Below are 57,088 nucleotides of genomic sequence, written 5' to 3' on the forward strand. Positions count from 1 at the left end.
GCGCTGACGCGCCCGAAGACGCCGGAGACGTCGCATGTTGAAGGGCCTGGTCGCTTGGTGGGGACGCAATCCCGTCGCCGGCAATCTGCTGATGCTGTTCTGCGTAGTCGCGGGATACCTCTCCTTCCAGCAGATGGAGAAGGAGTTCTTCCCGGCCGGCCGCGGCGACGGCGTGTTCATCCAGGCCGTGTGGCCGGGCGCCAGCCCGGAAGACATGGAGCAACAGGTTGTCGTGCGCATCGAGGAGGCCACGGCCGATCTCGATAACGTCAACTGGGTGCGCTCGCGCGCCGGCGAAGGCTTCGGCTGGGTCCGGATCGCCATCGACAGCGGCACCGACGTCGACGCGATGACGGAAGAAGTGCGCGCGCGGGTGGAATCCATCTCCGGCCTGCCCGCAGGGATGGAGCCGATCTCGGTCGCGCGCGAAGTCGGCCGCAACTGGTCCATCATCATCGGCGTTCACGGCTCGATCAGCGAACGCGATCTGCGCGACACCGCTGAACGCTTGCGCGACCGGCTCTCACTTCAGCCGGGCGCCGCCAACACATTGGTCACTGGCGTGCGCACGCCCGAAGTTTCGATCGAAGTGTCGGAAGCTTCTCTGCAAGCTTGGGGCCTCACCTTCGACGAAGTGGCGCGCGCGGTGCGCGGCAACTCGCTCAACGCCGGCGCCGGCGCGGTGCGCACAGCCGACGGCAACTTCCAGCTCCAGGCGCGCAACCTCGCCGACACCGAGCTCGACTTCGAGAACATCATCATCCGCCAGACGCCGGACGGCGGCACGGTGCGCGTGGGCGATGTCGCCACCGTCAGCGACGGCTTTCAAGACGTGAACCTCTACTCGCGCATGAACGGCGAACCCGCCGCCATCATCGCGGTGCAGACCGCCGACCGCTTCAACATCTGGGAGACCGACAAAGCGGTCCAGGAAACGCTGGACGAGATTCGCGCCGAGCTGCCGCAAGGCGTGCAGATCACCACCATCTACAACGAAGTCGAAGACTACAACTCGCTGCTGGAGATCCTCTTCTCCAACGCCGCGCAAGGCTTCTTCCTGATCTTCGTGCTGCTGCTGCTGACGCTGCACCCGAAGGTGGCGTTCTGGGCGACCTTGGGCGTCATGACGGCCTTCGCCGGCTCGTTCTTCATCCTGCCGTACATGGATGTGTCGCTCAACTTCATGAGCGTGTTCGGCTTCCTCCTGGTGCTGGGCATCATGGTCGACGACGCGATCATCGTCGGCGAGGCGATCTACGAACGGGCCGAGCGCGGCCACACCGGCGCCGACGCTTCGATCTACGCGACGCAGATGGTGCTGAAGCCGCTGGTGGCTTCGGTGTTCGTGACCATGATCGCCTTCAGCCCGATGGCGCTCCTGGAAGGCGACGTGCGCCAATTCACGCGCGCGATCTCGATCGTCGTTATGTCGACCTTGGTGTTCTCGCTGATCGAGAGCCTCATCATCCTGCCGGCGCACTTGGCGCACGTGACGGTGCCCGATCCGAACAAGCCGGGCATGTTCAGCAAGCTGATGGCGCTGCAGCAGCGCTGCGCGCACTCGGTGATCTGGGTGGCCAAGAATCTGCACCAGCCGCTGGTGAAGAGCGCCGTGAAGATGCGCTACCTCACCTGGTCGGTCTTCCTCGGCATCACCATCCTGGCGATCGGCCTGATGATGACCGGGCGGGTGAAGCAGACCTTCATGCCTGAAGTCGAAGGCGACTTCATGCAGGTCTCGATCGAATTGCCGCAGACCACCCCCTTCTCGCGCATGGAGCAGGTCGCCGAACAGCTCGACGCCGCCCGCCTCGCGCTCGAACAGGAAACGACCCAGTACGCGCAGCCTGATCCGAACACGGGCGCACAGTCGCGCGGCGTGGTGCGCTCCTGGAGTCAGTCGATCGAAGAAAACTCGATCCGCGCCTATGTCGGGCTGACACCGCCGCAGACGCGGCCCGAGCTGCGCTCGCGGCAAGTGACCGAGCGGCTGGAAGAGCTGCTCGGCGAAGTGCCGGACGCAGATCAGATCAGCTTCTCGCTCTCGGGCGGCGGCTCGCCGGCCATCGACATGGCGCTGATGGGCGAGAACAAGGAAGACCTCGAAGCCGCTGTCGAAGAACTGAAAGCGCGCTTGCTGCAGTTCGAAGGCGTCTCGTCCGTGCGCGACAGCCAGGATGCAGCGATCGAAGAATTGCGCTTCACTTTGCTGCCGGGCGCCGAACAGCTCGGCGTCACGCTGAGCGACCTCACCCGCCAAGTGCGCCAAGCCTATTTCGGCGAAGAAGTGCAGCGGCTGCCGCGCGAGGGCGACGACGTGCGTGTTTACGTCCGTTATCCGCGCGATGACCGCCGCACGCTCGAAAGCCTGGGCGGCTTCCGCGTGCGCACGAATGACGGTCGCGAAGTGCCGCTCGCCTCGCTGGCGACCTGGGAGTTCGCGCCGGGCGTGACCGGTCTCGACCGCCGCCAGCGCATGAGTTCGATCCTGGTGACGGCCGATCTCGTCAACGCCGAAGCGCGCAACGACATCATGCGCACGCTCGACCGCGACTTCTGGCCCGAGTTCGAGGCGCGCTATTCGACGGTCTCGCGCCGCGCGATCGGCGAAGCCGAGGGCCAGGCCGAATTCTTCGCCCAGCTCGGCACGTTGATGGCGATGGCGTTCGCAGCGATCTACTTCCTGCTCGCGGTGACGTTCCGCTCCTACGCGCAGCCGATCATGATCCTCTCGGTGATCCCGTTCGCAATCGTCGGGGCCACGACCGGGCACTTGATCTTCAACACCAGCTTCGCCCTCTTCTCCTGGCTCGGCGTCATCGCCGCCATCGGCGTCGTCGTGAACGACAACGTCGTGCTGGTCGACCGCTGCAACCAAATCCGCGGCTACTTCGCGCTCAGGCTGAAGCGAGCCGGCGTCGCTGCGCCGGTGGACGAGGAAGGCGAGCCGATCGAGCTGCACGAAGTGCCCGGGCCGGACGGACAGATGTTCGAGTACATCGCCATCGCGCCCGATCTCGAAGTCCACGAAGAGCTGATCATGGAGTCGGCGCAGAAGGGCTTCCAAAAGGCCCCGATCGAGCTGCGCAGCTCGGCCAACATGAAGTGGGACGCCAGCGAATACCGCGAACGCGCTGAAATGCTGGAGCAGGCCGGCTTCCAAGTGATGCGCGTGCGGGCCGAGCGCGGCATCGTCGAGGCCTCGGTGTCCCGCTTCCGGCAGATCTTCCTGACTTCGGTCACGGAATTCGTCGGCATGGCTCCGATGCTGCTGGAGAACGCCGCCATCGTTCAGTTCCTGAAGCCGATGGCCCTCTCCCTGGCCTTCGGCGTGCTCTTCTGCATGCCGGCGACCTTGATCCTGACGCCCGCCTTCTACATGATCGGCGTCGACATCAAGCGCGTGTTCGGAGGCCTGTTCGGCTTCTACACACGGCTCTATGGGGGCCGCCGCAGACTGGCCGCGGCGGAGTAGAACTCGGGAGAAGACATCCATGATCGCTTTGACTCGCCGCGCCTGGGGCGTGTCGTCGCTGGCGTTGCTCGCCGGCTGCGCCACCGGCACGGCTTCGAATACGACGGCCACGGCGCGCGCGCCGGCCGCGATCGGCGCCTGGGGCGTCGACCTCGCCGCCCGCGACCTCAGCGTCGATCCCGGCAATGACTTTTTCCGCTACGCCAACGGCACGTGGATGGCCAACACCCAGATCCCGGCCGACCGCACGCGCTGGGGCACATTCGACATCCTGCGCGACAAGTCCGACCGCGATCAGCGCGTGATCATCGAGGAAGTCGCCCTCGCCGGCGGCGCGCCGGGCTCGGTGCAGCAGAAGATCGCCGACTATTACAACGCCTACCTGAACCAGGATGCGATTGACGCGCTGCGCCTCACGACCGTGCAGGCGGAGATCGACGAGATCAACGCCGCGCGCGACCACGAAGCGGCCGCGGTCATCGCCGCCCGCCCGGGCGTTGCGGTGAACTTCCCGATCGCAACCTACGTCTCGCTCGATCAGCGCAATCCGGACCGCTATTGCGTGGGCATGACTCATGCGGGCATCGGCCTGCCGGAGCGCGAATATTATCGCCGCACCGACGGCCAATTCCCGGCCATTCGCGAAGCGTACCAAGCGCACATCGAGCGCCTGCTGACGCTGGCCGGCCAAACCAACGCCAACCGCAAGGCGCGCGACATCGTCGCCTTCGAAACCCGTGTCGCCGAACGGCACTGGCCGATCGCCGAGCGCCGCGACCGCTCGCGCACCTACAATTTGCAGACCCGCCAGCAGATCGCTGCCCTCGCGCCGGACTTCCCGTGGGATGCGGCGTTCGAATCGCAAGGGCTCGGCCAAGTCAACGAAGTGGTGGTGCGCGAGCTTTCGGCCATCGGCCCGCTCGCCAACCTCTATACGCGCACGCCGATCGCCACGATCCGCGCCTATCTGGTCTATCACCTGGTCCGCAACAACGCCTCGGTGCTGCCGCGCGACATCGACAACGAAGTGTTCGATTTCTACGGCAAGACGCTGAACGGCCAGCCGCAGCAGCGCGAGCGCTGGAAGCGTTCGGTCGATGCGGTGAACGGCGCGCTCGGCGAAGCCGTCGGTCAGATCTACGTGCAGCGCCACTTCCCGCCGGAAGCCAAGGCGCAGATGACCGAACTGGTTGAAAACCTCCGCCGCGCCTACGGCGAGCGCATCGATCAGCTTTCGTGGATGTCGGCCGAGACCAAGGTGGCGGCGCGCGAAAAGCTCGCCACGTTCCGTCCGAAGATTGGCTATCCGGATCGCTGGAAGGATTATTCGGCGCTCGAAGTCCGCGCCGGCGACGCCTACGGCAATTCGAAGCGCTTCCAGCTGTGGGACTGGCAACAGGACCTCGATCGCCTCGGCCGGCAGACCGACCGCGACGAGTGGTTCATGACGCCGCAAACGGTGAACGCCTATTACAACTCGGTGTTCAACGAGATCGTCTTCCCGGCCGCGATCCTGCAGCCGCCCTTCTTCGATCCGAACGCCGATCCGGCCGTGAATTACGGCGCCATCGGCGGCGTCATCGGCCACGAAATGGGCCACGGCTTCGACGACCAAGGCGCCAAGTCCGATGCGCGCGGCGTGCTGCGCGATTGGTGGAACGCCGAAGACGTCGCGCGCTTCACGGCGGTGACCGATCGCCTGGTCGAGCAGTACAACGGCTTCTCGCCGCTCGAAGGCATCAACGTGAACGGGCGCCTGACGCTCGGAGAAAACATCGGCGACAATGGCGGCCTGCAGGTCGCCTACCACGCCTACACGCTCTCGCTCGGCGGCCGTCCGGCGGAGACGCTCGACGGCTACACCGGCGATCAGCGCTTCTTCCTCGGCTGGGCGCAAGCCTGGCGCGGCCTCATCCGCGACGAGGCGCTGCGCAACCAGGTGCTGACCGACCCGCACTCGCCGGCGATCTATCGCTGCAACGGCACGGTGCGGAACATGGACGCCTGGTACGCCGCGTTCAACGTGACCGAAGGCGACGCGCTCTATCTCGCGCCGGCAGATCGGGTGACGATCTGGTAAGCGCAGATAGCGTGAAACGATCGAGGGGAGCGGTGAGAACCGCTCCCCTTTTTCTTTGTGCGGGTTCAGCCTCCTGTTCGCTCGTCATCCCGGACGCGCGGAGCGCGATCCGGGACCCAGGGGCAAACGCACTGCAACTTGCCCCTGGGTTCCGGGTTCAATGCTTCGCATTGCCCCGGAATGACGAGCGGCGTAAGCGCGCTCAATCCGGATATTTCACCGCCATCCGCTTCCAGCTCTTCGCGATCAGCTGGCGCAGCACGTTTTCGTCTACGTCGGCGAGCTTGTTGATGTAGAGGCAGCTCCGTCCGGTCTTGTGCTTGCCGAGCTTCTTCATCAGCGGCTCGCCCTCGTAACCGTCCATAAGGTAGAGGACGAGATTGGCTTTGCGCGGACTGAAGCCTAGGCGCGGCCACTTGCCGGTGGCGCCGTCATACTCGCCGTAGCCGACGATCGTCGGCCCCCACATAGCCGGCTTCTCGCCAGTGATCTCGCGCATCATTTTGTCGACAGCGTTCGCGTCGTTGCGGCGCGTCTCGTCTTCGACGGCGGCGATGAAGCCGGCGGCGGACGCCTTGGTGCGCTGGGTTTTGGGCTCGGGCATGTCGCGGTACTCCGGTGCGTGAACGTCGCGGCTAAGCCTCCGACGGAAATGGCTCAGCTAAGAACAACCCGGGTCGCAGATTTCGCCACAGGGTGCGCAGGTCGTCGCCCATCAATGTCGGCGACTCCAAGCGGACGTAGATGGCGACGACCGAGTTGATCATTGCCACGACCAACATGCGCTGCTGAACACCCGGCGGTCCCGCAGCCTCTGCAATTACATCGACCTCGAAACCTGTCTCGGTGTCCCCAATCCACATGCGCTCATCGACAAGCAGCGAGCCTCCGAGCTCACCCACCGTCTTGCGGAGGCTGGATAGAACAGCTCCGTTCATGCCTGTGGCAAGCTCAAGAAGGTCACGCCCCGTCGCGTCGATTCGTGCTCCGTAGATGAAGAGCCTTACGTCGAGGTCCTGATTGTGGAATGCGAACGTGTCCGACGTTGCGTCGAACTCAGTCTCCTCCAGCAGAACCCAGGTGTCGTCGAGATCGAACTCGAAGCACTGAAGACCATAAGTTTCCTTCATGCGCGCTCCCCACAGCCCCTTCACGATCGCCCGTCACTTGGCCCCGCGCAGAAGATGCCGCCTCGGGTCCATGCGGCTGTGCAAGACAGCGACGACGATCAGGATATCGTCTTCCATGAAGCCATACACGACATGGGACTGCGCCCTCCGCGCTAACATGCCGGCGCCGAGTTCAGCACGCGGACGTAGCAGCGAGGGCGTCTTGATCGCAGAGTCGAGCGCCGCCTCGATGGCCGCGAGATAGTCGTTTGCTTGTTTGGCGTTCCATCTGTCACGCGTGAAGCGCCAGATTTCCTGCAAATGAGTGTCGGCTGCTGCGGTGAGCCGATAACCCTTCATTCAGCGGCGGCGCGGGCGGCGGCGTCCATCACCCCGCCCTCGGCGAACCGTCCCGCTGCCGCATCGGCGAGCCCAGGCGCCAGCGCAGCGCGCAGAGCGGCGAGTTTCGCGGCGTCCGCTGCTTCGCGCTTTTCGGCCAGCTGCCGCACTGCGTCACGGATCACGTCCGCCTCATCGGCGTAACGGCCGGCTTTCACCTCATCGCGGACAAACTCGTCCAGTTCGGGGGGCAAATTGGCAGACATGCCGCAAGTTTAGCACTAGGCCCGTCGCCTGGGTAGGCCTCACAGCCCCTTCACGATTGATCACTCCGACGGGTGTTCGGCAAGGAATGCGGCGATATGCGGATAAATGCCGTCGCGCACGAGCGTAGCGTGATCCGAGCCGCGCATTCGCACGAAACGCTTGGGCTCATTGGCCAGCGCAAACAGCGCCTGGCCTTGCGAGAACGGGATCAGCGTGTCGGCGTCGCCGTGGACGATCAGCACCGGCATTTGCACGCCGCCGATCCATTCGCGGGAGCGGAAGCTGTCGCGGATCAGCAATCGCGACAGCGGCGTGAAGTGCGCGGCGGCGACATCGTCAACGCCGGTGAACGGCGCTTCCAGAACCAGCGCGCGCGCGGCCCGCTCGGAAGCCAAGCGCACCGCGACTCCGGAGCCGAGTGAGAAGCCGTGAATGACGATGTCGCGCGGCTGATAGCCTTGCGCGCGCAGCCAATCGTATCCGGCGCGCGCATCGAGATGTAGGCCGCGTTCGCTTGGACGGCCGCTCGAGCCGGAATAGCCGCGATAATAGACCGCGAGAAAGCCCGCGCCGCTTTCCGAGATGCGCCGCCAGCGACCGCCCCAAATCTGCGGCCGTCCGCCATTGCCGTCGAAGAAGAGAAAGATGGGCTGGCCCGGCTGCGGGGCGCGATACCAGGCGACGAGCGATTCGCCGTCCTCGGTTGCGATACGCACCGCCTGCGTCTCGGCGAAGTTCGGCGCGACCTCTTCAGTGTGCGGGTGATAGATGAGCGAATTGGCGTAAGCAGCCAGCGCCACGAGCGGCAGAAGGACGATCGCGGCGATAGCCAGCAGGATCGGAACGAAGCGCCTCATGAGCACAGAGGATGCCACGTCAATCCCGCCGCTTGAAGGGCGCGTTTAATCACCGTCAGGCCGCCTGCGCGCCGCGGACCATGATCTCTCCAACCTCCGTTCGCGCTAGCGCGGGCCCCCAAGCGTGACGGAAACGAGGATAGAGGCCCACTCTATCCCCCATGTTTCCGAGCAAAATCCCAATGCGAACAACGCTTCGAACAAAATCAATCCGACCGCGCCCGAGCTGACGTATAATGGCTCCGCTCTGACACGGGAGGATTTCGAAGTCGACCGAACCTTTGGAAGGTCAGAGCAGCGGCCGGCGCGGCTGTCGTCGCTTCGATGATGTAGAGGAAACTCGCTAAGCGTCATCGTTGAGGAAGTTCGAGGGGTGGGATGCTCGGCAGAGGTCCCTTCACCGAAGAGCGAAGCGAACGGCGATGGCATTCTGCCTGCGGGGCATGAAACCGCAGGGTCCATGGGTCTTCGGCGACCCATGCGCGCTGAACCGGTGAAAACTGGTGAACTCGGACCTAAGGCCCCTCTGGTGGTTTCCATCGTGGTGAGCAGTGCAAGTCCTAATCCAGTCCGGGAATAACGGCCGAATACGGGGCGCGTTCGACGCGCAGCGTTGCGTAGCGATGCGCAACGCACACTAGGAACTACCCCAGCGCGTCCGACGCGCCCCGCCTCCCATCTCGGGACTCGGTTCTCGGGACTCGGGATTCGAGATTCGAAAACAGCGGCGTTGATCCAGCGCACGCTGCACGCACGCTCGTCCCGAGTCCCCAGTCCCGAGAACCGAGAACCGAAATGCTAAAGCCCCTTCACGATCTCGTCCGTCATCTTCTTCGCGTCGCCGAACAGCATCATGGTGTTGTCGCGGAAGAAGAGTTCGTTTTCGACGCCGGCATAGCCCGAGCCCATGCCGCGCTTCACGAAGAGGACGGTTTTCGCTTTCTCTACGTCGAGGATCGGCATGCCGAAGATCGGCGATTGCGGATCGGTCTTGGCGACGGGGTTGGTGACATCGTTGGCGCCAATGACGTAGGCGACGTCGGCCTGGCTGAACTCGTTGTTGATGTCTTCGAGTTCGAACACTTCATCGTACGGCACGTTGGCTTCGGCCAGGAGGACGTTCATGTGTCCCGGCATCCGGCCGGCGACGGGATGGATGGCGTACTTCACCTCCACGCCCTCTTTCTTCAGCAGATCGGCCATTTCGCGCACGCTGTGCTGAGCTTGCGCGACGGCCATGCCGTAGCCCGGCACGATGATCACTTTCGACGCGTTCTTCATGATGAAGGCCGCGTCGTCGGCGCTGCCCTGCTTCACCGGGCGCGTTTCGGTCTTGCCCGCGGCCGCTGCGCCGTCGCCGGTGCCGAAGCCGCCGAGGATGACGCTGATGAAGCTGCGGTTCATGCCCTTGCACATGATGTAGCTGAGGATCGCGCCCGAAGAGCCAACCAGCGCGCCGGTGATGATGAGCGCGACGTTCTCCAAAGTGAAGCCAAGCGCGGCGGCGGCCCATCCCGAATAGGAGTTCAGCATCGAGACGACGACCGGCATATCGGCGCCGCCGATCGGGATGATGAGCAGAACGCCGATCAGCAGCGAAAGCCCCGCGAGCGCCCAGAAGTGCCAGCCGATTGTGCCATGCGCCTGGATCATCATGACGATCAGCGCCACGATCGCGAGCGCGATGACGATGTTGATGAGATGGCGCGCCGGCAACATGATCGGCGCGCCGGACATGTTGCCGTTGAGCTTGGCGAACGCGATCACCGAACCAGTGAAGGTGATCGCGCCGATGGCGGTGCCGAGCGAAAGCTCGATCAGCGACTGCATATGCACGCCGCCGCCCGCTTCGGCGATGCCGAAGCTTTCCGGCGCATAAAACGCGGCGGCGGCGACAGCGACCGCGGCGAGACCAACGAGCGAGTGGAACGCCGCTACCAGCTGCGGCATCGCCGTCATCTTGATCGAGCGCGCGATCATCGCGCCGATGCCGCCGCCGATGACGATGGCGCCGGCGATGATCAGCCAAGTCGTCGTGTCGGGCGTCACCAGCCACAGCGTGGTGCCGATGGCGATGGCCATGCCGATCATGCCGAAATTGTTGCCTTGGCGGCTGGTCTCCGGACTGGAGAGCCCGCGCAGCGCCAAGATGAAGAGCACCCCGCTCACGAGGTACAAAAGCGCAGCGATATTGGCGTCCATGAAAGCCCCTCAAGCCCCGGAATTCAGAATGCGTTCGATCTCTGCGATCAGCGGCGGGAAGTCGTCGCGGATCGTCTGGTAAAGCGTGTTTGGTTGGAGCGAGCGATAGCCGTGTATGACCTTGTTGCGCATATCGATGGCCTGACGCCACGGAATCGTTGGCATCATCTGCCTGATATCAGCCGGAATCTGCGACGCCGCCTCGCCGACAACCTCCACCGCACGCGTGGCGGCGTGAATCATCACATAGGTTTGCGCAAATATTTCAGGTGTGAGCCCGGCTATGTAGTCCTCCGCATGCCTCGCATAAACGAGCATGTCCTCGAGCAGGAGCCTTGTGCGAGCGTCGATCACGCGACAACCAAATCGCGCTCGATGTACGCCCGCGCTGCCGGCCGCATGCCGTCCCGATCGACAAGGTCAACTTCCCGTCCGAATTCGGATGAGAGCTCAAACGCAGCGTCGGAGAGCTTGAACAGCGTCGTGCCCCGCGTAACTTGATACGTGATGTCCACATCGCTGTCCGGCCGCTCTTCACCGCGCGCGACCGAGCCGACCACACCGAGCAAGCGGATTCCGTACCGCGCTTCGATGTCGTCGCGGCGCGCGCGGATCGTTTCGAGGACGGTGTCGAGCAAAGCGGCCATACGCGGTAAGAATCTGCCCTTCCTATCCCCAGGTCAAGTTCAGCGCCGCCGCCAGCGCGACCAGCCGGAAAGCAGCGTCACCGCCGGCGCGGCGAAGAAGACGATGGCGGCCGCCCAAGTCGGCCAGCCCGCTTCCGTCGCGCCCAGGAACGCGAGCACATTGCCGACGATGGGCACGAAGGCGAGAAAGAAGCCGACGATGGCGGAGAGCCAGACGCCCAGGTTCAGCTCGGCGTGGATCCATTCGATCACGAAATTGATCTGCAGCACGCAAAGCGCGATCCAAGCCAGCGCGATCAAGCAGCCGACGCCGGCGAGGCGCGAGACGCGCACCTGGAAGCGGCGCATGTCCTCGCGGGCGCGGGTGCGATCGAACGTATGCGGCGAAACAGTCGGCTCTTCGCGCAGATTCGACAGCGCCCGCTGCGCCGCTTGGCGCAATTCATCGTCGCTGGCGGCGCCCTCTTCACGCGCTTCGGCGACCTCCGCCTCGAACGCTTCGACGTGCGGCTGCAGCGCGGTGATGGCGCGCGGCGCAACGCCGCCTGAAGCGCGCCAAGCATCGACGAAGCGGCGCATGAACGCCTCGGCGGAGAGACGACCGTCGAGAAAAGCTTCGATAAGGGCCCGCCACTCCGCAGACGTCACGTCACTTCTTCTCTTTCTTCTTGTACATCGCCAGCATGCGCTGGGTGACGAGGAAGCCGCCGAAGATGTTGACCGCGGCGAGACCCGCGGCCAGACCTCCCGCGCCCTTGGCGACCCAGCCGCTTTCAGCCCCGGCGTTCGCGGCGGCGGCGATCAAAGCGCCGACGATGATCACCGACGAGATCGCGTTGGTGACGGCCATCAGGGGCGTGTGGAGCGCCGGCGTCACCGACCAGACGACGTAATAGCCGACGAAGATCGCCAGTACGAAAATGGCCAGATAGAAAACGAACGGATCGACCATGCGTCAGCCCCCAAAACGTGTGCGGCATTGGTTGGCGGCGGCCTCGCGATCGGCGGCCGGCTGCTCGAGCCAATGCGTGCGCGCGGCGCTGGCGGCGTAGCGTCCGGTCATGCCTTCGACGCCTTCCATTGTGTTGAGCTGCGCCAGGATGCGGCCGAGGACGTTGGCCCATTGGCCGGACGCGCCGCGCGGATAGGTGACGATGTTGAGGTTCGCGTGCGCGGCGATGGCGCCCGCGCATGTCGTCAGTGCGCTGATCGAAGCCCCCTGCTGCGCCTGCGCCGGCGTCGACATGAGTGCGGCGGCGAGGAGCGCGGCTGCGCCTCCGATGCGTCCGATGCCGATCATGCGAGCCTCCTTTCAAGTTGTCTGGTAGGTTGCGTCAGCCCGCACGACGAGCCCAGCCCCGTCGATCTCATGAGTTTCCGCGGCCTGCTCGCCGCGATGATTGCGATAAATCAGCGTATGGCCGCGCGCGCCGACGAGCAGCGCTTCCGGCCTGAACACGAGCTGCGGCGCACGCTCGAGCGCCCGCTCGAAATAGGCCCGCAGCATGGTCTTGCCGTGGATCACGCCGTCATGCGCAAAGCCGAGCGCGGCGATATAGGGTGAGGAGAATTCGATGTCTTCGGCATAGAGTTCGAGGATGCCGTCGAGATCGCGGGCGTTCCACGCGGCGTAGTAGCGTTCGGCGAACTGGACATCATTCATGCGGCGCTCGCTGGGGCCAAGGATGGATGGACGATAGCCCCCGCCTTTGTCAGCATTGCGCCCTTGATGATCTCGTCGTCCCAGGCCGGCGCGAACGCTTTGCTGTCCTTGTCGGTCAGCAGCGGCAAGAGCGCGAGCAGGTTCTTCGCGTAGAGCGCCGAGGCGTCCGCCGGCAGGCGCGCCGGCAGATTGGTGAAGCCCATGATCTTCACGCCGCCGGCCTCGACCAACTCGTCCGGCTTCGAAAGCGGGCAATTGCCGCCCTGCGCGACGGCGAGATCGACGATGACCGAGCCCGGACGCATGGATTTCGCCTGCGCTTCGGTGACGAGCACCGGCGCGGCGCGGCCAGGAATGAGCGCGGTGGTGATCACCACATCCTGCTTGGCGATGTGCTCAGTGATCAGCGCCGCTTGCTTGGCCTGGTATTCCGCGCTCATCGGCTTGGCGTAGCCCGCGGCGGTCTCCGCCTGTTTGAATTCTTCGTCCTCGACCGCGACGAACTTGGCGCCGAGCGAAGCCACCTGTTCTTTCGTCGCTGGCCGCACGTCGGTGGCGCTGACGACGGCGCCAAGCCGGCGCGCGGTGGCGATCGCCTGCAAGCCGGCGACGCCGACGCCCATGACGAAGACCTTGGCGGCGGCGACCGTGCCGGCGGCCGTCATCATCATCGGAAAGGCGCGGCCGTAGAGCGCCGCGGCTTCGATCACGGCGCGATAGCCGGCGAGGTTGGCTTGGCTGGAGAGCGCGTCCATCGACTGCGCGCGGCTGATGCGTGGAATGAACTCCATCGCCAGCGCATCGATTTTGGCCTTGGCCAGCGCGTCGATGACGGCCTTATCGCCATACGGCTCGAGCAGCGATGCGAAGCCGGCGCCCGGCTTCATCGTGCCGATTTCGGCGTCCGTCGGACGGCGCACTTTGACGACGAGATCGGCGCCGCCGATTCCGCCATCGGCGCTGACTTCGGCGCCGGCGTCCTTGTAGTGCTGGTCCGGCACGCTGGCGTTCACGCCTGCGCCGGCGGCCACGGTTACGCTGTGCCCCAGGCTGACGAATTTCTTGACCGTGTCGGGCGTGGCCGCGACACGCGTCTCTCCGGGCGCGCTCTCCTTGAGAACCGCGATCCGCAACGGATCAGCCCATCATGCCGGACAGCGCCGGCACGATCAGGCCGCCGATCGCCAGCAGCACCCAGACGCCGACTTGAACGGCCCAATAGACGCTGGAAAGGCGGAAGAAGAAGCCGGCGGCCGCGCCGATGGCGACCAGAGCGATCCAACCCGCCCACCAGCCGGCTCCAATCGCGAACGCCAGCGTCAGCAGCGCGACGAATTGGATCACGAGCGCTCCACACCAGACCGACGCCATCAGGAAACCATGGAAGGTCTCCTTTTGGTCATGGATGTCCATATGTCCGCGTGCGCCGCCAGCCTGCGCCATTCCAGATCTCCTCGTTGTGGCCGGGGTGTAAACCGCGTTGCGCGGGCGAACAAGCGGCGGCGGCGTCGCGGGCGCGCTTACCGCCCGACGCGGCGGCTGACCGCGTGGAAGCTGACCTGATCGGCTTCGAAACGGGCGGCGGTCAGCGTCCCGGACGCATAAGCCCCGGTGTCGATGGCAATGCGGCGCTGGTCGGCATAGGGCTGATCGACCGGCGTGTGACCATGCACCACCCGATGGGAGAACGGGCGCTTCGAGGCGATGAACGGCGCGCGGATCCAGAACAGGTCCTCGTCGGTCTGTTCCTCAAGGCTGCGGCCGGCGTCGATGCCGGCGTGGACGAAGGCGTAGTCGCCCAGTTCGACATAGCGTTCGAGGCTTTGCAGGAAGTCGTAGTGGCCAGGCGGCAGCCGAGCCATCAAGAGCTGAGCGACGCCGATCCAGTCCTGCTCCTCGGCGCCGACTGGCGGGGGAGGCTGGACACCATAGGAAAGCAGCGTTTCGGCCCCGCCTTGCAGCAGCCAGGCTCGGTAGGACATCGGGTCATCGATGAAACCGAGCATGGATTGCTCGTGGTTGCCCTTGAGGCACCGCCGCTCGTAGCCGTGCGGGCGGCCGGTCAGCAGCAGGTCGATGACGCCCCTGCTGTCAGGGCCGCGGTCAACATAGTCACCCAGAAAAATCACCAGCGGCGGACCGCCGGCCCGGACGCCCTCGTCGGCGCGCGCCTCGAGCAGGTCGAGCATGTCGGCGAGCAGGTCCGAGCGGCCGTGTATGTCCCCGATGGCGAAACCTACCCTCTCCGCGGGAAATTTCGCAGCGGGCGGCGCAGGACGCTCGAACATCCGCAGCAATTGCATGGGGTCCTACTTATGCCCCGCTGCGGGGAGCGGCAATGAAGTTCCCTTACCGCCACCAATCAGCGGAGCAGAACTTGCAGCGCGCCGAGGAAAGGGGCACGGCCAGAGCATCATGAACGCGACCGCCGCGGGGCCGCGGGTCTCCGTTATCATGGCGAATTTCAACGGTGCGGCGCACATCGCCGCCGCCGTGCGCTCGGTGCTGCGCCAAACCGAGACGGCGCTGGAGCTGATCGTCAGCGACGACGGTTCGACCGACGACAGCCTGGCGATGGCGCGGAATGCGGCGGCCGGCGATCCGCGGCTCATCATCGTCACGACCCAGCTCAGCCGGACCGGCCCGGCGGCGGCGCGCAACCGTGCCCTGGCCCACGCCCAGGGCGACTGGATCGCGATCGTAGATAATGACGATTACATCCACCCAGAACGTTTGAAGCGGTTGATCGACGCGGCGGAAGCGGACGGCGCCGACATCGCCGCCGACGATCTCCTCACCTTCTATGACTCCGTCGAGAAGCCGCCGCACGCCCATCTCCGGGGCGCCCTCGCAGACCGGGACAATTGGATCAAGCCATGGTGCTACGAACGCACCAACCGCCTGCTTGGGCCTGGCCCGGCGCTTGGCTATCTCAAGCCCGTGTTCAGGCGCGCGCTTGGCGCGCGCTATGACGAAACACTGCGGATCGGCGAGGATTCCGAGCTGATCCTGCGGCTGATGATCGCCGGCGCGCGGCTGCGGCTCTATCCGGCGCTCGGCTATTTCTATCGCAAGCACGACGCCTCGATCTCGCACCGGCTGGACCTCGCTTCGATCGATGCGCTGGACGCGGCCTATTCGCGGCTCGATCCGGGCGAGGACTCCGCGCTGAAGCGCGAAATCGCGCGCGGCGCCGCCGCCCGCGCCGATGCGAAGGCGTTCACGAAACTGATCGACGGCTTGAAGGCGAAGAGCTGGGGGCGCGCGATGTCCGCAGCGCTCAATCGTCCTTCGGCGCTGCGGCTGCTGAAAGACCCGCTGCTGGCGCGGCTGAACCGGACAAAGCCGCGCACCTCTACCAAGCAAGCGCGTGTGACGCTGATCTCGCGCCAGCGGATCGTCGGCGCCACCAATGGCAGTTCGGCGTACGTGTTGGCGCTCGCGGGCGCCTTGAGCGACGCCGGCTACGCCGTCGACTATCTCGGCGCATCGCCCAAGCTGTTCGGACGCTGGGCGATGCTGAAGCTCCGGCCCGAGACGCGGGTGTTCGACCGCTATCTCGTGCGCGGCGGGTTTCGCGCCGGGAACATCGTACTAGCGCGCGACCCGCGCATCTGGCTTGCTTCCGCAATGGCCGTGGCGGACCGGGCGCTGAGCAAGGTGGGGATCAACGGCCTCAGCAAGCCGGCGGAGTATGCGCAAGGCGCCACAGCGACCCGCGCGGACCAGCTTTGGATTGCACGCAACGCTGCGCCGAACGCGGCGGCAGTCCTGTGCGACTATGCCTTCACCTCGGATCTTGCCCCCTACGCGCTTTCGCCGAACGCCCGTTCGGCCATCGTCATGCACGACCTCATGTCGGCGCGCGTCGCCGACGCGGCCGAGACCAACACAGTGAAGATCAGCGCCGAAGACGAGTTCAGGATGCTGTCGCTGACGGACGCGGTGATCGCGATCCAGCATGACGAAGCCGCGCGTGTTCGAATGAGCCTGCCGCATAGCGTTGTGATAACGGCGCCACACTCGACCCAACTCGCGCCCGCGCCTCAGCCGGGCGAAGACGACCTCCTCCTCTTCGTCGGCAGCAACACCGCACCCAACGTCGTCGGCCTCGAATGGTTCTTTCGAGAGATTTGGCCGCTGATCCGCGCCAAACGGGCCGCCGCCAGATTGAAGGTCGCCGGCTCCGTCGCCCGTGCGCTCGGCCCGCCGCCCGAAGGCGTGACCATGCTCGGCCTCGTCGGCGATCTTGAGCCGCTCTACGCCGAGGCCGGTGTAGTCATCTCGCCGCTCTACACCGGGTCGGGGCTGAAAATAAAACTGGTCGAAGCGCTGGCGGCCGGCAAAGCCGTTGTTGGCACTTCGGTGACAGCGCAGGGCATCGAGCCGCAAGTCGTGGGCGCGATGGCGCGCGAAGATGAACCGGCGCGGTTCGCGGACGCTTGCGTCGCGCTGCTCGGCGATCGTGACGCCCGCGCCACGCTTTCGGCCGCCGCTCTGGCGTGCGCGAACGAACACTTCTCCGCCGCGGCATGCTTCCGCGGCCTCACTGCTTTTGTCCGCGGCGACGAAGCCGCACCGGCCCGAATTTCCTTGCCGACATCGCTGTCACAGTCCCAATAGGGGCGAAATTCTCCCTAGCGCCGCAATGGCTTGGAGACGCGGTTCCGCTTGGTCAAAAGACCGCTGTTCCGCGGCTTTTGGTCGACGCGAGACGCGCGCCCGTTAAGCATAACGCGGCAGGGAAATTGCGACGTAGGGCGCGGTCTTCGCGCAAGGGTGCTGGGATGCCGATTTCGGACAATGTTCGCCTGGGTGAGGGTGTGATGATCCACCATCCCCAGCTCGTGAACCTGTACGGCTGCTCTGTCGGCGCCGGCTCCCGCGTGGGCGCGTTCGTGGAAATCCAGAAGAACGCCCATGTCGGCGAGCGCTGCAAGATAAGCTCGCACACCTTCATCTGCGAGGGCGTGACGGTGGAGGACGAGGTGTTCGTCGGGCATGGCGTCATGTTCATCAACGACATCTTCCCACAGGCGGCGAACGCGGACGGCTCGGCGCAATCGGAGTCGGATTGGGCGGTGGTGCCGACGCGGATCAAGACGCGCGCCTCAATCGGCTCCAACGCGACGATCATGGGCGGCGTCACGGTCGGCGAAGGCGCGCTGGTGGGCGCGGGCGCGGTGGTGACGAAAGACGTCCCGGATTACGCGATCGTGGCCGGGGTGCCGGCGAAGGTCGTCGGCGACGTGCGGGACAAACGAAAAAGCGCGGCCGAAGCGCTGAAGCAGGCTTGAGGGCGATCACGATGATCAGGATTGGCGTAATCGGCTACGGCTACTGGGGTCCCAACCTCGTCCGCAACTTCGCGGAGCTGAAAGGCGCTGAGCTCGCGGCTGTCGCGGACCTCGATCCGAAGAAGCTCGAACTCGTCAACAAGCGCTTCCCCGCCGTGAAGACGACGACCGACTTCCAGGAAATGCTGCGCGACCCGACGATCGACGCGATCGCCATTGCGACGCCGGTTTCGACGCACTTCGAACTCGGCATGGCGGCGCTGAAGAGCGGCAAGCACGTGTGGCTGGAAAAGCCCATGACGGAGACCTCGCTGCAGGCGCGCCAGTTGGTCGAGTGCGCCGAGAAGAAGAAGCTCGTCCTCCATGTCGATCACACCTTCATCTACACGGGCGCGGTGCAGAAGATGAAGGACCTCGTCGCGGCCGATGAGTTGGGCAAGGTTCTCTATTATGATTCAACCCGGGTAAATCTCGGCCTCTTCCAGCGCGACGTGAGCGTCATCAGCGACCTCGCCGTGCACGACTTCTCGATCCTGGATTATCTCCTGGAAGAGCAGCCGACCGCTGTTTCAGCCGGCGGCATCAACCACTTCCCGGGCACGCCGGAAAATCTCGCCTACATCACGATGTTCTACGACTCGGGCGCGATTGCCCACGTGAACTGCTCGTGGCTGGCGCCAGTCAAGGTGCGCACGGTGCTCGTCGGCGGTACGAAGAAGATGTTCGTCTATGACGACCTGCAGCCGTCGGAGAAGCTGAAGATCTACGACAAGGGCGTCTCGTTCACGGACGATCCGCAGAAGATTTACCAGATGCGCGTCGGCTATCGCACGGGCGACATGTGGGCGCCGAAACTCGACGAAAGCGAAGCATTGCGCGCCGGCGCGACCGACTTCGTCGAAGCAATCGAAAAGAAGAAGCAGACGCTGTGTGACGGCCGCCTCGGCGCGCGCGTCATCCAGATCATCGAAGCCGCGACCTCTTCCATGAAGGCGCGCGGCGAAACCATTCATCTTCCCCGTGCGGAGCGCGTACTGTGACCGTCCCTTTCGTCGACCTGAAAGCCCAATACCTCTCGATCAAGCCGGAGGTGGACGCGGCGATCCAGCACATCCTGGACAACACGCAGTTCATTCTGGGCGCCGAAGTGGCGGCGTTCGAGAAGGAATTCGCCGAGTATTGCGGCGCCAAGCACTGCATGGGCGTGAATAACGGCACGAGCGCGCTGCATCTTGCCATGCTCGCCGCCGATATCGGCGCGGGCGATGAAGTGATCACGACGCCGTTCACGTTTGTCGCGAGCGTTGCGGCGATCTGGTACACGGGCGCCAAGCCCGTGTTCGTCGACATCGATCCGAAAACCTACCTGATCGATCCGGCCAAGATCGAAGCTGCGATCACGCCGAAGACCAAGGCGATCCTGCCGGTGCATCTCTACGGCCAAGCCTGCGACATGGATGCGATCATGGCGATCGCGAAAAAGCACAACCTGATCGTCATCGAAGACGCCTGCCAGGCGCACGGATCGGAGTGGAACGGCAAACGCGTCGGCGGGATCGGCGACCTCGCGGCGTTCAGCTTCTATCCGGGCAAGAATTTGGGCGCTTATGGCGAGGGCGGCGCGACGACGACCAACAATGACGAGTATGCACGCAAGATCCGCATGCTGCGCGATTGGGGGGCCGAGAAGAAGTACCAGCACGTGCTCAAGGGCTACAATATGCGCCTCGAGGGCATGCAGGGCGCCATCTTGCGGGTGAAGCTGAAATATCTGGAGAAATGGACCGAAGCGCGCCGCGAAGCGGCGAAGCGTTACGACGCCTTGTTCGCCGGCTCGGGGGTGCCGACGCCATACGTCAGCGACAAGTCGCGCCACGTCTATCACATCTACTCGACGCGCACGACCAAGCGCCAAGAGTGGCAGGACGCATTGAACGCCAGGGGCATTCAATCAGGCATCCACTATCCGATCGCGATCCACAACCTGCCGGCCTACGCGGACCTCGGCTACAAGAACGGCGACTTCCCGCACGCTGAGAAGGCGGCGGCGGAGCAGCTCTCGTTGCCGATGTTTCCGGAACTGACGGCGGAGATGCAGGCGGAAGTGGCCGCGGCGGTGATCGAACTGCACAAGAAGGATGCGGGGCTCGCACGATGAACGTCGAAGGCGCAAAAATCCTCGTCACCGGCGGCTGCGGCCTGATCGGCTCGACGACGATCGACCAGCTGTTGCGCGAGGACGTCCAGAAGATCGTGATCTTCGACAATCTCGTGCGCGGCTCGATGCACAACGTCGCCGAAATCCTGAAGGACAAGCGCGTTGAGCTGGTCAAAGGCGACATCCGCGATGTCGAAGCGACGCGGCGCGTCACTGAAGGCATGGACGCGGTGATCCACATGGCGGCGATCCGCATCACCGCGTGCGCCGAGCATCCGCGCGAAGCGCTCGAAGTGATGTGCGACGGCACCTTCAACGTGGTCGAAGCCGCGCATTTGGCCGGCGTGAAACGCATCGTCGCGGCCTCGTCCGCCTCGGTGTACGGCCTCGCGGACAACTTCCCGACAACCGAAAAGGATCACCCGTACAACAACCGCACCTGGTACGGCGCGTCGAAGGTGATGCTCGAAGGCCTGCTGCGCTCTTTCAACGACATGTACGGCACTGAATACTGCGCGTTCCGGTATTTCAACGTGTACGGTCCGCGCATGGACATCCACGGCAAGTACACCGAAGTGCTGATCCGTTGGATGGAGCGCATCGAGGCCGGTGTGCCCCCGCTGATCTTGGGCGACGGCAAGACCTCGATGGACTTCATCTATATCGACGACATCGCCAGCGCCAATGTCGCAGGCCTTAAGGCGGACGTTTCGGACGAGGTGTTCAATGTCGCCTCCGGCGTCGAGACCAACCTCAACGAGCTGGCCGAAACGCTGATGCGCGTGATGGGCAAGAAACTGCAGCCGGAATATGGCCCGGAGCGTAAGGTGAACGCCGTGCCGCGCCGTCTGGCCTCGATCGAGAAGACCAAGCGCATGCTGGGCTGGGAGCCGAAGGTCGATCTCGAAGAAGGCCTGGAGCGCCTGGTTTCGTGGTGGCGCGTCAACAAAGAGCACGTCGCATGATCCCGTTGATGAAGCCGCTGATGGACGAGCGCGAGGCGCAAGCGGCTTCGCGCGTGATCCTGTCGGGCTGGGTGACGCAAGGCCCGGAAGTGGCGGCGTTCGAGCGCGAGTTCGCGGAATTCGTCGGCGCGCCGCACGCGACGGCGGTGTCGAACTGCACGACGGCGCTGCATCTGGCGCTGCTGGCGGTGGGGGTTGGCGCGGGCGATGAAGTCATCACCGTGTCGCATTCCTATGTGGCGACGGCGAATTCGGTGAAGTATTGCGGCGCCGAGCCGGTGTTCGTGGATGTCGAGCTCGAAACCTACAATATGGATCCGGCCAAGATCGAAGCCGCGATCACGCCCAAGACCAAAGCCATCCTTTGCGTCCACCAGATCGGCATGCCGTGCGACATCGATGCGATCGTCGCCATCGGCAAGAAGCATGGATTGCCGGTAATCGAAGACGCGGCCTGCGCCATCGGTTCGGAGATCCAGATCGACGGCCAGTGGGAGCGCATCGGCGCCCCGCGCGGCGATATCGCGGCCTTCAGCTTCCACCCGCGCAAGATCGTCTCGACCGGCGACGGCGGCATGCTGACGACGTGCAATCCAGCATACGACAAACAATTCAAGCTGCTGCGCCAGCACGCCATGAGCGTGCCGGATACCGTCCGCCACGGCTCGAACCAGGTGATCTTCGAAACTCACCCGGTTCTGGGCTACAATTACCGGATGACGGACATCCAAGCCGCCGTCGGCCGCGAGCAGCTGAAGCGCGTGCCGGAAATCCTGGCCACGCGCCGCCGCCTCGCCGCGCGCTACAATGAGTTGCTGCAAAACAATCTCGGCATCGAGACGCCGTTCGAACCGGCGAACAAGCGCTCGAACTGGCAGTCCTATTCGGTGACGCTGCCGGAGCGCTGCGATCAACGCGCGGTGATGCAATCCATGCTCGACGCCGGCGTCGCCTCGCGCCGCGGCATCATGTGCGCACATCGCGAAGACCTCTATAAGAACGGCTGGGATCTGCCGAATTCCGAGTTCGCGCAGGACCGCCGCCTCATTCTGCCACTCTATCACTCGATGACGGACGAAGAGCAGGTCACCGTCGTTGAAGCGCTGAAGAAAGCCTGCGCGTGAGCACGCACGTGCATCCCGCGCCGTCGCAAGTCATCACCGAGATCCGGCCGGATCGCGGCTGGCTCGACCTCGATCTGGGCGCCGTGTGGCGATACCGCGAGCTCCTCGGCGTGCTGGTGATGCGCGACCTGCAGGTGCTGTATAAGCAGGCCCTGCTGGGCGCCGGCTGGGCGATCCTGCAGCCCGTGTTCGCGGTGATCATTTTCTCGATCATTTTCGGCTACATCGTGAAGATGCCGTCCGAAGGCGTGCCTTACCCCCTCTTCGCCTTCGCCGGCGTGCTGCCATGGACGTATTTCGCCGAAGCGGTGCGCCGCTCCGGTACCGGCTTGGTCACCGACGCCGAATTGGTGCGGAAGGTTTACTTCCCGCGCTTGATCATGCCGCTGGCGAACGTGATTTCGCCGTTGGTGGACTTCTGCATCGCCTTCGTCGTGTTGCTGGTCCTAATGGCGTTCTACGGCATCGCACCGAGCTGGAAGATCCTGGTGATCCCGCCGCTGATGGTGGTGGCGGCGCTGCTGGCGCTCTCGATCGGGCTTTGGCTGGGGCCGATCAATGTGCGCTTCCGCGACATCAAGCACACGCTGCCGTTTCTGATCCAAATCTGGATGTATGCGAGCCCGATCGTCTATCCGCTCTCGATCGTGCCGCGGGAATGGCAAGCGATTTATGCGCTGAACCCGATGGTCGGCGTGATCGAAGGCTTCCGCTGGGCGGTGTTCGACCGCGGCGAGCCCAACTTCACCGCGCTTGCCATGAGCGGCGCCATTATCGTTCTACTGCTGGCGGGCGGCCTCGTCTTCTTCCGCCGCATGGAACGCACCTTTGCGGACGTGATCTGATGGAGAATTTCGCCATCTCCGTCCGCGGCCTCAGCAAGCGCTATCGCCGCTTGCTGCGCTCGCAACGCCACGACTCGCTGCGCGACGTGATCGCCGCGGGCATCGGCGACATGTTCGCCTCGAAGGCCGCCCGCGACGAGCGCACCAAACGCAACACTTTTTGGGCGCTGAAGGACGCCAGTTTCGAGATCGCGCCGGGCGAGAACGTCGGCATCATCGGCCTCAACGGCGCCGGCAAATCGACGCTGCTGAAGCTCCTCTCGCGCATCACGGTGCCGACCACTGGCAACATCCGCATCAAGGGCCGCCTCGGGGCCCTGCTCGAAGTCGGCACCGGGTTCCACGCCGAACTGACCGGCCGGGAGAACGTCTTTCTCTACGGCTCGATTCTCGGCATGACGCGCAAGGAAGTCGAGGCCAAGTTCGACGCGATCGTCGAGTTCTCGGAGATCCGCGAGTTCATCGACACCCCGGTGAAGCGCTATTCGAGCGGCATGTATGTGCGCCTCGCCTTCGCCGTGGCCGCGCACCTCGATCCGGACATCTTGCTGCTGGACGAAGTGCTGGCGGTGGGCGACTTCGCGTTCCAGCGCAAGTGCATGAACTTCGCCAAGCAGCTGCAGCGCAAAGGCGCAACGATCTTGTTCGTCTCGCACAACATGTTCTCGATCAAGACCATGTGCCAGCGCGTGATCTATCTGAAGAAGGGCCAAGTCGTGTTCGACGGGCCGACGGCTGAAGGCCTGAAGCTCTATGAAGCCGACAGCCGCCTCGCCGACGTGCCGTGGTTCGATGAACCCGAAGGCGGCCGGCGCATCAGCTTCGAGGACGTGCAATTCCTCGGCAAGGAGGGCAGCGAAGGCGCCGTGTTCGATTTCGGCGAGCGGATGACGATCCGGCTGCGCTACAAGACCAAAGGCCGCGTCGAGCGCCCGGACATCCGCATCGGCCTCGATCGCGACGACGACACCCACTGCATGACGTTCTCGACCATGACCGACGGCGTGCCGATGCCCTATCTCGAAGGCGAAGGCGCGATCGAGTTGACGACGCCGCCGATCAAGCTCGTCTCCGATCTCTACACCTGCAATGTCGTCGTTCGCGATGCCGACGGCCACATGCTGAGCGGCCAAATCGGCGGGCGCTTCCACGTGCGCCACCCGGATTTTTCGTCGACCACGTTCGGCGTCTTCCACGAAAGCGGCGAATGGCGCGTGACGGCGGATGCGCCGGCGCGCCTCAGCGAGGTGAAAGACCGTGTCGGTTGAGGCCTCGCCCGCCCCGGCCATGACCGACAAGGAACGCCGGCTCGCGCGCAATTTCGCCGAGTACGAAAGCTACGTCCTGAAGGCGCAGGATTTCCTGGCGCAGGGCGATTTGCAGACCGCGGCGGCCTATTGCGCCATCGCTTCGCACGTGGCGACGCAAAATCACGCCGGCATCTTCTGGAGCCCGCGCGCCGAGAAGGTGCTGAACGAGATCGGCCGCCGGCTCGAGCCCGACGCGCCGCCGCGGCCGCGGCCGAGCGAGATCAAGCGAATCCTGCAAGTGTGCACGCAGGTCTCGGCCGTCGGCGGGCACACCAAGATGCTGTGCCAATGGGTGCGCGCCGACAAGGATCGCGAACACACCTTGGTGCTGACCGAGCATCGCGGGCCGACGCCAGGATTCGTCCACGAGGTGTTCGAAGCCAGCGGCGGACGCAAGGTCGAGCAGCTCAACCATCGGCCCAGCAGCCAGATCGATTGGGCGCTCCGGCTGCGCGAGATCGCCAAGGATTTCGACCTCGTCATCCTGCATACGCATTGCGAGGACATCGTTCCGCTGATCGCCTTCGCGGATCCCAGCAAGCATCCGCCGGTGCTCGTGCTGAACCACGCCGACCATCTGTTCTGGTACGGACCGAGCGTCACGCACCTCAACATCAACCTCCGCGACGCGGCGCAGGACATCTCCATCGCCCGCCGCGGCATCGCGCCCGAACGCAATATCCTGATGCCGACGCTAGCCGAAGCGGTGGTGCGCACGCGCTCGCGCGAAGAGGCCAAGCGCGAGTTGGGCATCGATCCGGACACGATCCTGATGGTCTCCGCCGCGCGGCGGGCCAAGTACCGCACCATGGGCGGGCTCACCTACGCCGACATCCATGCCGAGGTGCTGAAGAAGCATCAAAACGTCACGCTGATCACCGTCGGCGCAGGCCAGCACGATGACTGGGCGCCGGTGCAGGCGGACGTGGGCGAGCGGCTGCGCTCGATCGCCGAAACGCCGAACCCGAAGGTCTATTTCGAAGCGGCGGACATTTACGTCGACTCGTTCCCGTTCGTGTCGTCGACGTCGCTGATGGAAGCGGCGGGCTACGGCACGCCTTTGGTGACGATCTTCACCTATCCGCAGGAGGCGCGAATCTTCGGCATCAATCACGTGGCCTTGGTCGGCAATGTGATGCAGGCGACCTCGTTCGAGGAATACCGAGGCATGCTCTCGGCCCTGATCGAGGACGCCGCCTTGCGCGAACGGCTCGGCGCCGAGGCGCGCGCAGCGGTGCGGAAGGAGCACAATCTGCCCGGCTGGCTGCGCTGGATGGAGGCCGTGTACGCGCGTGCGCTCGAGCTGCCGATCCTCGACAACGGGCCGATGCTGCAAGCCGTGGACGCGCCGCACTTCGGCGAGCCGGACATCCGCCATGAAGACATTTTCGGCGGCGCGTGGCCGACGATCCGCGTGGTCATGAGCTATATCGGCATGATGCCCGCGCGGCAGCACTGGGCCCATTGGAAACAAGTGCGCCGCGAGGGCGGCTTCAAGAGCAATGCCGAAGCGGCGAGCTATCTCTTCCCGGAATGGCTGAAGCGCTACGTCAAGGACGGCGTGCTAAAGCTGCCGGAAGAAATCACCTTCAGCGGCTGAGCCGATGAGCGCCGCCGACACCGCCGTCGCGCCGCCCCAAGAGCGCGCGATGCAGGAAGCGCGGATCGCCGCGAACTTCGCCGCGTTCGAGCGTTACCTGAAGCGCGCGCAGGACTATCTAGCGCAAGGCGAGCTCGATGCCGTCGCGGTGCACTGCGCGGTTGCTTCGCACATTCCGGTTCAGAACCATGCCGGCATCTTCTGGAGCCCACGGGCCGAGAAAGTGCTTTCGGAGATCGGCAAGCGCCTGCCGTTCGGGCCGGCGCCCGTGCGGGTGAAGGCGCCGCGCCGCATCCTGCAAGTCGGCACGCAGATGGCGGCGGTCGGCGGCCTCACGAAAATGCTGGGCCTCTGGGTGAAGGCGGACAGCGCGCGTGAGCACTCTCTTGTGCTGACGCAGCAGCATGGACCAGTGCCGGAGTCCGTGCAGGAGACGTTCGGCGGACGTATTACCTACTTGAACCGGCGCCCGGGCGGGTTCGTCGCCTGGGCGCAGCAGCTGCGCACACTGGCGCATGGGTATGATCTCGTCATTCTGCATACGCACTGCGAAGACGTGATCCCGCTGATTGCGTTCGCCGATCCGAGCAAGCACCCTCCGGTGCTGGTGCTGAACCATGCCGACCATCTCTTCTGGTACGGCCCGAGCATCTCGCACCTCACCATCAGCCTCCGCGACGCCGCGCTTGATCTCGGCGTCGCGCGCCGCGGCCTCTCGCCTGAGCGCAGCATCTTGATGCCTACGCTCTCGGAGGCCGTCACGCGCACGCGCTCGCGTGGTGACGCCAAGCGCGAACTGGGCATCGATCCGGCGGCGACCCTGATGGTCTCCGTCGCCCGCAAGCTCAAATACAAGACGATGCATGGCGTCACCTTCGCCGACATCCACGCGCCGCTGCTGGAGAAGAATCCGGAGGCAATGCTGCTCGTCGTCGGCGCCGACGATCCTGAGGACTGGGCGCCGGTGAAAGCGCGCTTCGGCGACCGCATCCGCTCCAAGCCAGAGCTGCCGAGCCCGAATATCTATTTCGAGGCGGCGGATATCTACGTCGATTCCTATCCGTTCGTTTCGTCCACCTCGCTGATGGAGGCCGCAGGCTACGGCCTTCCCTCGGTGACAATCTTCACCTACCCTCAGGAGACGCGCATTTTCGGCATCAATCACGTCGCGCTCGTCGGCAACACGCTGCAGGCGGCGTCGTTCGAGGAATATCGCGCGCTGCTCAGCGAGCTGATCGCCGACCCGACGAAGCGCGAGCGGCTTGGTGAACAAGCGCGCGCCGCGGTGGCGAAAGAGCACAACACGCCGGGCTGGTTGTGCTGGATGGAAGCGGTGTACGCGCGCGCCGGCGAACTCGCGCCGCTCGACAACCGCGCTATGCTTGAACGGACCGAAGCGCCGCAATTCGGCGAACCGGACTGGCGCCACGAGGACATTTTCGGCGGCAACTGGCCGATCGAGCAATTCCTGAAGAGCTACATGGGCGTTCTGCCGCTGCGCCAGCGGATCGCCCATTGGCGCGAACTCAGCGCCGTCGGCGCATTCAGCAGCGCCGGCAATGCGCTTAGCCACACGCTGCTTCCCGAATGGCTGAAGCGCGCTATGAAGGGCTAGAGCTGCAGCAGCGCGCGCGCCGCCGCTACCGGATAGCTCTTCGGCGGCGCCAAGGTCAGAGCCTCGGACAACATACCCTTGCGCATCAGGCGCGCCGCGGTGACGCTCACATACCAGGCCACTTCCTTCTGGTTCTTGCGTGACAGCTGCTTCGCGAGCGGCAGCGCGGCGCGGATGAACGCGCAATCGCCGGCGTCCAGCTCATAAGGGCGATAGCGGGCGAGCTCCATCAGCTTGGCCGCCGCGGCGATGCGCAGATGTTGCGCCTCCTCTGGCTCAATGTCGCGCGCGGCGGCGGCGCACATCTTCTCCATCGTCACCGCGGCGCGGAGCGAAGCGTGCAGCTCGCGCGGAAACGCTATGTCGGTCGCGCCGCGCCGGCGCCTGAGCGCGGAGATCGCGCCGAGCTGCGACCCGACAGCCATGATGCGCCCGTTGACGATCGAACTCGAAACGCTCGCCGTATGGACGCGATAGGCGCCGAACTTGACCGGCAGGTTCACCAGCGCTCCCCGCTCCTGCAGACGCCAGAAAAGGTCGCTGTCCTCCGAGTTCGGCACATGGCGATAGCCGCCCACCTCGACCACTGCCGCGCGCCGGGCCAGCATCGTCGAATGCACGATGTAGGGCTCGAGCGCCGGCGCCTTCGCCGGATCGGCGCGACCCGGATCGCCTTGCTGCACCAGCCCCTCAATCGGCGCGCCGCTCTCGTCGACATGATCGACTTCGCCGCCGAGCGCGACGCAGTCAGGGTGCTCGCCCAAGTAGGCGATCTGACGCTCAAGCCGATCCGGGAACGCAGTGTCGTCGGCGTCGAGGCAGGCGATGAACTCGGCGTCGCAGAGTCGCAAGGCGTGATTTCTCGCTTCGACGATGCCGTCATTCACCTTGCGCGTGACCAGGACACGTCCATCCGCAGCGCTCAGCGCGGCGAGAATGGCAGGGGTGTCGTCCGTCGAGCCGTCGTCGATGACGACCACGCGCAAGTCTCTCATCGTCTGCGCGAGCAAGCTCTGCACTGCTTCACGCACGGTCGCCGCCGCGTTGTAGGCCGGCATGATAACGTCGACACGGGACGGCATGGCTCAGTTCGCGCTGACAACGGGCGGCGGCGGATGATGCCGGCGCGGCGCGAGCGATGCGAGGAAAGCTTTGCGCAGCGGCTTCGGCGCGACGAGATGATAAGCGGCGCGGAACGGGAACGTGCGCATGGCGCCCCAAATCGCGCGCCATATCTCCTTGCGCGGGCGCCCTTCGGCGGCGCGTTCAGCGGCGGCCTCGACGAAGTACTCGTAGTACTGCCACATCACATTCTGATAGGCGCGCACCAGACCCTTCACCGAGCCGAACACACGCCACTCAGGCAAAGCGTGACGCAGGAATACGCGGCGGCCGAAGCCGAGCCGGCGCAGCCGTAAGGCGTCATACGAACCTGGCGGCCGCTGACGGAACAGGACGCACGGTCCGGGCGTGTAGAGCAGCCTGCGCCTGCGGGCGACGCGCAGCTGCCAATCCCAATCCTGGTCTCCGAGCAGGCGCTCGTCGAACAACCCGACCTCATCGCGCACGCGCGCACGCACGATCGTCGCGCCGATCTGCGGGTAGTAGCCGCTGAGCATGGACTGAACGAGCGTGTGGCCCTCGCGCGGCGCGCGAACAGGCCATGGCTCGTCGAGCGGGCGCATCTCGTCATCGACGGCGATCACTTGGGCCATGACACCATCGAGCTCGGGATTGGCGTCCAGCAGCGCGAGATGCGGACGGATGTGGCTGTCCATCCAGACGTCGTCGTCGTCGAGAAAGGCGATAAACTCGCCGCGCGCGGCGGATAGCCCGGCATTGCGCGCCGCGCCTGCGCCAGGGGTCGCGACCGCGATGTGGACGGCGCCGAACGCACGCGCGGCCTCGACGCTGCGCGGATCGGCGCCGTTGTCGCCGACCAGAATCTCGAACTCGAATTCCGGCCCCTCCAGCGCGCGGATGCTCGCCAGCGCCTGGCGCAAATAGTCCGGGCGGTCGCGCGTCGGCACGACCACCGAGATGAGCCGGCGGGACGTGGTGTTCATTGCGGACTTCCTTGCGCCGGCGAAAGGCGGCGCACAAGCCAGAACACCACCTAAGCGTGAACCAGCGCGACGGCGTTCATCAGCATCTGTATCGCGCCGCCTTCGCCGAGCTCCGCCGCCGGCGCGAGCAGCGTGCCGGCCACGCCAGCACAGCCGCGCGACCGCCGCGGCAAGACGGCGCCAAGAAAGGCGATGCGCAGGCGGCGCCACTTGAAAAGATGGTAAAGCGTCCGCAACGGAAACACCTGGAACGCGAACCAGATCGCCTTTAGCGCGCCCGCCCTTTCGCCGCGCGCCGCCCGCCGCGCCGCCGCGTCGACGAAATAGCGATAGAAGTGCTTCAGCGTTCCGTAGTGGGCGAGCCAGAGGTGCGCCGGAGACTCCCAGATGCGCCATTCCGGCAGCGCGTGACGGAGGAAAACCTTGCGATCGAAGCGGCTGCGCAGCAGCTGCAGATTGTCGTAAACACCGAGCGGACGGCCGCGGAACAGCACGCTCTCCACAGGAATGACGGCGAGCTGATGTTGGCGCGCCAGGCGCAACAGCCAGTCGAGATCTTCGCCGCCGATCAACTTCTCGTCGAAGCCGCCAATTTTCTCGCGCACGCCCCGCCGCGCAACCACCGCGCCAATCTGCGGAAAGTAGCCGCTCAGCATGCGCCGCAACAGTTCGTCGCCGTCGTCCGGCGGCTCCGCCGGCCAGGCCGCACCCACGCGCCGGAGCTGATGATCGGCGCTGATCACCTGGCCCATCACCGCTTCGAGATCGGGGCGGATATCCAGCAGATCGAGGTGCTCGCGCAAATGCGTCGCGACCCAGCAATCATCATCGTCCAGGAAGGCGATGTAGTCGCCTGTGGCCGCGCGCAACGCGGCGTTCCGCGCGACGCTCGCGCCTTCACCCTCGCGCGCTTCTACGCGGCGCGCGCCGAACTCCTCGGCGATGAGCTGGGTCTGCGGACAGGCGCCGTTGTCGCCGATCAGAATCTCGATCTCGAGATCGGGCCCTTCAAGCGCCCGAATGCTCGCCAGCGCCTGGCGCAGATAGTTCGGCCGGTCGCGCGTCGGCACGATCACCGAGACAGTGCGGACCAGTGCGCCGTGCGGCTCTTGCGCGTGGGCCGCGCTCAATAGGTCCACGTCCACTCCTCCCAGCGATCATAGGCGCCGCGCAGGACCGCTTTGAATAGCCGGTCGTCGTCGAAGTGGGTGACGAACGTGCGCGGGATGGTGCCGGGGGGGCGGGTTTCCTCTGCTTGCGCGTAGATCGTGCTGTAGCCGATCTCGCGAGCGGCCTTGTCGGCCTCTTCGTTCCAGTTGCGGGACTGGCCGAACGGGATGGCGAAGCTGTCCGGGGCGAAGCCGAGGCGCGTCTCGATCGTCCTGCGAGACAGTTCGAACTCATCCTTGGCGCGTTCGATGTCGATCTCGCCGAAGTCGCGGTGCGTCGCGGAATGGCTGCCGAGTTCGACGCCGTCCGCCGCCATTTTCGCCAACTCGTCCCAGCCGAGCACGCCGCTCTTTTGCCAATCGAGCTTCTGCTCCGACCATTCCGAGACGATGAAGATGCTATAGGGAATCCCGAGATCGCGGAGAATGGGATCGGCCTTCGTGAGCACGCTCTTCAGCGCGTCGTCGAAGCTGACGGCGAGGTCCTTCTCCCGCCCGCCCGTGCGCGCAATCTCCGCCGGCGCGACGAAACGATAGCCGAGCTCGAGCGCCAATTCGAGCTGACGGCGGAAACGCGCGGGGCTCACGTCGTTGACACCGAATTCCGGCTGTCCGACCGAGTGATAGCAAAGGATGCGGCCCTGCCGCCGCGGGCGCCGGAACGGCGCGACGGTCGCCAAAGCGTGGCGCTCGCCGTACATGCGGGCGGCCTCGATGTGCTGGCGGCGCAGCCCGGTCTTCTGCACCAGCTTTTTGACCGCCTGCTTCACGACCTGCCCTGCCCCTCGACGAGACGATTTGCTGCAAAGCGCGAACTGCCGCCAGCGTTTTCGCTTTCCGAGCCTATTTTGACCCGCCCTGAAATCAATCCCTTGCGGGGACGGCAGCGGGCAGCCGCTTGCGAGAAAGGCGCCGCCGGAGAGGGCGATCGTAGAACGCGTCCAGAAACGCGGCCGCCGACAGGGCCACGATCGCCGCGAGAGCGACATCGGCCGCGCCGGGCAGTTCGATGTGGAAGCGCCCCAATACGAGCTCGGTCCAGCCCCAAAGCGGCACGTGGAGAATATAAACGCCGTACGAAAGCACGCCGATGATGGTGCTGACGTGCAGCAGCGTGCGCCCGGCCGGCGCGTTGGCGCTGGTCGCGACCAGCAACGGAAAGACGATCAGCACGGCGAACAGATCGATCAGCGCGCGCGCCGCGCCCTCGCCCGGGATCATAAACACCAGGGCGAGCAGCGCATACGCCGCCCAGGCCGGCAGGGCCGGCAGACGGTCGTGCGCGCGCACTTGGTAAAGCCACACGCCCGCGAAAAAGCTGAACGTCACCCGCGGAAAGCCGGCGATGAAGTTCGACCAGGCAAAGCCCCCGTCGAGTTGGCCGAACCCGAACGCGGTCGGGACCAGCAGCACCCCGCCGAGCGCCACGAAGACGAGCGACGCCGCCGGCGTCAGCCACCGCGCCGCAAGCGCGAAGATAGTGTTGACGAACAACTCGAAGAATAGCGACCAGGCCGGGCCGTTCAGCGGATAAGGCGCATTCGGCCAGATCGAAAGCGGCGGCGGACACGGCAGCAGGAACAAGGCGAATAGGAGCGATCCCGCAAGCTGCGGCAGCGCCGCGTCGTTCCAGCCCTGCATGATCGAGATCAGCATCAGCACAGCGCCCAGGGCCGTGCCGGCGAGATAAAGCGGATAGAGCCGGATCACCCGCACACGCAGGAATTGGCCGACCGTCATGCCGCCGCGCAACCGATCGAGATAAACATGCGCGAGCACGAAACCGCTCAGCACGAAGAAGAAGTCGACGGCGAGATAGCGACCCGGCAGCAAGCCGGTCAGCGCCTCGGAAGGCACGTGATCTGTGATAACAGCTAGCGCCGCCAGTCCGCGCATGCCGTCAAGAATCGCGAAGCGCTCCCTAGCCGCGAGGTCAGTGCTAACCATATTGCTCCTTTGCGTGCGGAGCGGCCGCTAAAACTCCGCGCGTTCGGCGCATGACGGAAACCGTTTCCCCCCGGCGCCGAGAAGCTCGTCTATGCCCTACCTTCGCAGCCGCCGCCACGCCGCGGCAGAGGCATTGCATAAAACTTGAACATGCGTCCCTCGCTCCAATCCGACGTCGAACCCGCTCGCCAGCCGTCAGCTGGCCTACAGTCGGCGACACGGCTGGGTTTTGGCACCGCGCTGGTGTCCGGGGCCTACACCGGACGCGAGACGCTCGCGCTGCTCGAAACCGCCTACGAAAGCGGCATTCGCCATTTTGATACAGCGCCGCTCTATGGGTGGGGCCGCGGTGAGGAGGCGCTGGGCGAATTCGCAGCCGGCAAAGGCGACGGTCTGACGATCTTCACCAAAGCGGGCCTCGTGCCGCCAAGCTGTCTGCAGCGCGCGGCCGGCAGGCTGTCGGGCATGGCGGCGCCGACGCATAGAGCGCACTTTGCGCCTCGCCAGATCCGGCGAAGCGTCGAAACCAGCCTCCGCAAGCTCAAGCGCGAGCGGCTCGACGGATTGCTGCTGCACGAGCCTACGCCGGAAGATGTGCGCGAGGAATTGGTGCGATTGCTGGAGGACATGAAACGCAGCGGCAAGATCGCAGCGGTGGGCTTGGCCGCGGCGCCGAAGAGCACGATGGCGCTGCTGACGCGCTATCCCGGCGCATTCCAGATCGTTCAGACGCCGGTGGCGAGCGCGGGAAAACTCGGCGCGTTGCCGCCCGGGATCACGACCATCGTTCATTCAGTCCTAGGCAGTCGACTCGAACACGGCGTGACCCGGGCGCAGACGAACCCAGATGGCATCCGCCAGTTCGAGGCGGACACCGGCGTTTCGCCCGCCGATCGCCCTGGCATGGCCAGGCTGCTCCTGCGCGCCGCTTTGGCCCGCAACCCGGATGGCGTCACCCTGTTCTCATCGTCGCGGGTGGAGAACGTGCGCCGCAATGCCTTTTTGACGCCGTTGGACGCCGAGACCGCTGCTCACGTCGCGACCCTGCTCGGAGAATAGTCGCGGTTCAGCGCTCGCGCGCCGGTCCGTTCTGAGGCAGATTGAGAAGGTCATGCGCACAGCCGCCGTTCTCCTATCGATGTGCCTGGCGATTGGCCTCGCCGGCCAAGCTTTCGCCCAGGAGCGCCGGCCGGCGTTCACCGATCCGCTCACGACCATCGACGAGAGCCGCTGGCGCGTCGCCGACGGCTGGAGCAACGGCGAGTGGACCGCGAATGATTGGCGCCGTTCGCAGATCAGGGCCGTTCCGGGAGGAACTGAAATTGTGCTCGCCCGCTCGCGCGACGGCGAGAAGCGTTATTCCTCCGGCGAACTGCAGTCGGAAGAGGTTTATCGCTACGGCTATTTCGAAACGCGGATGCGCGTGCCGCGCGGCTCGGGGCTCGTCACCGGTTTCTTCACCTACACGCGGCCCGCCGCCGAGAACACCTGGGACGAGATCGACATCGAAATCCTCGGCCGCGACACCCGATCGATTCAATTCACCTATTTCCGGCGCGGCGAGCGCAACATCACCACGCTGCCGCTCCCGTTCGACGCCGCCGAAGCGCAACACACCTATGGCTTCGAATGGACCCCGCGCGCCATTCGCTGGTACGTCGACGGGCGGCTCATGCACGAAGAAAACGGCGCGAACGGAGCGCTGCCGCAGGCGCCGCAGCGGCTCTATCTGCACCTTTGGAACACGGAGACCCTGACCGACTGGCTCGGACCGATCCTGCCTTGGCAGGGGCCATGGCGGCTCACCGTGTCCTGCATCGCCTATGCGCCGAGCTATGCCGGCCGGCAACTTTGCTCTGAATGAGCACGGGCTGAGAGGCGCGCGAAACGCGTCCGCGCATGACGCAGCGCAGCATTTGCATTAGCCTCGCGCCGAATATGTCCGCCGACACCCGCACCGCCGTGCTAATCGCCGCGTACAATGCCGAGCCGACGCTCGAGCGTGCGGTGGCCTCCGCGCTCGCCGAGCCGGAGGCCGCGGAAATCTGCATTGTCGACGACGGCTCGACGGACGCCACCTTCAGCTTGGCTCAATCGCTCGCCGCGCGTGACACGCGCGTTCTCGTCAGGCGCCTCGACGCGAACGCCGGCCCGTCTACCGCGCGAAACTTCGCCATCGAGGCGAGCGCCTCCCCATGGCTCACGATCCTCGATGCGGACGATTACGTCGTTCCAGGCCGCCTTGCGCTGTTGCACACGCTTGCCCATGAGGCGGACTTCGTCGGCGACGCGCTGATCCGCATGCCGTCTAGCGCCGAGCCGGCTTGGGCCGTTGCGCCGCTGTCCGCGCGGGCGCTCGATCTGACGACGTTCCTGCTTGGAAACTTGGGCGGCGCGGCTGGGCCGCTCGATCTCGGCTATCTGAAACCGCTGATGCGCCGCAGCTTTCTCGACGCCCATGGGCTCCGCTACCGAACTGATATGCGTCTCGGAGAGGATTACGAACTCTACGCGCGCGCACTTGCGCTGGACGCCCGTTTCCTCGTCTGCGGCGAGGCCGGCTACATTTCGGTCGAGCGGACGGGCTCGTTGAGCAAAGCGCACAGCGAGGCTGACCTTCTGCGCTTGCGCGATTGCGACGAGGCGGTCGCCGCGCTTCGGCCATTGACGCCGCCCGAGCAAAACGCGCTTCGCCGGCACTGGAACAGTGTCGACCGGCGCCTGCAGTGGCGGCGTCTGATCAGCGCCGTGAAGGCGCGCGATGCGGCGATGGCGGTCTCAGCGTTCCGCTCTGTCGATGCGGCTTTCTACCTGTGTGGAAAGCTTGCCGAACAGGCGTGGCTGCGGAGCACCGGGCGCGGCCCGCGCCGGCCGCTCTCCACAGGCGCGTGAGACGAAGGTTCGCCCCGTCGATGTACGGCGCGGAAATTTGTCGCGCGCGTCGCTAGTTTGTATGGCTGGTCCAGCCTTTGCGCGAGACGATCCATCGCGTAAGACCGCCGGGAGGTTTCTCGCTCATGCCCAAGCCAATTTGGCACACTCGCCGCACGCTCCTGCTCGGTGTCTCGCTCAGTGCTGGCGCCGGCCTGTTGGGCGGTTGCGCGACAATGCCGAGCACGCCGGCCGACGTGTCCCAGCCGACCGAGTATCGCCTCGGCCCCGGCGACCAGCTCCGCATCACCGTGTTCAACGAGGCGGAACTCACGGGCCAGTTCGTGGTCGGCTCTCAAGGCACGATCTCTTATCCGCTGGTCGGCACAGTCGAAGCCGCTGGACTTACGGTCAGCGAATTCTCGGAGCAGCTGCAACAGGCGCTCAGCGAATATATCCGCCAACCGAACGTGAGTGTGGAGGTGGCGAATTACCGGCCCTTCTTCATTCTCGGCGAAGTGCAGCGGCCCGGCACGTATCCCTACTCAGCCAATCTCACGGTTCTCAACGCCGTGGCGACTGCGGGCGGATTCACCTATCGGGCGAATCGCAACCGGGTCTTCATCCGCCACGCCAACGAGCCGGACGAGCGCGCGTACCCGCTGACGATCGCAACGCCGGTGATGCCCGGCGACACCATCCGCATCGGCGAGCGGCTGTTCTAAGACGCGTCGACGCGCGTTGCGCGAATGTGCGTCGCTTTCGACACAATAAAGCGGCGCAGAGCATGCATAGCCGCGTCGAGGGAGACGACATCAACCACGCCGCTGTGCTAGGTTGACGACGTTTCCGGCCGGCGTATTTCGCGCTGGAGACGGGGCTTTGCGCACCAATGAATAAGATGAACCAGGAGCCGCTGTCCGGCTCTCCCGGCTACCCGAATGGATCCGCGCCGCAGGGGCTTGCGGAACTGTTTGGCGTCACCGCAGCGATGCAGATGCTGCGTCGCCGGTTTCTGATCATGGCGCTCGTCGGCGCCACCGTGGCCGCGACCGCGTTCACCTTCCTGATGCTGCAGACGCCGAGCTACAGCGCCACCTCCCTCCTCATCATCAATCCGCGCCAGGAAACAGTGCTGAACAGCCAGGCGGTTGTCGGCTCGCTGCCGCTACAGTCTTCTGCGATCGATTCCGAGATCGAACTGCTGCGTTCGCCGGCGCTGATGAGCGACCTGGCCGCGGCGCTCGGCCTGCAAGCCCAGCGCGCCGGCGGCGAAGTCCTGTCGACGGAGGACATCGCCGGCAGTCTCTCGGGCGCTATCGATGTCAACCGCCGCGGCATGACCTATGTGATCGAGATCACAGCGAACTCGACTGATCCCCAGCGTGCCCAGCTGATCGCCAACACCTACGCCGACGTCTACATCGCCAGCCAAGTGAACCAGCGGGTCGATACGGCCCAGCGCGCGAATTCGTGGCTGGCTCGCCGCCTCGCGGAACTGCGCGACGACGTGCAGGCGAAGGAGAGCGCGGCGGAAACGTTCCGCGTGCAGTCCGGCCTGGTCTCGGCGCAGGGCTCGACGCTGCAGGAACAGCAGACCATCAACGTGCAAAGCCAGGTGCTGCAGGCGCAGGCCGACTTGGCCGAGCGTGAAGCGCGGTTCCGTCAGCTGCAGGAGTTGCGCGACTCCGGCGCGCCGCTCGAGAGCATCGGCAACGCGCTGAACTCAGAAACCGTCCGCGGCCTGCGTGAACGCGAAGCCGACATCGCCCGCCGCCAATCGGACCTGGAGAACCGCTATCTGCCAACCCACCCCGCGGTGCAGGCCATTCGCGCCGAGCGGCAGGACATCGAGAGCCAGATCCAGCGCGAAATCCAGCGCATCACCGTGAACCTCGGCAACGAGGTGTCGGTCGCGCGCGCGCGGCTCGCCACGCTGCAGAACTCCATGCGCGAAGCGGCTGGCGATCTGTCGGATAATTCCGGCGCCAGCGTGCGGCTGCGCGAACTCGAGCGCGAAGCGGCCGCGAGCCGCGAAGTGTATGAGAGCTATCTCCAGCGCTATCAGGAAATCGCCGACCAGGACCAGCTCAACATCTCGGACGCGCGGCTGCTCGCTTACGCCTCGACCCCCACTTCGCCGTCGTCGCCGAAGCTGCGCATCTCGCTCGCGCTCGCCATCGCCATTGGGCTCCTGCTCGGCATCGGCGCCGGGGTCGTCGCCGAGATTCTCGATCAGTCGGTGAAAAACGCCGACGATCTGGAGTCGAAGGTCGGCTATCCGGCCATTGCGTCGATCCCGACCATTTCCAAGCGCATGATGCGGCAGATGCCGCCGGCGGAGCGCCACCCTTCGGGCTATCTCGTCGGCCGGCCGATGTCTGCCTTCACCGAGGCGCTGCGCGTACTGCGCACAGTGATCGTCTATTCCAAGCTCGACTTCAGCGTGAAGGTCGTCGCCGTCACCTCGGCGCTGCCGGATGAAGGCAAGACCACCATCTCCATGTGCCTCGCGCGCGTCGCCGCCATGTCCGGCCAGCGCGTCTGCGTCGTCGACTGCGACCTGCGCAAGCAATCGATCAACGACGTGATCGACATCGAAACCGACGTCGGCATCCTGCAGGTGCTGGCCGGCGAAGCGCCGTGGCGCTCGGCCATCGTCCGCGATCCGAACTCGGACGCGCACGTGCTGCCCGTGGCCACTTCGGGCTTCACTCCGCGCGACGTGTTCGGCTCCGAAGCGATGGAGCGCCTGATAGGGGAACTGCGCGCCCACTACGATCTCGTCATTCTCGATTGCGCGCCGATCCTGGCTGTCGCCGAGACACGGATCCTGGTGAAGCACGCCGACACCACCGTTCTGGTCGCGCGCGCCGGGCGTTCGGCCATCGGCGCGGTGCGTTCGGCGGTGGCGCAGACGGAAGCGGCCGGCGGCAAGGTGCTCGGCATTGCGCTCAATTGCGTGCTGCCGCATTGGCAGTCGTACGCCGACAGCCTCTACTTCTATCAGTCGAAGTCCTACTACAGCGTCTCCTGACGCCGCTCAGCAGCGCGCGCCGTCGCCGCCAGCATGGCCTCGGCGATCGCCTCCCCGATCGCGGGCGCGTGCGTTCGTTGCAGGTACGCGCGCGCCCGTTGCGCCAGCATCGCCTTCAACGCCGCGCGCGACCGCAGCTGCACAGCCGCGCGGAGCACGCCCGCCGCATCGCCCGCGACGAGCAGATGGCGATTGCGCCGCGCCGTCAGCCCTTCGCAGGCCTTCTCCGTGCCCACCACTGGGCAACCCAGCGCCATGCCGTCCAGCACCTTGAGCTTCACGCCGCTGCCGCCGATCACCGGCGCGAGGAAAACGCCCGCGCCAGCCAGCACGCTCAAATCCTCGACACGGCCGAGAAAGCGAAACCGCCGCGCGTCGAACTCGCGCGCCAGCTCCGGCGCGTGATCGCCAGCGACTTCGATGACCACATCCGGCGCGAGCGCGCCCTCCGACTCGCGCACCGCCTCCGCCAGCGCGCGCAGCATGACAACATTCTCCGCGTAGCGCATGTTGCCGAGAAAGATCAGCCGCTCGCCAGGCGCCGGCGGATTGTCGTGCGCCGCGATCAGAGGCGGCGCTGCAAGCACGTTCTCGCCTTGCACGGCGCCCGCTTCCTGCGGCGAGGTGAACAGCACGAGATCGGAGCCGTGGAGCACGTCGCGTTCATAGCGGGCGCACCGCGCGGATTCCGCGGCGAGAAGCGGCCGCGCAAAGGCGCGCGCTAGCCGCGCAAGCGGCCCCACACGCTGCGCCAGGAAGCCCATCACGTCGTAGTCCTGGCTCGCCGCCCGCGCGTAGCGCAACGAGAGCAGATCGTCATAATCGACGATGCGAGCCACGTGCGGCGGCAGATCCGCTGCCAGCGGGACCAACCGCAGCATGTCCACATAGACGCCCGCGGCGCTCGTCTCCGCCGCCAAGCGTGCGACTTCCGCGCGCGCGGCGCGGCTGTGATAGAGCCAAGTCTGCAGCGGCAGCGCCGGCATCCGCGAGGCGTTCAGCAGCACCGACAACGGCTTCGCCAGCGGCAAAAAACGGAGGCCCTCGTCCCGCGCATCGCCCGCCGGCGCGCCGAACACGACGATGTGGGGTTCGAACCGGAGCCGCGCCTGGCTTATGCGCTGGCGCAGCATCGTCGCCCGGCCGCTATTCTCCGCGTAGGGATGGCGCGTCAGCAGCATGAGCAGCGCCGGCTTGCTCACGGGCCCTCCTCCGCGAGCACTGCGTTCAGCAGCTGTTTCAGTTCGTCCGCCGGCTGCACGAAGAGGCTTTCCGGCGCCTGCGCCAGCTTCGCCCGCGCCGCGGCGATCCGCTCGCGGTTCAAACTTTCGACCAGCGCCGGCAGCGTCTCTTCGAGCGGCTCGGCCAATGTGAAGCCGAAGCCGTGCCGCTCGATCCAGCGCCCGGTTTCGCTGTCCGCCGGCGCGATCGGCGGCGCGCAATAATAGCCGCCCTCGTAAAGCCTGTTCGGCAACAGCCATTTCGAGTTCGCGCCCGGATCGTGGAAGTCGCCGGCCCAAACCAGATCCACATCGCCATAGATCGAAGCCAAACCTTGCGGCCAAGCATAGCGGCCGCCGACCGTGACGTTCGGATAGGCGGCGACACGCGCTTCGAAATCCGCGATCTCGGTGCGCGCGGGCGCGCCGCGAAACGAGAGCGCCACGCGCTCGCCCAGCCGCGCCGCCAGCGCCAGCAGCAGATCGAGACTGCGGCGGCAGCGCAGATTGCCGAACCAGCCGATGCGGATCGGCCCGTGGCGCTCCGCGGCTTCGATGGGCCGCGGCCCGTAATCGTACGCCGGCGGCAGCCTGTTCTCGATCAGCACGGTCGAGGCGCGGCCGGGCTGATGGACATCGAAATACTCGCGCACGAACGCCGGCGAACTCACCACCACCCGCGCCGCGCCCGCGAGCAATCTTCGCTCGACGAACCGCATCGCCGCGCCAAGCTGGTCGCTGCGCGTCATGAAGCGATGAACGTCGAGGCATTCATAGATCAGCTTGGCGCGCGAGCCGCTCATGCCCCGCGCCCACGCCGCCAACGCCAGCATGTCGAGATTGCGCGCGTAGAACACGTCCGCCCGCTTCAGCGCCTCGCGCCGCGCCCGCAGGATCGGCTGAGCCCGCAGCAGCGCGCCGATGCGCTGGCCGAACGCGGCGTCATGCGTTTCGCCGAGATCGACATTGATCCAGGGCGTCGCGAAGGCCGGCCCGCGCCGCATGGTGAACGCGCGCACAGAGGCGCCGGTCTGCTCGAACGCCTTGATGCGGCGCTGTACCGCCGCATCGTGCGCGTCGTGCCCGAAGAAGATCAGCTCAGCCAAGCCCGCCCGTCCACGCGCCCGCAGCAGGCGCTACACCTCCCGATGTGCGCGAAAAGCGCGACTTGGGAAAGCGGTTCAGTCCCCGCTGCGCCGGCGCACCACGATCGGACGCTCGCCGGCCGCCGCTTTCGCGCGCGCGCGCGCGCGGGCGATCTTGAAGCTGGGCTTCCAGAGCTCGCCGCGGTCGCGCAATGACCGCAACGCGTCCCAGAGAATCAACGCGTCCGTGCCGAGCGACCACGCCAGCGCATACATCTTGTACTGCGCCGCGTCTTCCTCGTCGGCGTCGGCGATGGCGCTGACGCCAACGACGCCGGGTCGCGCGCTCAGATAATAGCGCTTGGCCGTCTTGAGCGGCTCGAGTTGGTCGCGCGAGAGCGGCGATGGCCCGACCAGCGCCATGTCGCCGCCGATCACGTTGAATAATTGCGGCATGCGTTCGAGCGCCCGCCGCCACTTCGCTTGCGGGGCCTCGGCTTGCACCGCCATCGCGTTCCAGTCGTTCGCGGGCGCTTCTTCGGGCTCGCCCGCAATGCGCAGCCGCTCGACCTTCGCCGTCGGCGGCTCGATACGCAGCTTGAAGCACTTGAACACGCGGCCGCCGTAGCCCACGCGCTCCTGCACGAGAAAAACAGGCGCCGGGTGACGCACCTTCGAGACGAGCGCCGCCCCGATCAGCACGAGGAGCCAAATCGGCAGAGTGATCAGCGTCAGCGTGAGATCGACCGCGCGCTTGGGCCAGCCGCCCAGCATCGCGTCGTAGGAGACGACCGGCGCGCTGGCGAGATCGCGCCTCAGCGCTGCTTCGAAGGCGTTGCCTGCTTCCGCTTTCTGCGAACCCTGCTGGTCAGCCGACCCGCGAGGCATCTGGATGAGCATTGACGATCCTGAGCCTTGATCGAACCGAGATTAGAAACCTTGCCGCAAATGGCAACGTTTGCCGCACGCGCAGCCGCTAATATTTCTCGCTTGCCGTCCGACGGCCACAGGGCGCGCGCGGCATGGGAAAACAGCCGCGGCTGCATCTCCCGCTTGTGGATAAATCGGCTTCCACGAAACAAAAAGAGCGTTACAGCGTTCGGCGGCGGCTGCAGGCTGGGATTGCGCGTCGCGGTGCGCCGTCGCAGAGACGTGCAGCCGTACGCCCGCGGGGAGAGCCAGACTCGTGACGTCACCACTCACAAGCGACCGGACCAGGCACGAAGCCGGGTCGCTTGGAGCGTCGCAAGCGGCTGGCGGGCCCCCACGTCAATCCCAATCCTTAGCCTGGGCCCGGCTCGGCCGCGCGATCGGGCGCCAATGGCTGCTGACGCTGGCCGTCGCCGTCCTTGTGGCCGCCGCCGGGGTGGCCTTCGATTATTCAGGCGGCGTGCGTGCGATAGTGGCGACGCAATTCTGGGCGCCGGTAGCGCTTGCCGTCGGCCTTGCGGTGGGCGCGGTCAATGAACTTCGCCGCAACACCATCACGTCGATCTCCAGCTTCGGCAAACATCGCGGCTATGCCGTGCTCGGCGCCGCGCCGGAGCTGACCGAAAACGCGCTGCGTCAGCTGCCGCCAGACAAGCGCACGCCGATCGGCTGTCTCGCCTTTTTGCCTGCGTCGCCATTTGCCACCGCTTTCCGCGATCTGCAGGGCGCGCTCGAGAACCAGCGCATCGTCTCTTTCGTCGGCGCGCTCGCCGACGACGGGGCGACGACGACGGCGCTCTGCGCAGCGGTCAGTGCGGCCCAGCAAGGCCGCAGCGTCATCATAATCGACTGCGATCTTCGGCGGCGCGGCCTTACGCGCGCGCTCGAATACGATGTCGAAGCGGGCGTGCTCGAAGCCAGCGCCGAGCCGGATCGTTGGCGCAGCTTCATCGCCGAGGAAGAGGAGACCGGCCTTCACTTCCTTCCCGCGGCGCGGCTCCGCAACCCGTGGAAGACGCTCGCCGGCTCGCGCGGCTTTCCGGCGCTGATCGATGCGCTGAGCGAGGCCTACGATCTCGTCGTGCTCGATTGCCCGCCGGCGCTCGGCGCGGCCGAGGGCGTCGTGCTGGCCGGGATGGCGGAAAAGGCGGTCGTCGTCGCGGTCTGGGACCGCACACAACTCGGCGCCGTGCGCAACGCGATGCGGTCGCTGCGCCGCCGGCCCCATCTGGAGACCGGCGTTTGGGTCAATCGCGTGCCGCCTCGATATCGATTTGGACGGCTGCGGCCGGACTGACGGCCCCGCGCGCGGCAAGCATGCCGTCCGGCGCGAGTGCGCCACCAATCGCGATCGCCAGCTGCGGAAATACCGGCGCGAGGTTGCCTTGGAACTCCCGGGCATGCGCCCATTCCGGCGTCGCTGGCCGCACCACAACGCGCGGCGTCGACCGCGTCATCTTCTTCTTCAGCAGATCCTGGATGAAGGGAGCGGCTGCGCCGCCGCCGACAGCGATCGCCTGCACCTCCGAACGCCCGCGCATCACGGCGTCGCCGCGCGCCACGCGCAGCCCGTGCGCGAACGCCTCGTTGAGGCTCTTGTAGAAGTCCTTGAAATCCGCATCGCGCTCGATGTCGCGCATCGAGAGGGCGATGCTCTTGCCCCGGTGGCGCAAGGTGGCGCGGCCATCAGCGAACAGGCCTTCCTTGATGTCGCGCATCTGCCGCATCAGCACATTCCAGAGATCGGTCTGGTCTTCGCGGCTGCGCAGCCCGCCCGCCCGCTCGATCACCTTGTTGGCGATGATACGGTCGATGAGATCGCCGGCCTGCTTCAGCGTCACGCGCGCTTCCGGCAGCTCGACCGCGCGCGTGGCGACGCGCGCTAGCGCCGCGATGTCGGTGGTGCCCGCGCCCATGTCGACGACGATCATGTGCGAGCCGCTGTCCTCGAGCCCTACCGAGGTATACGCCGCAGCGGCCGTCGCTTCGAAGATGAGGCCCATGTCGAAGCTGCGGGCTTGCGCCATCGCCTTCGGCAACGCGGACGCGATCGTATTGATGGCGACGCCGTCCGGCGACATCAGCTTCTTGCCGGCGAGACCGCGAAACGCTTCCGCCTCGCCGAACAGACGCATGATGATATCGTGCATGCCCGCGCTGTCGCCGCTGCGCCAGGCGGGGGCGGCGTAGCGATAATCGATGTGCGTAGCGCCGGCGACCACCGGATCGGCCGCGCACGCCTGCGCCACCGCTTCGAGCAGATAAGCCAGATAAAGCACGATCAGATCGCGCATCTGGAAGACGCGGTGCGGGTCGATCGAGAGCGGCGCGTTGGTGTTGAGCGCGCGGTCGAGATCGCTGACGCTCAGCAACGTCTTGAACGACTTCAGCGCCACGCGCCTCTTGCCGGCAAGGGCGTCGGCGCGGGCGATCGCCGCACGTCCGAACAGCACCCGGCCTTCGTCGACGAAGACGGCGCTGTCGAGCAGGAACGGATTGCCCGTCCCTTGCGCGCCGCTCAGCATCAACGGGCGCACCAGCGCCGGGTCGAAGCGCATCCACGCATCCGCCGGCGCGGCGGCCGCCTTCGAGTAGGCGGTGCCGAAATCGACGCAGAGCGTCCAGCTGGTCATGAGCTCTTGGCCTTGCGCAGGCGCCCGGCCCGCGTCTTCGCCAGCACCTCGCCGCCGCGCGCGACGCCCCTGGCCTCCACCCGCACCGTCTTCGGCGCCCGGGCCCCGGCATCGGTCAATTCGTGCCGCTTCGGGTCGTACGCCTCGCGCGCGCCGAGCTGGCCGAGACGCGTCAGCCCGCGCTTGCGCGCGGCGCGCGCCAGCGACTGCGCCAGCCTATCGAGCGCGTCCTCCCGCGCCGTATCGTCCTGCGCGCCCTGCGCCTCGTCGAGATCGGCGAGCGCCTGGGCCAGGGCTGCGTCCGCTTCTGACCAGGCCGCCTCCGCCAGCGCGCCGGCGAGCGAAACGGCCGGCGCCGCGCGTTTCCGCGCGGCGCCCTTTTTCGACGGTCCCCTGGCCGGGGTCTTGGGTCTGGGCTTTGCAGCCGCGGGCATAGGCGTTTCCAAGCTCATGGGTCAGGCCCAGCTTAGCGCCCCTCCGCGGCCGGAGCCTAGAGGCGCAGGCTGAGCCCGACGGCGAAGGTGTTCACTTCGAAGTCGCGGTACGCGGCCGCGCCGGACGACTCCACCTCCTCGTGGCGATAGCGCGCCGTCAGCGCCACGCGACGGTTCATCAGATAATCGGCGCCGACTTCGCCGTTGAAGAACTCGTCATCCCGGTCGACCACGTCATACTCGCGAGCGCCTGCCTGCACCGCGCCGGTGAGGATCAGGTTGCGCAGCAATTCGTGGTCCACGCGCGCGCCGTAGGTCTCTTCGATGTAGGGCAGCAACGAGTTGCCGCCGATGACGTCTTCGGCATTGCGGCGGGCGTTGAAGGTGAGCGTCGTCAGCCGGGTGATGTACCACTCGAGCTCGGCGGCGATCGCCAGGCCGTCGGTCGAGCCGAAGCCTTCGTAGTCGCGCTCGAACTGGCCGACCGTGAACTCGCCCTCCATCAGATCAGTAAAGTTCACGGTGACGCCGGCGAGATAGGTCTGGCCTTCGGAATCGAGCGTCGGATCGTTCTCGTATTCGCGCTCGTCGACGGTCGCCTGGAAGACCGCGCCGATGCGCGGCGTGAGCTCGGCTTCGATGCGCCCGCGCAGCAGGTTCTGCTCGTTGTCGCGGATGTTCTGGAGATCCTCGAAATCGGTCTCGGCGCGCGCCGCTTCGGCGCTCACGCGGAAGCGGTTGAACGCATGCGCGATGGTCACCGAGGCGTCGTTGCGGTCGTACTCGACCGGATCGGGCGTCAGCGGCGAGTCCGGATCGGTGCGCGGCTCCACTTCGTGCGCGAACCCTGCCGTGCCGGTGATGCTGGTCGAGCTGCCGATGTCGAAACGGCCGAGGCCGCGGATGAAATGCGTGTCGGAGTCCTCGCTCGAGAAATCCTCGTGGCTCGTGAAGGTCGCGCCGCCCTCGACTTGAATCGCGTGCCGCGACCAGCCGGACCGAAGACGCGCCCACGGGCTTACCGTGTAGATCATGTCTTCGTCTTCGAAGCCGTCTTCCTCGGCGAAGAGGTTGTCGGTGCTGGCGACGCCTAGATTGAGTTCGGCGTTCAAATTGAACGCGCCCAGGCGCGTGCCGAGCGGATCAAACTCAGGCCGCGGCCGCTCGCGGACGGAAACGCTGTCCTCCGTCGTTTGAGCAGCAGCATGAAGCGGCGCGAACGCGATCAGCGACGCGGCGAAAGCGGAAAGAACGCGATGAAAGCGCAATGGACATCCCCCTGCACGCGCCGAAGCCGCCTGGTTGGCCAAGCGGGAGCGGCGGCTTTGCGCCGATCGTTCCGCGGAGTTCATCATGAAAGCAACGGCTTGCTCGCGCGGCGGGAAAGTCCGCGTGCCGGCGCGCGCAGGTTTTTGCGAAAGCGTCATCGAGGGTTTCTCCCCAGGGCAGCAGAAAGCCGCGCGCGGCCATATAGGCTGCGCCGGCGCTCGGACGAGGAGGCTAGCGGACTCCGGTTAAGAACCGGCGCGCCCGCTGTTGCACTTTATCCACAAGCTTGTCGCGTTGTTCAGGGCGCGCCAGCGGCCGCGGCGCGGATCAGGTCAATGCCAAACGAGCCAGCGGCCCAAATTAACATCCAAAAAACAGAGCAGTAGAGAATGAGGCCAGAGACGACGAGCCAGCGCGGCGGCCGGGCGGCGCGGTCCGTCTCCACGCGAGAGGGACTGGCCGGCGCAGCGCGCTGCTCCAATTCAGGCTGCGGGCGGCGAAGAGCCCCCAAAACTCACTCCAAGAACGACTCGCCGGATCGGCGCACAACCAACCTCAACGACTCTAGACAGGAGACGGTTCCAAACAAGTTTCTAAGGCAGCGCCTAACCTATCAAGCGACTGGGATTGCAATGCACAATGGACGCGTGCCAAACCTTACCAAGCCATTAGCGAGGGAAATGGCGGGGGTCGTGCACTAATGGCGAACCAAATGATCGAAACGGGGACTACAGTCCAAATCCCGTTTCGTGGCCGGCAGAACGCAGGCGATCGCTACAGAACAGCCGAGGCGCGGGTCGCGCATCGGATCACGGACCGTCGTCTCATCCGCAAGGTCAGGGCGGCCAACGGGCCGCTGAAGCGCGCGTTCGATCTCGCACTTGCAGCATTAGCGCTGCTGTTCTTGTTGCCGGCGTTCCTCACCATCGCGCTCGCGATCAAACTGACCGATCGCGGCCCGGTCTTCTATCGCCACACCCGCGTCGGCCGGCAGGGCGAGCGCTTCGAGTGCTTGAAGTTCCGCACCATGGCGACCGACAGCGAAGAGCGCCTCGCGCAGATTCTGCTGAACGATCCGCATGCCGCTGCGGAATGGCAGGAAGGGCAGAAGCTGCGCAACGATCCGCGCATCACCGCCATCGGCGCTTTCCTGCGCAAGACCAGCCTCGACGAGCTGCCACAGATTTGGAACGTCCTGCGCGGCGACATGAGCGTCATCGGCCCGCGTCCGATCACACGCGCCGAACTCAACCGCTACGGCCGCGACCGCCGCTATTATCTGCTGGTGCGCCCCGGCATCACCGGCCTCTGGCAAGTGAGCGGCCGCTCGAGCACCGGCTACGAGCGGCGCATCCGCTACGACCGCGAATATCTCGAAGAATGGTCCTGGCTCGGCGAGTTCTGGATCCTCCTCATGACGATCCCCGCGGTGCTCAACACCGACGACGCCTGCTGATTAGGGCAGTAGGGCAATAAGGCAGTAGGGCAGTATGTGTGGCGCGCCGCATGCGCCACTCCTCCCTATTGCCCTATTGCCCTATTGCCCTACTGCCTTGCCCATGTCCGACGACATCGCCGCACCGGCTTCGTTCGAAATCCCTGAAGGCTACACAGCGCTCGATTGGCGGCGCGGATTTGGCCGCCAGATCGGGCCGCTCTATCGGCGCGCCCGCGGCGAGTCCTACACGATGGGCTTCCGCGTCGAGGAGCACCACACCAACGGCATGAAGAACGCGCACGGCGGCATGCTGATGAGCTTCGCCGACATGGCCTGGGGACACATCGTCTCGGTCGAGACCTCGTCTTATTGGGTGACGGTGCGCCTCACGGTGGACTTTCTCTCCAGCGCGCAGCTCGGCGATTGGGTCGAAGGCGAGAGCGAAGTGCTCTCGCGCGCGGACGATCTCTATGTCGTGCGCGGCCGCATCTGGGCCGGCGATCGCACGCTGATCAGCGGCACAGGCGTGTTCAAGCCGATCCAGCGCCGCGAGCCGCGCCCCGGCGAACGGGCGTTCAAGAGCGAATAGTGACTCCCCAAAGCAAAGGGCGCAGCCGCCGCATGCGACCGCGCCCTTCACCGAGAGCCGCCCAAGGCCCGAACTCGGAAACTCTTATTCGAAAGCGAGACCGTCGTCGCCGCTGAAGTCGTCGACGAATACTTCTTCCTGCGTCGCCGGCTTCGCCGTGCGCGCGGCGCGCGGCATGCCGTTCACCATGTCGCTGCGCACGTCGTAGCGCGCGGCGCGGATCGCCGGGTGGAAGCCGACATTGTGCAGCGCGATCATCACGTGCTGGCCGCGCTCGCGCCAATAGGCTTCGATCTTCTCCTTCAGCGCCAGCGCGCCCTCGCGCGAGCAGAAGTCCTGCTCACCGCGCGACCCGCCGACACCAATCCAATCGTCGCCAGAATCGGGAGCGAGGTTGAGCGTGAGACGATCCATTCTGGGTCCTTCCGAGAGCGCAGGTAAAACTCGAGGCCCGATAGAGATGACAAAATCTCGCGCACGCGAATATTGCACAGAAGTCTTGGTCGACGACCTAGACGAACGCTGTCCCAAAAGGAGAAATTCGGCCTAGACCTACGGTCTATGCCTTCCGGTCTAGATCGCACTCCGCCCTGCCCAAGTGGGCGGCGACGTGGTGATGTGATCCCAGACCATGACGCGATCGGCCCCCTCCATCCTCCTCGTCGAGGACGATCTCGCTTCGGCGGAGGCCCTGACGCTGATCCTGCGCGATTGGGGCGCGGACGTCACCCACGCCGACAGCGCCGAGGCAATCGACGCCATGGCGTCGGACCGGTTGGCCGGCTTCCGTTACATCATCACCGACTTTCATCTCGGGCCGGGCGTCAGCGGCGTCGCGATCGCCGAACGCCTTGCGGCGCAATGCCCCGGCCTCAGAGTGCTGGTGCTGTCCGGATCGTTTCACGCCAAGGCGGCGGTCGCCGCCCAGGCCGCCGGTTACGAAATCATGCAAAAGCCCGCCCGCGCCGAAGCTATCCTGGCTTGGCTGGAGCGCACGTAACGCCTTGTGCTCCGCCGCGAACGGGCGGCAAGAAGTGTCATGGCGGAACCTGATCGGCCAAACACACGCCACACGCCGCACGCCGAGACGATCCTGGCGGCCGCGATCGGCGTGGTGTCGCTCATCGTCATCTCGATGGGCATGCTGTTGTGGTCCGGCGAGATGCAGCACCGCAACGAGGGCGCCGTCGTGGAGCGTGTGCGTGCGGCGCGCACCCAGCTCATTCAAGCCTCCCAGGCGCAGCACGACGCCGAAGCCATCGCCGCGCGTTACGCGGCGACGGATGATCGCGCGCTGCTCGGCGACTTCGAGGCCGCCAAGGCAAGCGCGCGCCGTTACCTCGCGAACTTGCGCGGACTCGTCAACGCCGACGCCGAGGCGAGCGCCCAGGTGACGCGCATCGAGAATCTGCTCGAGCGGCGCTTCGATCTCCTCGACGCGGAGACGTCGGCGCAGGGACGCCTGCTCTCGCCGGAGCGTCCGCAAGCGAGCGTCTACGCCGATTTTCGCGCCGAGAGCGCGGCCTTGTTCGTGCTGTTGAACGGCCGCATCGACGAGGCGCGCGCGGCGGAGAACGCCACCCGCGTGCAGCTCAGCGTGCTCGCCGTCACTTTGGCCGCGCTGTCGCTGATCGGCTCGTGCCTCGCGCTGTTGGCGCTGCGGCGCGAGCGCACGCAATGGCGCCTCGCTCACGCCGCGGCGGAGGACGCCCGCGCCAAAGCAGCCGCCTCGGACATCGCCAAAACCCGCTTCCTCGCCGTCGCCAGCCACGACATGCGCCAGCCGCTGCATGCGCTGACGCTCTATCTCACCGCGCTGGAGCGGCGCGTCGAGAACACGGAAGCACGCGAGATCGTGGGCAAAATGGATCGCGCCGTGCAGTCGATGATCGGCATGTTCGCGAGCCTGCTCGATCTCGCCCGTTTGCAGGCCGGCGTTATCACGCCGGAGATCACGGACACGCCGCTGCAGCCGATCCTCGACGCCGCCGCGGCGGAGAACCCGGGCGGCAAGGTAGAGACGCCGACCACAGATCTCGCCATCCGCTCCGATCCGAGATTGCTGGAGCGCGTCGTCTCCAATCTCGTCGGCAATGCGGTGAAGCACGGCGGCTCGGCGCGCATTCTCGTTCGCGCGGATGGCGACACGGCGGAAATTACTGTCGCCGATGAAGGGCCCGGCATCGCGCCGGAGGATCAGGAGCGCATCTTCACCGAATTCGAACGGCTAGGCGTCCGCAGCGACGGCTTGGGCCTCGGCCTCACCATCGTGCGCCGTTTGGCTGAGCTGCTCGACATCAGCGTCACGGTGGAGTCGACGCTGGGCGAAGGCGCTAGCTTCATCGTGCGGGCCCCGCTCGCGGCGCCGCTCGCGAGCGCGCCCGCGCGCGCAGCTAGCGTTAATGTGCTGCGCGGCGTTCCGGTGCTGGCGATGGATGACGACACGCTGGCGCGCGAAGCGATCGCCGGCCTGTTGACCGATCTGGGCGCCGAGGTCCGCGCTTGCGCCGACGGCGCCTGCGCCGAAGCTATCGTGCAGCAAGGCTTCGCGCCCAAGCTCCTCGTCCTCGACTTGCGTATCGACGGCCAATTGCGCGGGCTGGAGATAGCAGAGCGCCTGCGCGAGATGCTCGCCCCTGCCCCGCCGGTCATCATGGTGACGGGAGACACCGAGCAGACGACGTTGGAATCGCTGCGCGCCTCGGGCTACGCTTGGCTCATCAAGCCGATCGATCCTGCGGATTTGGGCGCCGCCGCAGCGGCGCTGCTCGAAAACGAGCCGGTCAGTTCGACTTGAGCTTGGCGATCGCTTCGGCGCGCGTGCGTACGCCGAGCGCACGATAGATCGCCGCGAGGTGGATCTTCACCGTGCCTTCGGCGATATCGAGCGTGCGCGCGATCTCCTTGCTGGCTTGGCCCTTCAGCAGTTCGCTTAGCACTTCCCGCTGGCGCAACGTCAGTTTGCTTTCGCCGTGCGCCATCGGCGCCGCCGACACCGGCGCGCCCGGCTCGCGCTTGCCGATCGCGGGCGGAACGAAAATTTTCCCGTCCATGATCTGCTTGATCGCGTCGGCGATCTCGGCGGCGGGCAGCGACTTCGGGATGTATCCGTTCACGCCGGCGCTCAGCGCCGCCAAAATCTCAGCGCGTTCTTCCCAAGCGGAGACGACGGCGATCTTAGCATCCGGGAATCCGTCGCGCAGCGCCGCCAAAGCTTCCGCGCCCGACATCCCGGGCATACGCAGATCGACGAGTATGAGATCGCCCGCACCCTCATTAGTCAGCAACTCGATCGCCTGATCGAGCGTCTCTGCCTCGCGCACCACCTCCGCATCCAGCGAGTCCATCAGCAATTGCTTGAGGCCGCTCCGGAACAGTTCGTGATCGTCGGCGACAAGTGCGCGTATTGGCATTTCTCTCGCTTCAGCTCGTTCGGTCGGCCTAGGCCGACTTACCCCAGTTCGAGCTAGACAATGCGACGGATTCCCCAGCGGCTCAACAGCTGAGTTGTGTGGCACACGCGCGAGTTGCCGCGCAGCGTCAGGGGGAGGACGCGTCGCGCGCGACGGGGGTCAATTCGCCGATCGGCTCGGCCAACGGCGTCTCACGGGCCCTGACCTGGCGCAGTGTATCGATTCGCTCGCGCTCGATCATGAAGAGTTCCAGCGCCCGCCCTTCGAGGTTTCGCCCAGTGGCGACCCGCAGCGTCATCGGGTTCATCTGCCGTCCGCGCAGCATCACCTCGTAGTGCAGGTGCGGTCCGGTCGAACGTCCTGTCGTACCGACATAACCGATCACTTGGCCCTGGCGCACGCGCACCCCAGAGCGCATGCCGCGCGCGAACCGCGACATGTGCGCATAAGACGTCTCATAGCCGTTCGCGTGGCGAATGCGGATATAGTTGCCGTACGAGCCGTAAGGCCCCGCGCGCACGATGGCGCCATCGCCCGCGGCGAGGATCGGCGTGCCCGTGGGCGCGGCGAAATCGGTGCCACGGTGCATGCGCGAATACCCGAGGATCGGGTGCCGGCGCATGCCGTAGCCTGAGGAAAGACGCGCGCCGTTGATCGGCGTCTTCATCAGGAAGCGCCGCGCGCTGTGGCCGTTCTCGTCATACCAATCGGGGCGCGCGTCGCCGGGCGCGATGAAAGAATAGAATTTGCGCGAACCGCGGCCGGTTTCGAGCGAAACGAACAGCATGTTGCCGGTGCGGACGGTGTTGCCTTCGTCGTCGTAATAGCGCTCGAACACGATCTCGAACGGATCGCCGGGCCGCACGTCGCGCTGGAAGTCGACGTCGTATGCGAACGCGTCGGCAAGCGCCGCGACTTCGCGGTCGGTCGCGCCGAGCTGCAGCGCGCTTGCATAAAGACTCGTCTCCACCGGCGCGGCGATACGCGCGATCTCGAACGTCACCGGCATCAGCACTTCGCGCGCCGCGAAGCCGCCCGCGCGTGTGCGGTTCGCCGTCACCGATGCGCCGGGCTCGGAGCGGAACGCGACACCGGTGAGGCGCGCGCCGCCATTGCTGCGGTCGAAGAAGAGACTGATCGGCTGGCCCGGCCGCAATTCGCGCGGATTATAGACGTCGACGATCGAGGCCAGCGCCGCGTTGGCCTCGGCGCTCGTCGCGCCCGCGCGCGTCAGCACGCCCACCAGCGTCTCGCCATTGGCGACGCGAAGCTCGCGCGCCTCGTGGGCAAGGTAAACTTCCGTAAACGCCCGGTGCTCGGCGCGGCGCGCGGCCTCTTCGCGCTGGGCTGCAATTTCTGCGGCGGCGGCGCCCGCCGCGCCGGAAAACAAACCGGCATGCCAGGCAAGGCCCAGGCCCACGACCGCCGTTGCGGCCATCAGGCCGAACGCGGTCAGACCTCGTCTGGCCTCCATGAGCCGATGAGCGAATTCTGCTCTCAATCTCATGCTCCACTGTCGGCCCAGGGGAAAAACATAGGCCCGACAAGCGTTTTCAGCTGTTTGGTTATCCAGCCGGAAACTGAAGTGACGTCATTCCAGGGGTCCTGGAAGCCCTCCGACGGGGAGCGTCCAGACCAGCAAGGACCACGCCAAGCGAAGGATTATGGCACATAGGTCTAACCAGGCCGTTGCGAGTCAAGACCAGGCGCCACAGACGCCTGCGGAACCGCCCCGCCCCCGCCGGTATCTTATCGGCTGGGCGACGGCGCTTGCCGCGCTCGCGGTCTCGACCTTCCTGGTGATCCTGGGCCTCTGGCTCGCCCGCCTGCCTCTCGCCCATTTCATGATTGGCGCAGCCCTCGCCGAGCGCGGCGCCGAGGCGGACTTCCAGGTCGCCAGCCTCGACTTGAACGGGCTCACCCTCACCGACCTCCGTTTCGGCGCCGAAACCGCCCCTGACGCCGCGATCGCCCGGCTCGAAGCGCGCTGGCGCTGGCGCGGGCTCGCGCCCGAGCTCGAGGCGGTGCGGATCACCGAACCGCTGCTGCGGCTGCGCCTGGATCGGCAAGGCCGCCTCTCGGCCGGCGCACTCGACCGCATCGGCGGGCCCACGCCCAGCCGCGAACGTCTCTCAATCCCGCCCGTCCTGCTCCAGGTGGTCGATGGGACGCTCCTGCTCGAAGCGCCCTTCGGCACGGTCAACGGCGCGTTTCGCGCCAACGGCCGGATCGGCGAAAACTTCACCGCCACCGCACTCATCAATGAGACGTCGCGCCCGGGCGAAAACTACGCCCTCGACCGCGGCGGCGCCGAACTCGTGGTCGTCTCCAACGACGACACCATCGCGCTGCGCTTCTCCGCGCAAGTTGCGCATCTTGTGTGGGATGGCGCCGACGTCGAGAACGCGCGCGTGCTCGCGCTGGCGCGCACGCCGCTCGATCTTGGCCGCATCGACGGCGAGATCGCCTGGCGCATCGTCGCGCTCAACGCCGCCTCCGTGGACGCAACGCAACTCGCCGGCGGATTGAACGGCGAAGCCGCGATGCGCGAGGACGCGCTGGAAATCGCCGTCTGGCGCGCGAACGCGACCGCCGACGCGCAAACGCTGCGGCTCGAGGACGTCAGCCTGCAGCGCCCGCGCTTCGCCGCCGAAGCCGAAAGCACCGGCGCCGGCGCCCGCGCGCGCTGGTCGCTCGGCGGCGCGCGCTTCGACGGCGTCGGCCTCATCTCGCAGCAGCCGGCCGCCGCAGGGCGACTCTTCATCGACAGCGAGGGCGCAGTGAGCGGCGATGCGCTCGTAACCATGGCCCGCACCGCACTCGACGCCGAAGCGCAAGATTCGCTCCGCGATGCGCTGCCGGATGTCGACGGCGCGCCGATCGACCCGACCTTCGAGCGCGCCCGCAATGCGCTCGACGCCGCCGCCGACAATTTCACGCTCTCCGCGCCCATCATCATTGGCGAGGACTCCGGAGGCGTGCGACTCAGCCTCGTCGCGCCCGCCGAAGCGCGCGCCGCGACCGGCGCGCTGCTGCGTTTGTCGCCGCTCCGGCGCGACACGCCGGGCCTCGTGCTGCAATGGCCCGGCCCGCGCCTGCACGGCGCCGTGGCGCTTGAACTCTCCGGCGGCGGCGCGCCGACCGCGGCGCTGCTGCTCGATACGCTCAGTTCGTCCGCCGAGGCGCCGTTCGAAGCCGATGGCACGCTCTCGCTCGCCAACTGGCGCGCCGGCAGTGCGAGCATCGTCGCCGAGGAGCTCGGCGTCAGCATCTCGGTTCTCCCCGACGGCGCCGGCCGCGTCGACTTGCGCGGCCCCGCGCGCATAACCGGGCCGCTCGGCGACGGCGAAGTGCGCGACCTCGTCGCCGCGCTCGATCTCGCGATCTCGTGGGGCGACGGCTGGCGCGTCACCCAGGAGCGCGGCTGCCTCCCGGTCGCCCTCGGCGGGCTCGACGTCGCCGGCCTCTCTTTCGCCGGCGGCCGCTTCTCGCTCTGCCCGCTTGGCGGCGCGCTGATCGCCGCCGACCGCTACGACAACCTCACCGGCGGCTTCTCCGTCCGCCAACTCGCACTGAACGGGCGCCTCGCAGGTCCGCGCGGCCAGCCCGCGCGCGTCAGCGCCGCGGACGTGATCGGCCGCTTCAGCGGCCGCTCCGGCGATGTGACTTTGGCGGTGGCCGCCCAAGCGCCCGCGCTCACCATCGCGATGGACCAGGACCGCACGCTCGCCTTGCGCATGCAGCGCATCACCGCGAACGCCCACATCGCCGACAGTTGGCGCGTCGAAGGCGGTTTCGTCGCCGGCACGCTCGCCGATCCGACCCTGCCCGGCTCGGTGTCGGCCATCGAGGGAACGTGGTCCGCCGCGCCCGACGAGGACGACGACCTTGTCGTCCGCATCGTCGCCGCCGAGGCGCTGCTCACCGCCAATCGTCCGGCGAGCGAAGACGAGCGCCCGCTCTTCAATCCGCTGCGCCTAGTCAATGTCGACGCCGTCCTGAGCCAAGGCGTTGTCGATGCGAACGGCGCGATCCTGCTGCAGGCGCAAGAGCGGCAGCTGGCCAGTTTCACTGCGCAGCACCTGATGGACCCGGGCACGGGAACGGCGCGCATCGTCGCGGCCGATCTCACCTTCGGCCCCAACCTCCAGCCCTACGACATCACCGAGCGCACCCGCGGCTTCGTCGAGAACGTGACCGGTAGCGCCGATATCGTCGGCGACATCGCTTGGACGCGCGACGCCATCACCAGCACCGGCCGCGTGCGGCTCAACGGCGTCTCGCTCGCGACCGCGACCATTCCGATCGTCGAAAATGTGAATGGCGAAGTTTTCTTCGACGACCTGTTCGCGCTGACGACGCCGCCCGGGCAAATGCTCAATGTCGGCCTGCTCAATCCGGGCGTCGCCGTCACCAACGGCCGCGTGCGCTTCCAACTGATGAGCGAGCAGCGCGTCGCCATCGAACAGGCGGAGTTCGACTTCGCTTCCGGCATCCTCTCGATGCGGCCCAACACGATCACGCTCGGGTCGGACGAAACCCGCTTCGAACTGGCGCTGCGTGATGTCGACGCTGCAAGCCTCCTGGACACCCTCAACGTGCCCGACCTGCAGGCGACCGGGCGTCTCGAAGGCTCGTTCCCGCTCATCCTGACGCGCCGCAGCGCCTTCGTCGAAGGCGGCGTCGTCCGCGCCCAGGGTGAAGGCGGCACGATCTCCTACACCGGCAACGCCGGCCAGAGCGCCACCGGCGTGTCGCGCATCGCCTTCGAAGCGCTGCGCAGCTTCCGCTATGACACGCTGTCGCTGACGCTCGACGGCGATCTGAACGGCGACGTCGTCTCTTCGATCGAGTTCACCGGCCGCAACGCCGGCCGCCCCGTCAATCTCGGGCCGATCATTCCCGGCCTCGGCGAGGTCCAGGTCCGCGGCGTGCCGTTCGAGTTCAACGTCCGCGTCACCGCCCCCTTCCGTCGCCTGGCGCAGACCGCCGCGACGATCACCGACCCCGGCGCCCTGATCAATCAGCGCCGGAACGACGAGGACGAGGAACCGGTTGACCCGGATGCGCCCGGGACAGAATAAGTGGCCGCTTCAGAGCCCATTCAGCTGGGCGCCGCTAAACCCGGCAGCACGGAGTTCCTCATGCGCACGCAAGCACTGCTGCTTTCGAGCCTAGGCGCGGCGACCGCGTTGGCGGCCTGCATCCCGGTTCAGATTCAGGCCCCCGAGGACCCGATCGAGATCAATCTCAACGTCAACATCCGCCAGGAAGTGATCGTCCGTCTCGAACGCGACGCCGAAGAGCTCCTGGAAAACAACACCGACCTGTTCGGAGGCACGACCCCATGATCCGCGCACTTGCAGCAGCCGCTTTGACCGCCGCGACTTTGGCGCTCGTTGCGCCGGCGATGGCGCAGGACGCGACCTTGAAC

General features: G+C 66.1%; 54 protein-coding genes (1 of these 54 only partly in view). 25 read left to right on the plus strand and 29 right to left on the minus strand.

Annotation, left to right across the window (positions count from 1 at the left end):
- Positions 1 to 34: 34 nt before the first annotated feature.
- A complete protein-coding gene (locus tag VEA80_RS15635; RefSeq protein WP_325061699.1) occupies positions 35 to 3,475 on the plus strand; it encodes an efflux RND transporter permease subunit in 3,441 nt (1,146 codons plus the stop codon).
- A gap of 19 nt (positions 3,476 to 3,494) precedes the next feature.
- Positions 3,495 to 5,555, plus strand: coding sequence for a M13 family metallopeptidase (locus VEA80_RS15640; protein WP_325061700.1), 2,061 nt, complete (start codon positions 3,495 to 3,497; stop codon positions 5,553 to 5,555).
- A 202-nt stretch (positions 5,556 to 5,757) separates the two neighbouring features.
- Here the strand turns inward: VEA80_RS15640 and VEA80_RS15645 are convergent, their stop codons facing one another.
- The 15 genes from VEA80_RS15645 to VEA80_RS15715 all read right to left on the minus strand — a co-directional run bounded on the left by VEA80_RS15645 (position 5,758) and on the right by VEA80_RS15715 (position 14,942).
- Positions 5,758 to 6,159, minus strand: a complete 402-nt coding sequence (locus VEA80_RS15645; RefSeq protein WP_325061701.1) for a DUF1801 domain-containing protein — start codon at positions 6,157 to 6,159, stop codon at positions 5,758 to 5,760.
- A gap of 31 nt (positions 6,160 to 6,190) precedes the next feature.
- The gene (locus VEA80_RS15650; RefSeq protein ID WP_325061702.1) at positions 6,191 to 6,685 is read right to left on the minus strand and encodes a hypothetical protein; all 495 of its coding nucleotides are present in this window, start codon (positions 6,683 to 6,685) and stop codon (positions 6,191 to 6,193) included.
- 33 nt (positions 6,686 to 6,718) lie between these two features.
- Positions 6,719 to 7,024: a type II toxin-antitoxin system RelE/ParE family toxin gene (locus VEA80_RS15655; RefSeq protein ID WP_325061703.1), complete on the minus strand. Its 306-nt coding sequence runs from the start codon at positions 7,022 to 7,024 to the stop codon at positions 6,719 to 6,721.
- Positions 7,021 to 7,269, minus strand: a complete 249-nt coding sequence (locus tag VEA80_RS15660; protein WP_325061704.1) for a type II toxin-antitoxin system ParD family antitoxin — start codon at positions 7,267 to 7,269, stop codon at positions 7,021 to 7,023. The genes VEA80_RS15655 and VEA80_RS15660 overlap by 4 nt, the downstream gene beginning before the upstream one ends.
- Before the next feature lie 60 nt (positions 7,270 to 7,329).
- Entirely contained in the window at positions 7,330 to 8,127 is a 798-nt protein-coding gene (locus VEA80_RS15665) for an alpha/beta hydrolase (RefSeq protein ID WP_325061705.1), read from the minus strand.
- 798 nt (positions 8,128 to 8,925) lie between these two features.
- Positions 8,926 to 10,329 carry an NAD(P)(+) transhydrogenase (Re/Si-specific) subunit beta gene (locus VEA80_RS15670; protein WP_325061706.1) on the minus strand — a complete coding sequence of 468 codons (1,404 nt, stop codon included), beginning with the start codon at positions 10,327 to 10,329 and terminating at the stop codon, positions 8,926 to 8,928.
- 9 nt (positions 10,330 to 10,338) lie between these two features.
- On the minus strand, positions 10,339 to 10,683 hold the full coding sequence (locus tag VEA80_RS15675) for a DUF86 domain-containing protein (protein ID WP_325061707.1): 345 nt from the start codon (positions 10,681 to 10,683) through the stop codon (positions 10,339 to 10,341).
- Complete coding sequence (locus VEA80_RS15680; protein ID WP_325061708.1) at positions 10,680 to 10,976, minus strand: nucleotidyltransferase family protein; 297 nt, start codon at positions 10,974 to 10,976, stop codon at positions 10,680 to 10,682. Before VEA80_RS15680 ends, VEA80_RS15675 begins: the two co-directional genes overlap by 4 nt.
- Positions 10,977 to 11,015: 39 nt before the next feature.
- On the minus strand, positions 11,016 to 11,624 hold the full coding sequence (locus tag VEA80_RS15685; RefSeq protein WP_325061709.1) for a hypothetical protein: 609 nt from the start codon (positions 11,622 to 11,624) through the stop codon (positions 11,016 to 11,018).
- Between the two features lies 1 nt (position 11,625).
- The gene (locus VEA80_RS15690) at positions 11,626 to 11,928 is read right to left on the minus strand and encodes a proton-translocating transhydrogenase family protein (protein ID WP_325061710.1); all 303 of its coding nucleotides are present in this window, start codon (positions 11,926 to 11,928) and stop codon (positions 11,626 to 11,628) included.
- Between the two features lie 3 nt (positions 11,929 to 11,931).
- Positions 11,932 to 12,276 (minus strand): hypothetical protein, encoded by a 345-nt coding sequence (locus VEA80_RS15695; protein WP_325061711.1) that lies wholly within the window; start codon positions 12,274 to 12,276, stop codon positions 11,932 to 11,934.
- A gap of 12 nt (positions 12,277 to 12,288) precedes the next feature.
- Positions 12,289 to 12,639: a nuclear transport factor 2 family protein gene (locus tag VEA80_RS15700; RefSeq protein WP_325061712.1), complete on the minus strand. Its 351-nt coding sequence runs from the start codon at positions 12,637 to 12,639 to the stop codon at positions 12,289 to 12,291.
- Complete coding sequence (locus VEA80_RS15705) at positions 12,636 to 13,772, minus strand: Re/Si-specific NAD(P)(+) transhydrogenase subunit alpha (protein ID WP_325061713.1); 1,137 nt, start codon at positions 13,770 to 13,772, stop codon at positions 12,636 to 12,638. The genes VEA80_RS15700 and VEA80_RS15705 overlap by 4 nt, the downstream gene beginning before the upstream one ends.
- Before the next feature lie 4 nt (positions 13,773 to 13,776).
- The gene (locus tag VEA80_RS15710; protein WP_325061714.1) at positions 13,777 to 14,082 is read right to left on the minus strand and encodes an aa3-type cytochrome c oxidase subunit IV; all 306 of its coding nucleotides are present in this window, start codon (positions 14,080 to 14,082) and stop codon (positions 13,777 to 13,779) included.
- 77 nt (positions 14,083 to 14,159) lie between these two features.
- The gene (locus VEA80_RS15715; RefSeq protein WP_325061715.1) at positions 14,160 to 14,942 is read right to left on the minus strand and encodes a metallophosphoesterase; all 783 of its coding nucleotides are present in this window, start codon (positions 14,940 to 14,942) and stop codon (positions 14,160 to 14,162) included.
- 112 nt (positions 14,943 to 15,054) lie between these two features.
- Here VEA80_RS15715 and VEA80_RS15720 point away from each other — a divergent pair, with 112 nt between their 5' ends.
- The 10 genes from VEA80_RS15720 (at position 15,055) to VEA80_RS15765 (ending at position 27,553) form a co-directional block, all read left to right on the plus strand.
- Positions 15,055 to 17,262, plus strand: a complete 2,208-nt coding sequence (locus tag VEA80_RS15720; protein WP_325061716.1) for a glycosyltransferase — start codon at positions 15,055 to 15,057, stop codon at positions 17,260 to 17,262.
- Between the two features lie 164 nt (positions 17,263 to 17,426).
- The gene (locus VEA80_RS15725) at positions 17,427 to 17,936 is read left to right on the plus strand and encodes an acyltransferase (RefSeq protein WP_349257272.1); all 510 of its coding nucleotides are present in this window, start codon (positions 17,427 to 17,429) and stop codon (positions 17,934 to 17,936) included.
- 11 nt (positions 17,937 to 17,947) lie between these two features.
- Positions 17,948 to 18,976: a Gfo/Idh/MocA family oxidoreductase gene (locus VEA80_RS15730; RefSeq protein WP_325061718.1), complete on the plus strand. Its 1,029-nt coding sequence runs from the start codon at positions 17,948 to 17,950 to the stop codon at positions 18,974 to 18,976.
- Positions 18,973 to 20,094 (plus strand): DegT/DnrJ/EryC1/StrS family aminotransferase, encoded by a 1,122-nt coding sequence (locus VEA80_RS15735; protein ID WP_325061719.1) that lies wholly within the window; start codon positions 18,973 to 18,975, stop codon positions 20,092 to 20,094. Before VEA80_RS15730 ends, VEA80_RS15735 begins: the two co-directional genes overlap by 4 nt.
- Positions 20,091 to 21,059: an SDR family NAD(P)-dependent oxidoreductase gene (locus tag VEA80_RS15740; RefSeq protein WP_325061720.1), complete on the plus strand. Its 969-nt coding sequence runs from the start codon at positions 20,091 to 20,093 to the stop codon at positions 21,057 to 21,059. Before VEA80_RS15735 ends, VEA80_RS15740 begins: the two co-directional genes overlap by 4 nt.
- A complete protein-coding gene (locus tag VEA80_RS15745; RefSeq protein WP_325061721.1) occupies positions 21,056 to 22,183 on the plus strand; it encodes a DegT/DnrJ/EryC1/StrS family aminotransferase in 1,128 nt (375 codons plus the stop codon). Before VEA80_RS15740 ends, VEA80_RS15745 begins: the two co-directional genes overlap by 4 nt.
- A complete protein-coding gene (locus VEA80_RS15750; protein ID WP_325061722.1) occupies positions 22,180 to 23,028 on the plus strand; it encodes an ABC transporter permease in 849 nt (282 codons plus the stop codon). Before VEA80_RS15745 ends, VEA80_RS15750 begins: the two co-directional genes overlap by 4 nt.
- Entirely contained in the window at positions 23,028 to 24,296 is a 1,269-nt protein-coding gene (locus tag VEA80_RS15755) for an ABC transporter ATP-binding protein (protein WP_325061723.1), read from the plus strand. The genes VEA80_RS15750 and VEA80_RS15755 overlap by 1 nt, the downstream gene beginning before the upstream one ends.
- Positions 24,286 to 25,938: a hypothetical protein gene (locus VEA80_RS15760; protein WP_325061724.1), complete on the plus strand. Its 1,653-nt coding sequence runs from the start codon at positions 24,286 to 24,288 to the stop codon at positions 25,936 to 25,938. The genes VEA80_RS15755 and VEA80_RS15760 overlap by 11 nt, the downstream gene beginning before the upstream one ends.
- Positions 25,939 to 25,942: 4 nt before the next feature.
- Positions 25,943 to 27,553, plus strand: coding sequence for a hypothetical protein (locus VEA80_RS15765; protein WP_325061725.1), 1,611 nt, complete (start codon positions 25,943 to 25,945; stop codon positions 27,551 to 27,553).
- Here the strand turns inward: VEA80_RS15765 and VEA80_RS15770 are convergent.
- The 5 genes from VEA80_RS15770 to VEA80_RS15790 all read right to left on the minus strand — a co-directional run bounded on the left by VEA80_RS15770 (position 27,550) and on the right by VEA80_RS15790 (position 32,735).
- Positions 27,550 to 28,635, minus strand: coding sequence for a glycosyltransferase family 2 protein (locus VEA80_RS15770; RefSeq protein WP_325061726.1), 1,086 nt, complete (start codon positions 28,633 to 28,635; stop codon positions 27,550 to 27,552). The genes VEA80_RS15765 and VEA80_RS15770 overlap by 4 nt on opposite strands.
- A gap of 3 nt (positions 28,636 to 28,638) precedes the next feature.
- Entirely contained in the window at positions 28,639 to 29,619 is a 981-nt protein-coding gene (locus tag VEA80_RS15775) for a glycosyltransferase family 2 protein (RefSeq protein ID WP_325061727.1), read from the minus strand.
- A 50-nt stretch (positions 29,620 to 29,669) separates the two neighbouring features.
- Positions 29,670 to 30,758 carry a glycosyltransferase family A protein gene (locus VEA80_RS15780; RefSeq protein WP_325061728.1) on the minus strand — a complete coding sequence of 363 codons (1,089 nt, stop codon included), beginning with the start codon at positions 30,756 to 30,758 and terminating at the stop codon, positions 29,670 to 29,672.
- Entirely contained in the window at positions 30,746 to 31,558 is an 813-nt protein-coding gene (locus VEA80_RS15785) for a polysaccharide deacetylase family protein (RefSeq protein ID WP_325061729.1), read from the minus strand. The genes VEA80_RS15780 and VEA80_RS15785 overlap by 13 nt, the downstream gene beginning before the upstream one ends.
- A 94-nt stretch (positions 31,559 to 31,652) precedes the next feature.
- A complete protein-coding gene (locus VEA80_RS15790) occupies positions 31,653 to 32,735 on the minus strand; it encodes an acyltransferase (protein WP_325061730.1) in 1,083 nt (360 codons plus the stop codon).
- A gap of 150 nt (positions 32,736 to 32,885) precedes the next feature.
- Between VEA80_RS15790 and VEA80_RS15795 the strand changes: the two genes are divergently transcribed.
- The 5 genes from VEA80_RS15795 (at position 32,886) to VEA80_RS15815 (ending at position 38,643) form a co-directional block, all read left to right on the plus strand.
- Positions 32,886 to 33,794, plus strand: coding sequence for an aldo/keto reductase (locus tag VEA80_RS15795; RefSeq protein WP_325061731.1), 909 nt, complete (start codon positions 32,886 to 32,888; stop codon positions 33,792 to 33,794).
- Between the two features lie 52 nt (positions 33,795 to 33,846).
- The gene (locus VEA80_RS15800) at positions 33,847 to 34,599 is read left to right on the plus strand and encodes a family 16 glycosylhydrolase (protein WP_325061732.1); all 753 of its coding nucleotides are present in this window, start codon (positions 33,847 to 33,849) and stop codon (positions 34,597 to 34,599) included.
- Positions 34,600 to 34,634: 35 nt separating this feature from the next.
- Positions 34,635 to 35,627, plus strand: coding sequence for a glycosyltransferase family 2 protein (locus VEA80_RS15805; protein ID WP_325061733.1), 993 nt, complete (start codon positions 34,635 to 34,637; stop codon positions 35,625 to 35,627).
- A 125-nt stretch (positions 35,628 to 35,752) separates the two neighbouring features.
- Positions 35,753 to 36,331, plus strand: a complete 579-nt coding sequence (locus tag VEA80_RS15810) for a polysaccharide biosynthesis/export family protein (protein ID WP_325061734.1) — start codon at positions 35,753 to 35,755, stop codon at positions 36,329 to 36,331.
- Positions 36,332 to 36,498: 167 nt separating this feature from the next.
- The gene (locus tag VEA80_RS15815; RefSeq protein WP_325061735.1) at positions 36,499 to 38,643 is read left to right on the plus strand and encodes a GumC family protein; all 2,145 of its coding nucleotides are present in this window, start codon (positions 36,499 to 36,501) and stop codon (positions 38,641 to 38,643) included.
- On the opposite strand, the gene VEA80_RS15820 is transcribed toward VEA80_RS15815, so the two are convergent.
- From VEA80_RS15820 to VEA80_RS15830, 3 genes are all read right to left on the minus strand, one after another.
- On the minus strand, positions 38,628 to 39,845 hold the full coding sequence (locus VEA80_RS15820) for a glycosyltransferase (RefSeq protein ID WP_325061736.1): 1,218 nt from the start codon (positions 39,843 to 39,845) through the stop codon (positions 38,628 to 38,630). The two genes, VEA80_RS15815 and VEA80_RS15820, sit on opposite strands and share 16 nt — an antisense overlap.
- Positions 39,842 to 40,969, minus strand: coding sequence for a glycosyltransferase (locus VEA80_RS15825; RefSeq protein WP_325061737.1), 1,128 nt, complete (start codon positions 40,967 to 40,969; stop codon positions 39,842 to 39,844). The genes VEA80_RS15820 and VEA80_RS15825 overlap by 4 nt, the downstream gene beginning before the upstream one ends.
- Before the next feature lie 75 nt (positions 40,970 to 41,044).
- Entirely contained in the window at positions 41,045 to 41,848 is an 804-nt protein-coding gene (locus tag VEA80_RS15830) for a sugar transferase (protein WP_325061738.1), read from the minus strand.
- 286 nt (positions 41,849 to 42,134) lie between these two features.
- On the opposite strand from VEA80_RS15830, the gene VEA80_RS15835 reads away from it, so the two are divergent.
- Positions 42,135 to 43,175 carry a CpsD/CapB family tyrosine-protein kinase gene (locus VEA80_RS15835; protein ID WP_325061739.1) on the plus strand — a complete coding sequence of 347 codons (1,041 nt, stop codon included), beginning with the start codon at positions 42,135 to 42,137 and terminating at the stop codon, positions 43,173 to 43,175.
- On the opposite strand, the gene VEA80_RS15840 is transcribed toward VEA80_RS15835, so the two are convergent.
- The 3 genes from VEA80_RS15840 to VEA80_RS15850 are packed head-to-tail and all read right to left on the minus strand — an operon-like array spanning position 43,126 to position 46,213.
- Complete coding sequence (locus tag VEA80_RS15840; RefSeq protein WP_325061740.1) at positions 43,126 to 44,511, minus strand: Hsp70 family protein; 1,386 nt, start codon at positions 44,509 to 44,511, stop codon at positions 43,126 to 43,128. The genes VEA80_RS15835 and VEA80_RS15840 overlap by 50 nt on opposite strands.
- Complete coding sequence (locus VEA80_RS15845) at positions 44,508 to 44,945, minus strand: hypothetical protein (protein WP_325061741.1); 438 nt, start codon at positions 44,943 to 44,945, stop codon at positions 44,508 to 44,510. The genes VEA80_RS15840 and VEA80_RS15845 overlap by 4 nt, the downstream gene beginning before the upstream one ends.
- A 56-nt stretch (positions 44,946 to 45,001) precedes the next feature.
- Positions 45,002 to 46,213: an outer membrane beta-barrel protein gene (locus tag VEA80_RS15850; protein WP_325061742.1), complete on the minus strand. Its 1,212-nt coding sequence runs from the start codon at positions 46,211 to 46,213 to the stop codon at positions 45,002 to 45,004.
- 713 nt (positions 46,214 to 46,926) lie between these two features.
- Here VEA80_RS15850 and VEA80_RS15855 point away from each other — a divergent pair.
- Together VEA80_RS15855 and VEA80_RS15860 are read left to right on the plus strand one after the other, a co-directional pair.
- Positions 46,927 to 47,670, plus strand: coding sequence for a sugar transferase (locus VEA80_RS15855; protein WP_325061743.1), 744 nt, complete (start codon positions 46,927 to 46,929; stop codon positions 47,668 to 47,670).
- A gap of 103 nt (positions 47,671 to 47,773) precedes the next feature.
- Entirely contained in the window at positions 47,774 to 48,241 is a 468-nt protein-coding gene (locus VEA80_RS15860; protein WP_325061744.1) for a PaaI family thioesterase, read from the plus strand.
- A gap of 84 nt (positions 48,242 to 48,325) precedes the next feature.
- Here VEA80_RS15860 and VEA80_RS15865 read toward each other — a convergent pair whose 3' ends face one another.
- Complete coding sequence (locus tag VEA80_RS15865; protein WP_325061745.1) at positions 48,326 to 48,655, minus strand: hypothetical protein; 330 nt, start codon at positions 48,653 to 48,655, stop codon at positions 48,326 to 48,328.
- A 217-nt stretch (positions 48,656 to 48,872) separates the two neighbouring features.
- On the opposite strand from VEA80_RS15865, the gene VEA80_RS15870 reads away from it, so the two are divergent.
- Entirely contained in the window at positions 48,873 to 49,241 is a 369-nt protein-coding gene (locus VEA80_RS15870; RefSeq protein ID WP_325061746.1) for a response regulator, read from the plus strand.
- A 39-nt stretch (positions 49,242 to 49,280) separates the two neighbouring features.
- Entirely contained in the window at positions 49,281 to 51,038 is a 1,758-nt protein-coding gene (locus tag VEA80_RS15875; RefSeq protein ID WP_325061747.1) for a hybrid sensor histidine kinase/response regulator, read from the plus strand.
- Here VEA80_RS15875 and VEA80_RS15880 read toward each other — a convergent pair.
- Together VEA80_RS15880 and VEA80_RS15885 are read right to left on the minus strand one after the other, a co-directional pair.
- Positions 51,025 to 51,654: a response regulator transcription factor gene (locus tag VEA80_RS15880; protein ID WP_325061748.1), complete on the minus strand. Its 630-nt coding sequence runs from the start codon at positions 51,652 to 51,654 to the stop codon at positions 51,025 to 51,027. The two genes, VEA80_RS15875 and VEA80_RS15880, sit on opposite strands and share 14 nt — an antisense overlap.
- A gap of 127 nt (positions 51,655 to 51,781) precedes the next feature.
- Entirely contained in the window at positions 51,782 to 53,155 is a 1,374-nt protein-coding gene (locus tag VEA80_RS15885) for a M23 family metallopeptidase (protein ID WP_325061749.1), read from the minus strand.
- A 163-nt stretch (positions 53,156 to 53,318) separates the two neighbouring features.
- Between VEA80_RS15885 and VEA80_RS15890 the strand changes: the two genes are divergently transcribed.
- The 3 genes in view from VEA80_RS15890 to VEA80_RS15900 are tightly spaced (at most 60 nt apart) and all read left to right on the plus strand, a layout consistent with a single transcriptional unit that may run on beyond the window.
- Positions 53,319 to 56,738, plus strand: a complete 3,420-nt coding sequence (locus VEA80_RS15890; RefSeq protein WP_325061750.1) for an intermembrane phospholipid transport protein YdbH family protein — start codon at positions 53,319 to 53,321, stop codon at positions 56,736 to 56,738.
- Positions 56,739 to 56,798: 60 nt separating this feature from the next.
- A complete protein-coding gene (locus tag VEA80_RS15895; protein ID WP_325061751.1) occupies positions 56,799 to 57,005 on the plus strand; it encodes a YnbE family lipoprotein in 207 nt (68 codons plus the stop codon).
- Positions 57,002 to 57,088, plus strand: partial view of a YdbL family protein gene (locus tag VEA80_RS15900; protein ID WP_325061752.1) — the start only. The gene runs 300 nt beyond the window's last position; the window shows 87 of its 387 coding nt (coding positions 1–87); it begins with the start codon at positions 57,002 to 57,004; the stop codon falls past the right edge of the window. The genes VEA80_RS15895 and VEA80_RS15900 overlap by 4 nt, the downstream gene beginning before the upstream one ends.

The sequence above is a fragment of the Vitreimonas sp. genome, from assembly GCF_035627415.1.
Taxonomy (GTDB): domain Bacteria; phylum Pseudomonadota; class Alphaproteobacteria; order Caulobacterales; family Aquidulcibacteraceae; genus Vitreimonas.

Coding starts and splice junctions, on each gene's coding strand:
- VEA80_RS15800 (WP_325061732.1), top strand. CDS start 33,847: ATGCGCACAGCCGCCGTTCTCCTATCGATGTGCCTGGCGATTGGCCTC.
- VEA80_RS15770 (WP_325061726.1), bottom strand. CDS start 28,635: ATGCCGTCCCGTGTCGACGTTATCATGCCGGCCTACAACGCGGCGGCG.
- VEA80_RS15790 (WP_325061730.1), bottom strand. CDS start 32,735: ATGGTTAGCACTGACCTCGCGGCTAGGGAGCGCTTCGCGATTCTTGAC.
- VEA80_RS15890 (WP_325061750.1), top strand. CDS start 53,319: ATGGCACATAGGTCTAACCAGGCCGTTGCGAGTCAAGACCAGGCGCCA.
- VEA80_RS15815 (WP_325061735.1), top strand. CDS start 36,499: ATGAATAAGATGAACCAGGAGCCGCTGTCCGGCTCTCCCGGCTACCCG.
- VEA80_RS15655 (WP_325061703.1), bottom strand. CDS start 7,024: ATGAAGGGTTATCGGCTCACCGCAGCAGCCGACACTCATTTGCAGGAA.
- VEA80_RS15720 (WP_325061716.1), top strand. CDS start 15,055: ATGAACGCGACCGCCGCGGGGCCGCGGGTCTCCGTTATCATGGCGAAT.
- VEA80_RS15695 (WP_325061711.1), bottom strand. CDS start 12,276: ATGATCGGCATCGGACGCATCGGAGGCGCAGCCGCGCTCCTCGCCGCC.
- VEA80_RS15670 (WP_325061706.1), bottom strand. CDS start 10,329: ATGGACGCCAATATCGCTGCGCTTTTGTACCTCGTGAGCGGGGTGCTC.
- VEA80_RS15665 (WP_325061705.1), bottom strand. CDS start 8,127: ATGAGGCGCTTCGTTCCGATCCTGCTGGCTATCGCCGCGATCGTCCTT.
- VEA80_RS15775 (WP_325061727.1), bottom strand. CDS start 29,619: ATGAACACCACGTCCCGCCGGCTCATCTCGGTGGTCGTGCCGACGCGC.
- VEA80_RS15700 (WP_325061712.1), bottom strand. CDS start 12,639: ATGAATGATGTCCAGTTCGCCGAACGCTACTACGCCGCGTGGAACGCC.
- VEA80_RS15640 (WP_325061700.1), top strand. CDS start 3,495: ATGATCGCTTTGACTCGCCGCGCCTGGGGCGTGTCGTCGCTGGCGTTG.
- VEA80_RS15710 (WP_325061714.1), bottom strand. CDS start 14,082: ATGGCGCAGGCTGGCGGCGCACGCGGACATATGGACATCCATGACCAA.
- VEA80_RS15745 (WP_325061721.1), top strand. CDS start 21,056: ATGATCCCGTTGATGAAGCCGCTGATGGACGAGCGCGAGGCGCAAGCG.
- VEA80_RS15840 (WP_325061740.1), bottom strand. CDS start 44,511: ATGACCAGCTGGACGCTCTGCGTCGATTTCGGCACCGCCTACTCGAAG.
- VEA80_RS15645 (WP_325061701.1), bottom strand. CDS start 6,159: ATGCCCGAGCCCAAAACCCAGCGCACCAAGGCGTCCGCCGCCGGCTTC.
- VEA80_RS15650 (WP_325061702.1), bottom strand. CDS start 6,685: ATGAAGGAAACTTATGGTCTTCAGTGCTTCGAGTTCGATCTCGACGAC.
- VEA80_RS15875 (WP_325061747.1), top strand. CDS start 49,281: ATGGCGGAACCTGATCGGCCAAACACACGCCACACGCCGCACGCCGAG.
- VEA80_RS15740 (WP_325061720.1), top strand. CDS start 20,091: ATGAACGTCGAAGGCGCAAAAATCCTCGTCACCGGCGGCTGCGGCCTG.
- VEA80_RS15805 (WP_325061733.1), top strand. CDS start 34,635: ATGACGCAGCGCAGCATTTGCATTAGCCTCGCGCCGAATATGTCCGCC.
- VEA80_RS15680 (WP_325061708.1), bottom strand. CDS start 10,976: ATGGCCGCTTTGCTCGACACCGTCCTCGAAACGATCCGCGCGCGCCGC.
- VEA80_RS15795 (WP_325061731.1), top strand. CDS start 32,886: ATGCGTCCCTCGCTCCAATCCGACGTCGAACCCGCTCGCCAGCCGTCA.
- VEA80_RS15830 (WP_325061738.1), bottom strand. CDS start 41,848: ATGCTCATCCAGATGCCTCGCGGGTCGGCTGACCAGCAGGGTTCGCAG.
- VEA80_RS15660 (WP_325061704.1), bottom strand. CDS start 7,269: ATGTCTGCCAATTTGCCCCCCGAACTGGACGAGTTTGTCCGCGATGAG.
- VEA80_RS15860 (WP_325061744.1), top strand. CDS start 47,774: ATGTCCGACGACATCGCCGCACCGGCTTCGTTCGAAATCCCTGAAGGC.
- VEA80_RS15730 (WP_325061718.1), top strand. CDS start 17,948: ATGATCAGGATTGGCGTAATCGGCTACGGCTACTGGGGTCCCAACCTC.
- VEA80_RS15725 (WP_349257272.1), top strand. CDS start 17,427: ATGCCGATTTCGGACAATGTTCGCCTGGGTGAGGGTGTGATGATCCAC.
- VEA80_RS15765 (WP_325061725.1), top strand. CDS start 25,943: ATGAGCGCCGCCGACACCGCCGTCGCGCCGCCCCAAGAGCGCGCGATG.
- VEA80_RS15855 (WP_325061743.1), top strand. CDS start 46,927: ATGATCGAAACGGGGACTACAGTCCAAATCCCGTTTCGTGGCCGGCAG.
- VEA80_RS15690 (WP_325061710.1), bottom strand. CDS start 11,928: ATGGTCGATCCGTTCGTTTTCTATCTGGCCATTTTCGTACTGGCGATC.
- VEA80_RS15810 (WP_325061734.1), top strand. CDS start 35,753: ATGCCCAAGCCAATTTGGCACACTCGCCGCACGCTCCTGCTCGGTGTC.
- VEA80_RS15755 (WP_325061723.1), top strand. CDS start 23,028: ATGGAGAATTTCGCCATCTCCGTCCGCGGCCTCAGCAAGCGCTATCGC.
- VEA80_RS15895 (WP_325061751.1), top strand. CDS start 56,799: ATGCGCACGCAAGCACTGCTGCTTTCGAGCCTAGGCGCGGCGACCGCG.
- VEA80_RS15635 (WP_325061699.1), top strand. CDS start 35: ATGTTGAAGGGCCTGGTCGCTTGGTGGGGACGCAATCCCGTCGCCGGC.
- VEA80_RS15865 (WP_325061745.1), bottom strand. CDS start 48,655: ATGGATCGTCTCACGCTCAACCTCGCTCCCGATTCTGGCGACGATTGG.
- VEA80_RS15845 (WP_325061741.1), bottom strand. CDS start 44,945: ATGCCCGCGGCTGCAAAGCCCAGACCCAAGACCCCGGCCAGGGGACCG.
- VEA80_RS15880 (WP_325061748.1), bottom strand. CDS start 51,654: ATGCCAATACGCGCACTTGTCGCCGACGATCACGAACTGTTCCGGAGC.
- VEA80_RS15715 (WP_325061715.1), bottom strand. CDS start 14,942: ATGCAATTGCTGCGGATGTTCGAGCGTCCTGCGCCGCCCGCTGCGAAA.
- VEA80_RS15870 (WP_325061746.1), top strand. CDS start 48,873: ATGACGCGATCGGCCCCCTCCATCCTCCTCGTCGAGGACGATCTCGCT.